Here is a 57,671-nt window from a genome sequence, read left to right as displayed (position 1 = left end):
TTGGCTTATGGTTTAGATAAAGAAAACGCAGATAAAAAAATTGCTGTTTTTGACTTAGGAGGTGGAACATTTGATATTTCTGTCTTAGAAATCGGAGATGGGGTATTTGAAGTTCTTTCCACAAGTGGTGACACCCATCTAGGGGGAGATGATTTCGACAATGCTATTTTAAATTGGATGTTAGAGACATTTAAACAAGAACAGGGCATTGATTTAAGAAATGACAAAATGGCTTTACAAAGGCTAAGAGATGCCGCTGAGAAAGCTAAAATCGAACTTTCGGGTGTGCAACAGACAGAAATTAATCAACCATTTATTACAATGGATGCTTCAGGACCAAAACACTTAACCATGACTTTGACACGTTCTAAGCTAGAAAGCTTAACGCATGATCTTATTGAACGTACACGAGAGCCTTGCTTAAAAGCTTTAAAAGATTCTGGTCTTAATAAAGATGATATCAGTGAAGTGATTCTAGTCGGTGGAATGAGCCGTATGCCTGCTGTCCAAGAAGTTGTAAAAAGTATTTTTGGAAAAGAAGGTCATAAAGGAGTGAATCCTGATGAGGTTGTTGCCGTCGGAGCCGCTATCCAAGGTGGGGTATTAACAGGTGTCGTCAAAGATGTTTTATTATTAGATGTTACCCCATTGACACTAGGAATTGAGACATTAGGCGGAGTGATGACTCCTTTAGTTGAACGTAATACAACGATTCCTACTCAAAAAAAACAAATTTTTTCTACTGCAGCAGATAATCAACCAGCTGTTACCATTCGCGTCCTTCAAGGGGAACGCAAAATGGCTAATGACAACAAAGAAATTGGACGTTTTGATTTAGCAGACATTCCTCCTTCTCCGCGAGGAACTCCACAAATTGAAGTTGCCTTTGACATCGATGCTGACGGTATTTTGCACGTTTCTGCAAAAGATCTTTCTAGCGGCAAAGAGCAAAAAATTCGTATTGAAGCTCAATCAGGACTTCAAGAAGAAGAAATTAAGCGGATGGTCAGAGATGCAGAGGAACACGCTGAGGAAGACAAAAAACGTAAAGAAGAAGTTGAAATTAGAAATGAGGCTGACTCTTTAGCCTTCAGAGCCCAAAAAGCTTTGGATGAATATAAAGACAAAGTTCCTCAACAAATTGCCGATGATATTTCTAACAAAATAGAAGCTGTTAAAAAAGCTCTTGAAACCACAGATATTGCTCGTATTCGCTCAGCTAAAGATGAGCTTGAACGCCAAATGCAGCAAATCGGTGAAGTGATGTCTAAAGTGGCTGGTCAAAGTGAAACGCAATCTACTGGCTCCGGATCTTACCAAGAAAGCTCAAACCAAAGTTCGCAACATCAGACAAACAATAATAAACCTGATGATATTGAAGAAGCTGAAGTTGAAATTTTGGATGATAAAAAACCATAAATGACTTAATTAATTTAAAAGATTGGTGCTTAGCACCAATCTTTTAATAACTTCTTAACAACTACAGTTATCTATAACCCATCTAAATAAAATATACTTCTTAATAATTAGTTAATAAATTAATATATTTAATTCAATTATTACTAAGGTATTCAAATGAGTTCAAGTCTCAATCTTTTACTAGCAAAAATATGCCCTTACAGCGATTATAGCCTTATTTTAGATAATCGTCATTTTTATAGCTGGAAAAAACCTTATTTATCCTACGATAGTTATAAAGGCTGGAGCTTGGAACGTTTAAATATCTTTCAACGCATTGTTAGAAGCCTTTTCAAATTATATTCTCATACACATTTTTCTCACATTGGTTGGCGTTTAAGCTGCGAAACTGATATTGATCCTTTATTCATTCAAAATATGCAAAAGTGTTGGGAAGCAGCTTATCCGAAAAAAATATGTCCCTTTTTTACCTTCACACCCTACCTATTGTATGATTCGATAAAAGAGATGCTAGAGCTTAAGTCTGTTCAAAAAGTTAATAAAGCTCAAAATAATATCATACAAGAATTCATTATCGATCATATTAATATTGGATGCACGACTGAAACGATTCTGCAATTGTTAAAAGATAGTCAAAGCGATAAAGATTCCAATCGCAATCTGATTTGTACTATAGGTTTGATCATAGATCTGCATAGGCACTCTTATTTAGAGGCAGACATTTTACGCGTTTTTCAAGGTTCGGGTTACGAAAAAAGAGATATTCAATCGATGTTTGCTTTAGTTAAGCAACGATGTGATAATCAGCGTTATGATAGTGATTTTATTTCTCCATGCCAGAATAACCTCCCAGGATAGAATTATTTGCATTAACTGACTTGATATAAGTTTATCCTTGATCTTTCACACTCTTTCAATCAATTGATATGGATTGAATAACTTTATTTTTCCTTTAAATCTTAAGCCTACGAACAGTACGATAATCAAAACGATTTTTGAGGGAAGGCTCTTCTAAAGAAGAAATTTGCAAAGTCGGTTTGGGTTTTACAGAAGCATGAATCAATTGATCATTTCCTAAATAAAGTCCAACATGTTTAATGGAGTCATCATTAGAGCCAAAAAAAATCACATCTCCCCTTTCTCTATTATTCCAATTGATACACTGAAAAAGGGGAAAGGTAATTTGTTGAGAGGCATCTCGAGGAAGAATGATTTTCACCTGTCTAAATATCATTTGAATAAAACCTGAGCAATCATAACCAAAACTCGAAACTCCCCCCCACGTGTAAGGCAAGCCTAAAAACTGCTGGCTACCTTCTACCACTTTTTCTAAATTAGTTGAAAAAAGGTCCATAGTGATATCACCTTTTTGAATCCATCCTTTTTCCCCATTCATGAGTTGGATTTGTAACCATCTTCCTTCTTCTTCTTCAAGTGTTTCTAGTAGAGGTAATTCTACTTCAAAAGGAAGAGTCAAAAAAGGCTTTTCTCGATTTACATGAGGAGACTTATAAATATGTGCTGCATTCGATGTAATTTTAATAAGCGGAAAAGAAGATATCGTATTGCTCTCAATCATCTGTATTGGATTTATCCATCCTTGGTAACCATCGACCGTTTCGACTAAATAAAATTTGCCATCTTTCTTAATAATCTTAACTTTCCAACCATAAATGGCTTGCGAAATTACCTCGACGTGTTCATTTGGTAATCGATATAAATTTGCAACTGGATAATTAATGTTCATCTCATACATAGATATAATCACTTTCTGTTGATAACTTTACTTTTTATAAATCAAATAATTTCGTATAAATATAAACTTGGATTGAAAATTATAAAATTAATTTTCAAATTTAAACAATTTCATTTCCACTACTTATACACAGACAACTCGAAAAATTATAGTGAGACATAACAATCCAGACTAAATGCAAAAAAAGAGGCTATTTTATGTTAAAAAAATATTTACCTATTTTTTTTCTTTTTTTGATTCCTTTATTTATTGGCTGCGATAGAAAAATTAAACCTACAAAAGCAGAAGAGCAAATTTTTCGTATAAGTTGCGAATCTGATTTACTAACATTAGATCCTCGACTTGTGAGAGACTTAGGCTCTATTACCGTTATGCAGGCATTATATGAAGGCCTGACAAGAATACAAGCAGATGGAACAATTACGTTGGCTAATGCTGAAACAGTTACTCTTTCTCCCGATCATAAAACCTATACCTTTAAATTGCGTTCTAATGAATGGTCAAACGGAGATCCAGTCACTGCTTATGATTTTGAAGAGAGCTGGAAAAGTGTTCTATCTCCCCAATTTCCCTCTCCGAATGCCTATCAACTATACGTTATCAAAGGAGCTCAGGAGGCGAAAGAAGGCACGGCTAACTTAGATCAAGTAGGTATTTATGCTAAAGATAAGCAAACATTGATTGTAGAATTAAAAAATCCTACTCCCTACTTTCTTAATCTCACTGCGACACACTTTTTTTTTCCTGTCCACGCAGGTTTAAGAAACAAACTTCATCCTTCTAACTCTTTTTACTCAACCAACGGCCCTTTTAAAATTGATAGTTGGACAAATGACCTATCCATTATCCCTCATGTTGGTTACTGGGACAACTCCGCAATTAAATTAAACAAAATCATTTTTATCACCTTGGATAATCCAACTGCTTTACAATTATTTCAAAATCACAAACTTGATTGGACCGGTTCTCCACTTTCAACTATTTCCATAGATGCTTTAATTGCTTTAAAAAAAAATAAAAACTTTTACGTTACTCCAGCAGCAGGAATACATTTCTTTCGAGTTAATACGCCTAAATTTCCTCTTGATCAGATAAAAATAAGGCAAGCTTTAGCTTTAGCTTTAAATCGAAAGGAGTTAGTTGAACATGTCTTACAAGGCAACCAAGAACCTGCAACAAGATTAGTCCCTCCTACATGGCTTGAAACATCCGTTTTCTTTCAAGACGGAAATGATAGAATGGCTCAGCAACTTTTTAACGAAGCCCTTAAAGAGAACAATTTAGGCTTGCAAAATTTTCCTAAATTGACTTTGTGTTATGCATCAGGAGAGCGTCCTCATAAAATTGCACAAGTTGTTCAACAACAGTGGAAAAGCGTTTTGGGAATCAACGTACAGTTACAAGCTTATGAAAGTAAAGTTTATTTTGACCTTCTGAAAAAACAAGACTATCAAATAGGAATTGGATCCTGGTATGCTGATTTTCGCGATCCCATCTCTTTTTTAGATGTTTTTAAATTTAGAAATAACGGGACAAACAATACAGGTTGGGAAAACCAGCATTACATCGATTTACTTACAAAAGGTTCACAGGAAACTTCTCCTAACCAAAGAAATCAATTATTAATTGAGGCTGAAAAATTACTCATCCAAGAGATGCCAATCATTCCTCTATTTTTTGGATCGTACAATTATTTGAAAAAAGAAAATGTCCATGACGTTTATTTTTCAGAACTTGGTTATCTAGATTTTAAAAAAGCTTATCTCAGCCCCCTTAATTAAAGATTGCTATGTACCAAGTCTATTTTTGTAGAAAATTTATTTATTTACTTAGCTCTCTTTGGATCATTATAACTTTAACTTTCATCCTTATGAAAGCTGTTCCTGGGGATCCGTTTAATGACGAACAAGGATTAAGAACTGATATCCATCAAACCTTAATAAAAAAACATGGTTTAGATCAGTCTGGAATTAATCAATATTTAAATTATCTCTCTCTATTATTGAAAGGTAATCTTGGCTATTCTTTAAAATACCAAGGTCGATCAACGAATCAAATTATTCAAGAAAGCTTTCCTATTTCTGCCCAACTTGGTTTCCAAGCTATTTTTATTGCTTTGATCGGCGGGGTAATCTTAGGATTAATTGGAGCTTTAAAGAAAAACAAATGGCAAGATTTTTTTATCTTAATCCTGACAGCTATCGGGACGTCAATTCCTAGTTTTATTTTAGCAACTTTTCTACAATATATTTTCGCTATTAAATGGGGTGTGCTTCCTCTTGCTCAATGGGGAAATTTCAATCAAAGTATTCTCCCTTCGTTATCTTTAGCCCTTCTCCCTATGGCATTCATCGCACGTTTAACACGAGCAAGTTTAATTGAAATTCTTAAAACTGATTATATTAAAGCTGCCCAAGCAAAAGGACTTCCCTATTATAAAATACTCTATTCTCATGCTCTTCGCAATGCCTTACTTCCAGTCATAAGTTATCTTGGTCAATTACTTGCTAATATTTTAGTGGGAAGTTTTATCATTGAAAAAATTTTCAGCATCCCAGGCCTAGGAGGATGGTTTGTAAATAGTGTTCTCAGTAGAGACTATCCTGTTATTATGGGATTGACTCTTTTTTATAGTACTCTTTTGCTATTATCTGTCTTTATTGTCGATATCATTTACAGCTTATTAGATCCTCGCATCCAACTCATTCATAAGGAATTAGTATGAAATCCTCCCTTTCTCAATCAGATTTTACTCCATTGGAAGAATGGGAAGAAGCTTTTGTGCCACCATCCTATAGCAGACCCTCTATTTTTAAACGTTTTCAATCTCATCCCTTAGGAATCGCAGGAATGCTTCTTTTTTTAGGAATTGTTATTTTAACGATTTTAGGACCTTTAATTTCTGGATATTCTCCCGAAACAACGCATCTGACTTTAAAAAATCACCCTCCTTCTTCACAGTTTTGGTTTGGCACAGATGACCTTGGTCGCGATCTTTTTACGAGAGTTTGGTTTGGGGCTCGAATTTCTCTTTGTATTGGTTTTTTAGCCGCCTCTATCGATCTAATTGTAGGATTAATTTGGGGCGGTATTGCCGGTTTTTCTGGAGGTAAAATTGATGAAGCGATGATGCGATTTGTCGATATTTTATACGCTCTACCCTACTTACTTATCGTTATTTTGTTTACAGTAGTTTTAGGATCTGGCTTTTTCTCTATTGTCCTTGCTATTACATTATTTGGATGGATAACGATGGCTAGAATTGTTCGAGGGCAAATCCTTTTAATTAAAGAAATGGATTATATTTTAGCTGAAAAAGTATTAGGAGCAAGTTTTTCGAGAATTTTATGGAAACATCTTCTACCTAATGCCAGCGGACCCATCCTTGTTACTTTAACGTTAACGATTCCTTCCGCTATTTTTTCTGAAGCTTTTTTAAGTTTTTTAGGGTTAGGTGTCCAAGCCCCAACAGCAAGTTGGGGCACAATGGCACATGAAGGATTGCCTGCCCTTCAATATTACCCTTGGCGATTATTTTTTCCCGCTTTTTTGATTAGTTTGACTATGCTTTCTCTTCATTGGATTGGTGAAGGATTGAAAAGCGCTTTTGATAAAATAGAGTAAGTTTCTTTATGATTCAGCCACTTGTTGACGTATGTCAGTTATTTCTCACTCTTGAAACTTTGCATGGTTCCCTCCATGCCCTAAGAGGTGTTAATTTTCAACTTTATTCCAACGAAATTGTAGGGCTTTTAGGAGAATCGGGATGTGGCAAAAGTTTGACAGCTTCCTCAATTTTGAAGATCTTTCCCCCTTCTCTTCAAAAAGTTTCCGGCCAAATCTTATTTCAAGGTTCGGATATTTTAAAATATTCTAATAAGCAAATAGAAATGGTCCGGGGAAAAAAAATTGGAATGATTTTCCAAGATCCATCCCTTGCACTCAACCCAACCAAAACAATTGCAGATCAATTCATCGAAGGGTTGCTATGGCATTGCCAATTAAATAAACAAGAAGCCTATTATCAAGGAATCAATTGGTTAAATAAAGTTGGCATCAATAATGCCGATCTACGGATGAAACAATATCCTCATGAGATTAGTGGCGGAATGAAACAACGTGTCCTCATAGCTATGACATTAGCTTGCCATCCCTCCCTTGTTATTGCCGATGAGCCAACAACTGCTTTAGATGTGACCACACAACGACAAGTTTTAAATCTTTTGAAAGAATTACAAAAAGAAGTAGGAATGACTATTTTGCTTATCACGCATGATCTTGGTGTAGCAGTTCATATTTGCGATCGATTATTGATTATGTATGCAGGTCAAATCGTTGAGTCTGGTTCTACTAAAAAAGTGATTCAATCTCCAAAACACCCCTACACACAAGGACTTATACAAGCTAAAAAAAGCTTAATGCATTTTCAAGATGAGGTTCTTTTTACCTTGCCAGGATCTCCTCCTTCCCTTTTTGCTCAGACATCCCTTTGTGCTTTTGGGCCAAGATGTCGGCACGCTATGCGAATTTGTCAGAAGGAAGCCCCGCCGATGAACGAAAATGATCCTCATAAAGCCGCATGCTGGCTCAAAGTAAAGGAAAAAAATAGTGATGTCTGAGATTTTAAAAGTTGAAAACCTTTCAAAAGAATTTCGCTTAGGTAACAAGGTTCTGAAAACTATCGACGACATCTCTTTTGAACTTAATAAAGGAGAAATTTTTGGATTAGGAGGGGAAAGCGGGTGTGGAAAATCTACTTTGGCTAAACTTCTTGTCAGACTTATTGAACCGACAGCGGGATCTATAAAATTTCAAAATAAAGATTTTCTTAAATTAAACAGAAAAGACTTGAAGCTTATGCGCCGGCATATGCAGATGGTTTTTCAGCATTCATCAAGCTCGCTTAATCCTCGCATGACAGTTGAAAAAATCTTACAAGAGCCTTTTTTGATTCATGATCAAAAAGAAAAAGCTACTAATAGTCAACTCTTAAGTCAACTGTTGTCTCAAGTGGGATTATCTGCAGACTTTTTAAAAAGAATTCCTCAAGAGTTAAGTGGAGGACAAAAACAAAGAGTTTCTTTAGCTAGAGCCTTAGCTCTCTATCCTCAATTAATTATTTGCGATGAACCTTTTTCCGCCTTAGATAGCTCTGTTCAAGGACAATTAATTAATTTGATGAAAGACATCCAACAAAAAAATCATTTAACTTATCTTATAATTTCGCATGATCTAGAAGTTTTACGCTATTTTACACATCGCTTAGCTATCATGTACTTAGGTCATTTTGTTGAGCTGGGGCCGACTAAGGCTGTTTATGAAAATCCTCTCCACCCCTATACAAAAACTCTTTTGGCAGCGGTTTGTACTCTTTCATTTGAAGCAAAGCAAACGCCATTATCTATCCTAAACGACTCTTTTTCCCATCTTGACACCTCTACAGGGTGCCCTTTTCAATCTCGCTGTAAATTGGCAAGTTCGATTTGTAAAAAAATAAAGCCTTCTTTAAAAGAAGTACAAAAAGGCCATTTTGTCGCTTGTCATTTTTATTAACACAATTGGTTATCTTATTTGATGAACGAATATACCAGGCTTTTTGTGCCTATTCAAAATGACAAAATAAGCTAAAATGCCTTTAATGACTCCTCTTTAATGACTCCTCTTGTTTATATAACCCAAATAGCTTTATCGTCAGATCTTATTTGTAACAGTTTTAGCTCATCTATCACTTTTACATCGATGCTCTGAAGTCTTTATTTAATGGATCACAAATTATCGTCAATTCGACAGAAGGAACAAAATTAAAAAACTTTAAAGATAATTTAATAAATTTTTAATCTTCAAAACTTTCTAACTGTTAGCTTTGATTTAAGGCAGCAAATTGCGAAACAAAAATCTTCACTATTTTTGGGATGAGAAGTCCATTGGAGCATCTCTTTTCCTTTAATACATCAAAAGATGCAACATTTTGAATGATATAAAATAGTGCCTAATCCTTCAATTCTCAAAAAAATACCTAATGAAATGCTTGGGAATGGCTGGTGAGATATTCTCAGCAAACAGTTGAAATTAGGTAGGCTTTCCAGATTGTGTTCGAGTTTCCTGAAATTAAGTGTAATTGCTTTGAAAAAACTTATTCAAGCTTTGTTCCTGCAAAACATTTTTTTCATTATTAAGCTAACAAGCTTAGATATTTTTCCTGTTAAAGATTAAAGATGCTGCATTTAAACCGTATTGATTTTTACTTGTTTTCTAACAGCTGTAATAGTATGAATAAGAAATTGTAGGATTATATACTTAAAAATTATTTAATTAATTTGGATGGTAAATTTGAATATTCATAACCCAAGTTTTAATTCTAGTAATCCCCTTGTTAATGCAGATACTTATTCTTACTCTCGATCGAGCAAACATTTAAAATTTTTTGAACGAATAAATTTATTATGCAAAACAATTTTTCAGGGTTTTTCAAGCCTATTCTTTAATTATCTCAAAAAAGATTTACTTCAATTTCAATGGAGAAAACTTTTAGGAGAACAAAAAGAAATTGTCATTTCTAATTTTACTATAACTCATTTAGAATCAGAATCTGATGTATCTTTATCAAGTTTGAGTCAAACTTCATACTTTGCCTCCCCTTCTTTCAGACTGAGCTTTCAGGATAATACTCATCTAAATATTTCAAGTTTCCAAAAATCTTTGTTAATGGAAAAATCGCCTTATTTTAAAAGTCTTTGGTCAGGAAGTTTTCAAGAAACTCTTCAAGATCCTCTCACTTTGACACAAAAAGAGTTTGCTTATCTGCTCAATTGCCTGGTGGATGCTAGTTTTAAAATTCCTGTGGAAGACATTCTTTCTTTCATTCAATTAGCCGATTATTATCAACTGACTGAAGTTGTGAAAAATTTAGAAGAACAGTTGCTTAATGGGTATAAATCAGAGAAATTTAAGTTGTTCAATTCCAATGAAGACAGCTTAGTGGAATTAAAAGAACTTTTAAATTTTGCGCAACAATATCAATTAAACACTCTAAAAAATTATTTAGAGCTTACAGTTGTGGGTTCATTATTAAATCAGACTTCTCAATTAACGGAATTTGAAAAAATCTTAAATCATTTCTCAAATGAGGTGGAAGCACTCAATTTTTCAGAAAATGCCCATTTGACTGATGCCCATCTCTTAGCGTTAAAAACTTGTAAAAATTTAAAAGTGCTTTATCTTAAAAAATGCTGCAATCTCACGGATGCTGGTTTAGCGCACTTGACACCTTTAGTGGCTTTACAGTATTTAGATTTGAGTAAGTGCCATAATCTCACGGATGCCGGATTGACGCACTTAACATTCTTAGACGCTCTAAATTATTTAGGTCTGGGTGAGTGCTATAATCTCACGGATGCTGGATTAGCACATTTGAAATCTTTAATAAACTTACAACATTTAAATTTGAATAACTGCAATTTCACGGATGCTGGATTAGCGCACTTGACATCCTTAGTGGCTTTACATCGTTTAGATCTGCGTTATTGCCTTAATCTCACAGATGCTGGATTGGCGCACTTGACACCCTTAGTCACTTTAAAGTATCTGAATCTGAGTCAGTGCTATAATCTCACGGATGCTGGATTAGCACATTTGACACCTTTAGTGAGTTTACAGCAATTGAATCTGTCCGATTGCACAAATCTCACGGATACTGGATTAGCGTATTTGTCACCCTTAGTGACTTTGCAGCATTTGAATTTAAATGTATGTAAACTTATTGACGCTGGATTAGCACATTTGACACCTTTAGTGAATTTACAGCAATTGAATCTGTCCTATTGCACAAATCTCACGGATGCTGGATTAGCGCATTTGTCAACCTTAGTGACTCTGCAGCATTTAGATTTGGACGGATGCTATAAACTCACGGACATTGGATTAGCGCATTTAACACCTTTAGTCACTCTGAAGTATTTGAATCTGAGTTGTTGCCATAATCTCACGGGCGCTGGATTAGCGCATTTAACACCTTTAGTGGCTTTAAAGCATTTAGATCTGAGTTGGAACGGTGATCTCGAGGACGCTGGATTAGCCCATTTGACACCTTTAGTCGCTCTAAAATATTTAGATCTGAGTGAATGCTATCAACTCGCCGATGCTGGAATAGCACATTTAACCCCTTTAGTCGCTCTAAAGTATTTAGATCTGAAAGGATGCCCTAATCTCACCGACGCTGGATTGGAGCATTTAACATCCTTAGTGGCTCTAAAGCATTTAAATCTGGGGAGATGCAATAAGCTCACCGACGCTGGATTAGCGCATTTAACATCTTTAATCGCTCTGCAGGACTTAGAACTGTCTAATTGCCAAAGGATTACGGACGCTGGATTAGCGCACTTGGCTTCCTCCATGACCCTGCGCATTTGGACCTAAGTAGATGCCATAAAATCACGCACCATGGGTTAGCACGTTTAAGATCTACAGGGGGGCTTTAAAACATTTAGTTTGTTGATTCCTGAGTGGATGCGAACTGATACAGCTTGAATTGTAATAACAAAAAAATCAAAAATGAAAGTTGTAAAAAAGATAGAAAATTGTTTTAAAATATTTATTTTTACAAACAAGAAGATTTTAAAAATGAACAAATAAAGCAGTTTTGAATAATCCCCTTTTGAATAATATAATTTTTCAGTAATTATTCTTTAATAAACCAATTTTTTCTAAAATTCACTGAGAACTAATATTTGTGAGATCTACCAAAGCTTCGATTTTTTCAATCTCAAGATTTTCGAAACCTGTTTGAATTACTATTTGACTGCTTGTGTAGCATAGCCATATCTCCAGTATTTTCGATATCACATAGCCTGACGCACTTTTACAATTGTGAGCTCTCCTCTGCCTTTATCAAGCGTGAAAGGTCCTATGACTTTTTTGCCAATTTAAAAATTCTATAACATCATTTTGAGAGGTGTAGTTGTTCCACAATATGAATTTTGTAACTTTATCATCTGCTGCCCACCCCCCTATAAAATTATCTACATCTCTCAAAATATTTTTTTTAAAGTTATTTTTGGTTCTTGCTGTTTATAATCAGATATCAAATTTTCTTTCCAAAATTTTTTGGGATAAAACTAACCAAATCAAATAAAAATAAAAACTAACATCGACAAGCTTCTATACAGCGCATATACTTTAGTTATTGACCAGATGTTAGCGAATAGCCAACACAAAAGAAGAGAAATAATTATGCGCATTCTTGGGCATAGGAAGCGTATTTAATTAAAACCATTCTGCTGCGTCGTTTTAATTTATTTTGAATTAGAATCCCTATGGCTATGCTAAATTAATTAATGGCTGACTAAGACTATCTAATTTTGTAAGATAAGCTATAGATCAAGCTAATTATAAAGGCGGTGGCAACAAATAGAAAATTATAGTGAGACTCGGAAAATTTTTTAGTTTTTTTTGAAAAGGGTAGCTCAAAAGTTTTATTGAGCTACCTTTTAATTTCAATTGATTGCAGAACTAGCAGTAGTAGATTTTCCATGAATAGGATAAATTTCATCGTCAATAATGACAATTTCTTCGTTTTCCACTGTCACATGACAACGACGTCCTTCATTAGGATTCATCAAAATCCGCTCTGCTAAAGGATCCTCTAGGAATTGTTCAATGGTACGTCTTAATGGACGAGCTCCCATTTCTACTTGGAAACCTTTATCTACCAAGAAATTCTTAGCCGCATCATCAAGCTCAATAAATATTTCGCGTCGAGCTAGACGTTTGCTAAGTTTTTCAATTTCTAAAGAAATCACATGCAATAGATTGTCTCGATTAAGCGGATGGAAAATAACGATGTCATTCAAACGGTTAAGGAATTCAGGTTTAAATCGTTTTTTGACTTCGCTTTCAATTTTTTCCTTAATATGAATATAATCTAACGATCCTTCAGATGCTCCAAAACCAATCTCAGTACTTTTTTTAATAAGATCAGCCCCCAAGTTAGAGGTCATGATAATAATTGTATTTCGGAAATCAACTCTTCTTCCAAAAGAATCTGTCAAACGCCCTTCTTCAAGTATTTGTAACAGAAGATCCATGACATCAGGGTGTCCCTTCTCAATTTCATCAAACAGGACCACTGAGTAAGGTCGCTGTCTAACTTGTTCTGTTAGCTGTCCACCTTCTTCATGCCCCACATAGCCAGGAGGAGAGCCTGTCATGCGACTAACGGCAAATTTTTCCATATATTCCGACATATCGACTTGAATGAGTGCATCTTCACCGCCGAACATGTTGATTGCCAAAAGCCTAGCTAAAAGTGTCTTCCCAACTCCTGTAGGACCTAAAAAGAGAAAAGCTCCAATCGGACGATTTGGATCTTTGATGTCAGCTCTACTTCGACGAATGGCACGGCAAACTGTTTTAATAGCGTCTTCTTGGCCAATAATTCCTTCTTTTAAGATCTCTTCCATTTTGAGAACTTTTTGTAATTCACCTTCAGTTAATCGATTGAGAGGTATTCCCGTTTGCCTTGCTATTACATTTGCTACATCCTCATCCTCAACAATGACTTCATGCTCTTCTTTGTTAATTTCCCATTCAGCTCGAATTTGTTGTAACTGCTCACGCAAGGTTTTCTCTTTATCACGTAATTTGGCAGCTTTTTCATACTCTTGCTTACCAATAGACTCTTCTTTAGCCAACCTTGTGGCCTCTATTTCTGACTCATACTTACTAATGTCTTGTGGCTGATTCATCATAGAGATACGCAGTTTGGCACCTGCCTCGTCAATTAAATCAATCGCCTTGTCTGGTAGAAAACGCCCATGAATATAGCGATCCGATAAGACCGCGGCAGCACGAATTGCTTGGTTAGTAAAAATGACTTTATGATGTTTCTCATACTCTGGTTTTAAACCATAAAGAATTTCAATGGTATCATCAACACTTGGAGGAGCAACTAAGATTTTTTGGAAGCGACGTTCTAAAGCTGCATCTTTCTCAATGTGCTTCCGATATTCATCAATTGTTGTTGCACCAATACATTGCAATTCTCCACGAGAAAGAGCTGGTTTTAAGATATTTGAAGCATCTATAGCTCCTTCAGCAGCACCTGCGCCAACAATTGTATGCAATTCATCAATAAACAGTAAAACATTCCCATTTTTCTTGATTTCATCCATAACAGCTTTAATACGTTCTTCAAATTGTCCCCTGTATTTAGTACCGGCAATCATTAAAGCTAAATCAAGTGTAATTAATTTTTTCTTACGTAAAGTATCAGGCACATCTCCTTTTACAATAGCTTGAGCAAGCCCTTCTACTATAGCAGTTTTACCGACTCCTGCTTCTCCGACTAAAACTGGATTATTTTTTCGACGTCGACACAGAATTAAAATGAGTCGCTCAATTTCTTCTTTTCGACCTATGACTGGATCCATCTTGCCTTCGCGACACATTTCAGTTAGATCGTGTCCATAAGCTCTTAAAGCCGGCATTTTATCATTAGCAGTTCCAGCAGCTACTTTTTCGTAAGAACCTTTTCCCCCACTGCCAGGTGATGGGTTACTTGGACTAATACCAGCTCCACTAATGGGAGGAAGTTGTAAGTTAAAAGTTTCAAGTTCTTTTAAAACCTCTTTACGCACTTCTTTCAAATTGACATTTAAATTTTCTAAAACTTGTGCGGCAACGCCATCTGTTTGTCTTAATAAACCAAGCAACAAATGCTCTGTCCCCACATAATTATGATTTAGATTGGCTGCTTCTTCATTTGCAAACTCAAAAACTTTTTTCACTTTTCCAGTTAAGGCGGGATCCCCGTAAACTTGGATTTCAGGTCCGTATCCCACTAATTTTTCTACTTCACTGCGCACGGTTTCAAAATCAATATTAAGATTTCGTAAAACGTTAACCGCAACACCTTGGCCTAGTTTAAGTAGTCCTAAAAGGACATGCTCTGTGCCTAAATAATTATGATTAAGTCGCTGCGCTTCTTTTTTGGCTAATTTAATAACCTGTTTTGCACGATTCGTAAATTTATCAAACATGTTGAACTCGCTTTTTTTTAGAATATCAGATGCTTTGGTTTAATGATGATCTATTATCATTAAACCATGGAATAAAGTGCAAAAGACTCTTTCGCTGCAATTAAATTCACTCTCAAAATTCAATTATATAAGTCAGCGAAATGAATTTGAAAGCAATCAACTGTTTGTGCCCAAATGTAGTTTGCATCTCTATTTTTTGCAAAAAAAAAGTTTAAATAAGTAATTTGATTATAAATTATTAACTTCTAGGAAATTGGAAATAATGGATTCTTAATATTTTTAATGATAAGCTTTCATTTATTTTTTAGCAATCACATAAAACAACTGCTAAATACTAAAACTTTTGGCAATTCTATCGGCTAATAAACGGGCTTGCAAAACTCTATCATTTACAGAAACCCCGTCAAAAGAATGACCTGTAAAAGTGAATTGGGGATAAAGAGATAAAGATTGAGATAAATTGATTAAAGTTAGGTAATGTCCAATTTGATATTGAGGGATCGCCTGTTTGGCTAAAGAAACATAAACTTCATCTGGCACAGAATCAATCGCCAAATGCCTTTCGATAGAAGATAATGCAAGGGCTAATCCTTTTTGCCTATCATCTATCTGAGGGTGCTGAGTTCCCCCCATCATAACTGTTAAGCGAGTGTGCTCAGGAGAAAAATTTTGCTTAGGGAACACTGCAGAATCCCATACACATCCCAAAATCGATTCTTTTTCTTGAAAGGGAATTAAATAACCAAAGCCAGATTTTTTTAAAACAGGTCGACGATAACCGCAATTGACAACCATCACAGAGGTTGATTCCATAGACTGTAGCAGTGAGGCCGTTTCACTAAACTCTGAACCAAGTAAAGGAGCCAATTTTGAAGCTGGCAAAGCAGAAATCAAATGATCAGCTTTAAAAACTTTTCCGTTATCTAAAACAACTGTGGCTCCCTCTTTTTCCATTTCAATCATTTTCACGGTAGAAGAAAAATGAATATTAGCATCTAGTTGATGCATAAAAGATTGTATTAAATATCCCATTCCTTGCTTAAAGGAAAAAAGAGGTTGTTTCATCCAATGTGAAACAAAAGCGCTAGAGGGAGTTTTTTCTTTTTTTTGGTTCCATATTCCTTTAATTAAAGATCCGTTTTCTTGTTCCCACTTCCAAAAAAGAGGAAAACAGCTTTTCATGGATAATTTTTTGCAATCTCCGGCATAAATTCCTGAAACAAATGGATCAATTAAACGGGAGGTCCATTCTTTTCCAATACGTCGGCTAAAAAATTCTTCTATAGATTCATCTTTTTTTGATGTCCTTGGAGAATTCAAATCACGATAAACCGCTTTGAGCCATCCTTTAACAAGAGGGTTGAAAAGGATATGTAAAAAGGAATTGGGTAAAGGCTGTAATTTTTTTTGAAAATAAAGAAAACGAAGGTTCGCAGAAGGATGTGCCCCAATGATTTCATTACATAATCCTAATTCTTCAATGAGTTGAAGCATTTCTCTTCCAGAGCCTTTTGAACGGCAACTGCGTGGACCTGTCTCAAACAAAAATTCTTGAGAATGAATCGTTTGAATCCACCCTCCAGCTCTTGAATTTGCTTCTAACAAAGTAAGTTGAACAGAAGATCCTAATAGTTTTTTCAAAAACCATGCTGTTGCAAGTCCGCTAATTCCAGCACCTAAGATCACGATATGTTTAACCACGCCTTTCCCTCACAGATTCAACAAAAGTGCGAACTGCCTCTTCAGAAACATCAGGAAAGATGCCATGCCCTAAGTTTAAAATAAACCCTCGATCTCCTTCCATTTCATCTAATAAAGCATTTACCTCTTCCCTGATTTTGGGCAAAGGTGCATAAAGCAAATCAGGATCTAAATTTCCTTGCAAAGCAATGGGATAAGGAATGACATCACGCATCCGTTTTACCCGACAATTCCAATCTAATCCAACAGCTGCAGGTTTAATAGAAGCTAAATCTGGACCAAAAACCGAGGACCCTCGACAAAATAAAATGAGAGGAATATCTTTTTTTAATCCTTTTAAAATGTACTTTAAATAATTTAAAGAAAACTCTTGAAATTGACGATAAGAAAGAGTATTTGCCCAAGAATCAAAAATCTGTAAAGCATGTACCCCCGCATCAATTTGCATATTGAGATAAGCAATCGACCAATCTGCTATTTTCCGAAGTAAAGTATGAAATCCTTGCGGCTCATGATACATCCAATGTTTAATTTTTTTGAAGTCTCGGCTAGTTTTTCCTTCGATCATATAACTTGCCACAGTAAAGGGTGCTCCACAAAAACCAATTAAAGGAACATTTAATCGGGGTTGTAAACATCTAATTCCTTCCTTGACAAATTCAAGAGAAGTAAGATCCTCGGGCATCGCAAGTTTTTCAATATCGTGAAGATTAGTGATAGGTTTTTCTATAATAGGTCCTACCTTATCTTCAAAACGAACTCCTACTTTTAAGGCTTCGGGAATGACTAAAATGTCTGAAAATAAAATAGCTGCATCGACTCGATAAGCTTCGATAGGCAATAAGGTAACTTCAGCAATCAATTCTGGATTGTGACACATATCTAAAAAAGAGTATTTTTCTCTTAATGCTCGATAAGAAGCTAAATGGCGCCCGGCTTGTCGCATAAGCCAGACGGGAGGCCTGGAATTATTGCGACAATGCAGGGCTTGAAGCAGTCGATCATTAAATGAACTACTAATGATATTTGAAACAACAGAATTAGATACATTTTTTTGGCTATAAAATACGTTCAAGTATAGCCTCAACGGTAAAACCAAATTCTTTCGCTAATACACCCGCAGGAGCTGAGGCTCCAAAATGTTCCATACAAATTGCAATGCCATCACGGCCAATGTATTTATGCCATCCAAGGTCAACACCAGCTTCAATACTGACCCTTTTACCAATATCTCCACCAAACAGACTTTCTTTATAATCTATAGGTTGCTTTTCAAATAAAGCCCAGCAAGGCATAGAAATAACGCGGACATTTTTACCAAGTTTTTCTAATTCATTTGCTACGTTCATCGCTAAACTCAATTCCGAACCAGTTGCAACTAAAGTAAAGTCAGCCTTTCCTTTTTCTTTTTTTACGATATAAGCCCCTCTCCCCATTCCTTCAACATAAGGAATGTTTGTTCCAGCTAAATCAGGTAAATTCTGGCGAGACAAAATCAAAGCCGTAGGGCCTTTATATTGCAAAGCTGCAATCCAAGACATTTTCACTTCATAACTATCTGCTGGGCGAATCACTTGTAGTTGAGGAATAGCTCTTAAAGCTGCATAATGTTCAACAGGTTGGTGAGTAGGCCCATCTTCCCCTAAAAAAATAGAATCATGGGTAAATTGATAAAAAACTTGTGCATGTTGTAAAGCCGCCAAACGAATTGCATTACGCATATAATCAGAAAAAGTTAAAAATGTTCCTACAAATGGAAGAATCATTCCAGTCTGATAAAGACCAGTCGCTATTGTCGCCATCCCAAATTCTCGCACACCGAACTTAATATTGCGTCCATGAAATTCGTTAGGAGCAATTAAAGAAAACTTCTTTAACATTGTCATATCGGATGAAGATAAATCAGCTGACCCTCCATATAATTGCGGAATCATATCTGCTAAACTATTGAGAACTTCTTGAGAAGCTTTACGTCCAGAAATTGGAGCTTTAATCATCAGATGTTGAAGCTTCTGCTCGAAATCATCGGGAAGTTTGTGATGTAGCATGATTTCTAATTCTTGGAATTTAGAAGGATTTTCTTTTGTCCATTCTTCAAATATTTGCTTCCACTCATTTTCTTCTTTTGCATCGGAAACAAGCTTATTTTGAAAGTAGTTGATGACAGCTTGAGGAACATAGAAATCTTCTTGAGGAATGCCCAGTTCATCTTTAGCTGCTTTAATCTCTTCTACTCCAAGAGGTGATCCGTGGGCTTTATAAGTCCCTCCTTTATTCGGGGCTCCTTTCCCAATAATAGTATGAGCTATAACTAAACAAGGCTTTTCTTGATAGTGTCGAATTTGAGAAAATACAGTATCAATAGCTTCAATATCGTTTCCATCTATTTCAAATACATCCCAACCATAAGCCTTATAACGAGTTTTAGTATCTTCTGAAGAGCTTTCTGCTAACGGTCCATCTAAAGAAACGTGATTCGCATCATAAATAGCAACCAAATTATTCAATTTTAAATGACCTGCTAATGAAGATACTTCTGAAGAAATCCCTTCCATTACACAACCATCGCCCATTAACACATAAACTTTATTATTAAAAATGGGATGCTTTTCTGTGTTAAATTTTTCTCCAAGAATTTTAAATCCAAGTGCTTGACCGACAGCATTACCTACACCTTGCCCTAAAGGCCCCGTCGTTGTTTCCACACCATCCGTCATAAATGATTCTGGATGGCCTGGAGTTGGGGAATGAAGCTGCCTGAAATTTTTGATGTCTTCCAACGTGATTTTGTAACCAGCTAAGTGTAGACAAGAATATAACCACATAGATCCGTGTCCAGCAGATAAAATAAAACGATCTCGATTGAGCCATTTAGAATCTTTGGGATTTTGCTTAAGATAATAACCATATAAGTATGCACCAAGTTCAGCACATCCCATTGGAAGCCCTGGATGACCTGAATCTGCTTTTTGAACAGCATCCATCGAAAGACCTCGAATGGTATTTGCTATTTGTTTCATGATTTGCTTTTGCTCAAAATCGAGAGGTTGAGGCACTGAAACTTGAAGATGGCTGCTCATATTTTTCACCAAATAAATTTAAAGATTAAAAAAACTTAATGTAGCTCTAATGCATAAAAAGGCGCAAGAAAAAGGGTTAAAACCTAAACTTGCCGTTTTTCCACCTCCTGGCTTTTAAAAAAATTGAAAGATAAATAAACTTTTAATAAGTATATAAATTTTAATTTAAATTCCATTTTTTAAAATTTACGATTACCGTTTATCCAGCTATTTATGAAATCGTCTAAGGACAAGCTCAAAATGAGTGTCTAATTCCTCGTTATTTTGAGACATTAACTCAAGTTTTTATGCATGCTCATTGATTCTATCGGGTTTTTTAAGATATGACGCTTTTTTAAGTATTTAAGCAAAAAGAATATGGTTATCTTAACTGTTTATGGAGCAGTAATACATTTTATAGAGGGGATTTTACCACTTGGGGAACTGATGCCTTAAATTAACTTTATTGATTAAATATGCCGAAGAAATTTTTATTATTAATATCCCGCATCTTCATTTTAGTCTTTACATTTAAAAAATACGTTTTATTAACGTTTTTCTTAACCATCCTCTTGAAGATCGAAAATCTCTTCCTAAAACAACCATTTTTTTATCAGCTTCTTTTCAAACAAAATTTTTAAATAAAGCTATTCTTTTCAAACACAATTTTTTAGCACATTTTTAACAGCTAATATAGTCGGAAAGCTCAACTTTTCTATACAAAGTTAATGCAAAGCTGATTTGATGTTTGGTAAAACTTGAATTTTACATCTTAAATCCTTACATTTAATCCTAAAATTTCATTAATAACCTAAACGATTTTTAAGTAAATAAACTCAAAACTCAGGTTAATAACTCTCTCGGTCAAAATCTTACACGAGCACTTATGTTAACACAATCTATCAGACGCCAATTCTTAGAATATTTTAAAAAACATCAACATCAAATCGTTTCTTCCTCTTCAGTTCTTCCTCACGACGACCCCACTCTTCTATTCAACAACGCAGGAATGAATCAATTCAAGGACGTTTTTTTAGGGAAGAGTTACCGCGATTATAACCGTGCAGCTACAAGCCAAAAATGTATTCGAGTGGGAGGAAAACATAACGATTTAGAAAATGTTGGTCATACGAGCAGACACTTAACATTTTTTGAAATGTTAGGAAACTTTTCATTTGGAGATTATTTTAAAACTCAAGCCATCCAATTCGCCTGGGAAGTTTCTACACAGGTCTTTGGATTCGAACCCGAACGAATTTGGCCAACAGTTTTCCGAGAAGATGATGAAGCATTTGAGCTTTGGACTCAATATGTTCCAGCTGAACGCATTACTCGTTTCGGAGAAAAAGATAATTTTTGGGCAATGGGAGATACAGGCCCTTGTGGGCCCTGCTCGGAACTCTTATACGATCGAGGATTTGATTACGGAAATGCCACAAAACCATCCGAAGATCCTTCTGGAGAACGATTCTTAGAATTTTGGAACCTGGTTTTTATGCAATTTAATCGACAAACGTCGGGTGTGCAAAATCCTTTACCTAAACCATCCATAGACACGGGTGCGGGACTCGAGCGAGTTATCAACTTAAAAATGGGAGTTAATAGCGTTTTTGAAACGGATATTTTAAGAAGTATTATTGCTCAAATTGAATTACTTTCAGGAATTGCTTATCATCCACAAGATCAACAATCTGCTGCTTTTCGAGTCATCGCTGATCATTTGCGTTGCCTCTCTTTTGCTATTGCCGATGGTGTTCAACCTAGCAATGTTGATCGAGGTTACGTACTAAGAAAAGTTCTTCGAAGAGCTGTTCGGTATGGACGAACATTAAAGCTTGAAAAACCATTTTTAGCCGAAGTTCTTCCTCAATTAGTTTCTACTATGGGTAGCGATTATCCAGAACTTGTTAAAGGGCAAGATCGCATTGCGGAAATTTTGACAATCGAAGAAGAGGCATTTATTCGCACTCTCAAGCGAGGGGGAAATATTCTTAATCAAGTGATTGAGAAGTCACAGGCAAGTCATCAGATAATTTCTGGTGATGATGCGTTTAAACTCAAAGATACTTATGGACTTCCAATCGAAGAAATTCTCTTAATCGCTAAAGATTCAGAATTAAAAGTTGACGAACCACGCTATCAACAATTAGAAGAAGAAGCAAAGCAAAGATCTCGTCACGTTCATAAAACTGTTCATCAAATTGCGGGAGAAAATATTTTCGCAGATTTTGTCAAAGTTCGAGGTGAAACTAAATTTGCTGGGTTTACACAAAATTCTTTAAAAAGTTCAGTCGTAGGGCTTTTTGTCAATGGAGAATTCGTCGAAGAAATGCAATCTGGGCAAGAAGGACTCGTCTTCTTAAGCGAAACCCCTTTTTATGCTGAAATGGGTGGACAAGTCGGCGATACTGGAACATTAGAAAATTCGAATTCCAAGTTCATCATAGAGGATTGTGTGGTACCTTATAAAGGTTTGATCGCACACAAAGGAAAATTGAATACAGGTTCTCTCAAAAATGGTGAGATAATTACAGCCTCGATTGATAAAAAACGGCGACAAAAAATTGCCAACAATCATACGGCAACTCATTTACTGCATTGGGCATTACATCAAATACTTGGAGAACATATTAAACAAGCAGGCTCAGTTGTCGATCCTCAACGCCTTCGCTTTGACTTTAGCCATCATAAAGCTCTTACTTTAGAAGAAAGCCGACAAATTGAAGACTTGGTCAATCAAAAAATTAGAGAAAACCTGCCTGTCAAATGTTATGAAATCAAGTATGAAGAAGCGCAAAAAAAAGAAGATATTAAACAATTTTTTGGTGAAAAATATGGTTCAACTGTTCGAGTGATTGATATTGACTATTCAAAAGAACTCTGTGGAGGCACTCATACGTCAGCTCTTGGAAATATTGGACTTTTTAGAATTTTGAAAGAAAGTGGCATTGCAGCAGGAATTCGAAGAATTGAAGCAGTCACGGGCGCAGAAGCAGAACTTTTACAGCGACAGGAGGAAGATTTACTTCGCACATTGGCTCAACAATTAAAAGTCCCTATTCACCAGGTATTAGAGAAATTAGAAAAACTTCAAGAAGAAAATAAGCAATTTATCGCTGAGCTTAAAGAAATCAAAAAGAAAGAACTTAACGTTTTAATCGACGGTTTTATAAAAAAAATTGAACAATTAGGAAACATCTCTGTTTTAATTTTAGAAACTGCACTTTCTGTCGAAGAATTGCGACTTTGTGTAGATTTAATCAGTGATCGAATCCCTTCTGCAGTAATTATTTTAGGGGCAATTTTCCCTGATAAATGCCAAATTTTAGTAAAGATCAGCGATGACCTTGTTAAACAAGGTATTAATGCCAACGAAATTATTAAAATTTTAATGCCTATTGTAGAAGGAAGTGGGGGTGGAAAACAACATACCGCACAAGGCGGCGGTAAAAAACCAGCTATGTTAGGAGAAGCCTTTAAGCAAATACGAATTTACTTAAAAGAAAAAATGAATGTGAAATAAAGATTTGACGGCTCAGATTTACACACCAAGCCGTTTTTTTAAGCTACCAAAATTTTTATTCATTCAGACTTGACTACAAATTAATCTCAATTTGTCTAGCCTTGAATCATTAATTTAATTGTAAAATGATACTAGCATACCCTTAAAATTGGCTTATTCTTGATTGATTTCAAATATCACATGAACATTTGCTCGCATTTCAACGAGGCCAATTTCAATAGGAACCTCATAAGTATTGTCAAAGCTTTGTTTAGTTGCCATCAACATTCTTGGTGTTGAATAATTCTGTTGATTAGGGTCTAAATCTAGAGACAAAACACGAACAAGACGGACATTTGCAGCTTTAGCTAAAGCATTTGCATCTTCAAATGCGTTTTGAGTTGCCAATTGAATGACTTCATGACGATAAGCTTGAGGATTATTCAAATTGAAATTGATTTGACTTAATTGATTGGCTCCAGCCTCGACAACAATCCCAATAATTTTCTCGATCAAACTGAGCTTACTTGTTTTTATATGAATCGTATTCGTAACTTCATAATGAATAATTGTAGAGGCTTCTTTTTTTTCTATTGAATCAGTATAGTGATAAATAGGTTGAATCGTAAAATGCCCTGTTTGGTAATCTTGAACATTTAAACCTAAATCAGTGAGCTGCCCAACTACTTTACGCATTTTTTCATTATTAGCTTGAACTGCTTTTTTAGATTCAGGGTCTTGTGTGACGACAGAAACACTCATTTCCAATTGGTCAGCAGGTTTAAAAATAGTTGCTTCCCCTTTTACCGTTAATTGTGGCAAATTAGAGCTATTAAATTCTTCCCCATAAGCTTGAGAGGAAAAAAAATACAAGATTAAGAATAGCAAACTCATTTTCTGCTTCATGACTTTCTCCCTTTTGTTAAGCTTGTTATGACAACTGTGCTTTAAACTAAATAAAAAAAATAAACGATAATCTAGCAGCTGCATACCTTAAACTTAAAATCTATTTACTATGTTAAATAGTATTTTTAAAGTTTTATTTTTAGTAAATTTACCCATTCACAAAAGATTTGTTTTGGATGGTTAAACTTTTCAGAGGAGTTAATTACTTTGAATGGAAAAAAAGGGAGTTGAAATGTTCTCTGATAATTCTACATAATAACTAAAAGTTATTTCTTTTTTAGACTAAGATGTTTCATTGGCCTCTTTTCGAAAGACAGGATGACATCATATATAACTCAAATAAATGGATTAAAAAACTCTTTGCCCATGATTTTTGAAAAGATGTTAAAAAGTGAGCGAATTCTTGCTCTTCAAAAAGCTTTACAGCATACCAAAGATATCCTCTTGATTGAAGAGTTATGGAATGCTCCAAAAGCCTTAATTGCAGCTCTTGCTCAACAAGTCAGCGGTAAACACGTTTTAATCTTAACAGGTTCTAGTCAAGAGGAAGCTCGACTTTTTCATGATTTAAGCTTTTTTACAAACTGTCCCACTGTCGACTTTCCTTCTTGGGAAACACTCCCTTCAGAAAATGTTCCTCCTAGCCCAGATATTGTTGGCGAGCGATATCAGCTCTTAAAGAAAATTAATTCGTCAAGCGAGCCTCATATCATTTTGACTAGCTTACAAGCCTGTTTGCAAAAGCTAATTGCTCCTTCTGCTTTTCAAAAGCTCTATCTCACACTTAAGACAAATGAGAGCTTTTTTTTTGATGATCTTATTCAAAAACTTAATTTGATGGGATATCAACGAAAATTTATCGCTTCTGATAAAGGAGAGTTTGCAGTACGCGGTGGAATTATCGATGTATTTCCTGTTTCCTCTCCCGATCCTTACCGCTTGGAGTTCTGGGGAGATGACTTAGAATCTATTCGTATTTATGATCCAATTGGGCAAATATCGGTCAGAACAGTCGAGCAAATTGATATTGCACCCGGTCTAGAACTTGAATTGCTCAATCAATCAAATGAACAGGCTTCTTTTTTAGATTATTTAGGGCCTGAAACATTAATTATTTTTGATGATCTTCTTGCCTTAGAAGATCGATACGCCTCTTTAATTAGCTTAGGAGCGAATAATAAATTTTTTAGTTCTATTGAAGAATTTATTCAATTATTGACTCCCTATCAAAAAATGTTTTGGTCACAAAAACCAATTGAAGAGCTTAGTGAAGTCAAACACCTAGATTCTAAACAAAGCGGTTATTATTCTCAGACGACAAATTTTCACAACCTCAAGTTTCAAATGTTTAATCGTGATTGGACCGTTAAACGTTGGCGTCATCCTTTTAATACAATTACAAATTATTTTATTTCTCAAGAAGAACAAGGGGACTTTAATGGGGATGAAATTCTTTATCGTCTGCCTTCCCTTTCCCATGAAACTTTTAGACTTGATCTTTTATGTGCAAGTGAATTAGAAGAAAATAACTTACGTCAAAAAATCCTTTCAAATAATATCCATTTACCTAAGCAAACCACTTATCAAATCGGTTATCTCTCAAGTGGCCTTGTCATTCAAGATCAAGAATGGATGATTTTACCCTTAACGGAACTAACGCATAGATATAAAATAAGGCGACAAAAGCTTCGAAGTACCTATCATACCTCTCCTGCTGAAACATATGATTTGACTCCTGGAGAGATGATAGTTCACTTAAATAATGGAATTGGACGTTATCTTGGAATCGAAAAAAGGGCTAACCACTTAGGCATTCTCAGTGAATTTTTCACAATCGAATATGCTGATCAAGCTAAGTTGTACGTTCCCTTTAATCAAGCACACCTTATCACTAAATATCTTGGATCCAATGAAGTCATTCCGAAATTACACACAATCGGGAGTAGTAAATGGAAAAAAGCCAAGGAACATACAGAAAGAGCAATTCTAGGCTATGCTTCTGATTTACTCAAAAGCTACGCAGAACGAGAAATTAAAGAAGGCTTTGCTTATCCTATCGATTCTGCGGATTTACAATCTTTCGAAGGTGAATTTCCTTTTTCCGAAACCGAGGATCAATTGGCAGCCATCTCCAGCATTAAACAAGACATGATGTCTAAAAAAGCGATGGATCGTCTCATTTGCGGAGATGTAGGCTACGGTAAAACAGAAGTGGCTATGCGAGCGGCTTTCAAAGCTGTGACAGATGGAGCTAAACAAGTGGCGGTTTTAGTCCCCACAACAGTCTTAGCCATGCAACACTTCGATAATTTTCTAGATCGTATGGCTAATTTTCCAATTAATATTGGAATTCTTTCTCGCTTTCGTACTCAAAAGCAAATTCAAGAAACATTGGAAGGTATTGCTAACGGTTTTATTGACATCGTTATTGGAACACATCGCATTATTGGTGAAGATGTCAAATTCAAAGATTTAGGCCTTGTCATTATTGATGAAGAACAACGTTTTGGAGTAAAAGCCAAGGAACATCTCAAGAAAATTAAAATTGGAGTTGACTGTCTCACACTTTCTGCAACTCCTATCCCTCGTACTTTATACATGTCTCTCATCGGCGCAAGAGACATGTCAGTCATCAATACCCCTCCTCAGGATCGATTACCAACAAAGACTATTATCACCGAACCTAGCGATCAAATTATTCAGAATGCCCTTTTAAGAGAATTGTCTAGAGATGGTCAAGCATTTGTTATTCACAACCGTGTTGAATCAATCTACTCTGTTAGTAATCGAATTAAATCTCTTTTACCACAAGCGCGTGTTTTAGTCGCACATGGACAGATGCACGCCGATGAAATCGATGCCACATTTCATGCTTTTAAAAGCGGTCAAGCAGATATCTTAGTCGCCACAACGATCGTGGAAAATGGCGTAGACATTCCTAACGCAAATACGATCTTAATTGATCGTGCAGATCATTTTGGTTTGGCGGCGCTTTATCAACTTCGTGGAAGGGTTGGAAGATGGAATAGAAGAGCGTATGCTTATTTTTTGGTGCCCAACTTAAGAGTAATGCCTGAATTAACACGTAAGCGTCTTCAAGCACTATCTGAAGCGAGCGGATATGGAAGCGGAATGAAAGTGGCCATGCGAGATTTGGAAATCCGCGGGGCAGGTGACATTCTAGGCTTAGAGCAATCGGGACATGTATCTTCGATTGGATTTCACCTTTATTGTAAAATGCTAAAACGAACAATTCAGACATTGCAAGGCAAATTACCAAGCATCGTCACAGAAACCAAAATCGAATTAACTATTGATGCCAGACTTCCAGAAGATTATGTCAATGAAGTCAGTTTACGTATGGAAGTTTATCAAAGATTAGGTGAAGCTTTTTCACTTGAAGAAGTAGATTCCATTTGGTCAGAAATTCGAGACCGATTTGGGCCTCCTCCAGAACCTGCGCAATGGCTCTATCATTTAACACGCATACGAGTTCACGCTTCTCGCTTTGGATTTACTCTCATCAAACAAGAAAAGCTTTCTTTAACAATGGAAAAAGGCAAAAAAGGTAAAGATCTTATAATTCGGAAAATTCTGATGCCAAAATTTAAATCTCCCCAAGAACTTGAAACTAAAATTATAGCAGAATTAAACCAAAAATTCTAAAGAATGTCATTAAATCTGCCTGCACAAACCGGCTCAATAAAAATAGGGAAAAAAAGACCATTGCCAAAAGAATGCATTGTTGCTCAGGCTGTGGATATCAAACAACCTGAGATTTCAATGCTCCGTAAAACACTTTAGCCTCGGATTGGATGGCCGAAGAATAACTTCTAGGAGCCTTCGCGTTTTAGTCGAGGGAGCAGTCAGGACTTCCAATGATAGAGCAATACCCTTTTATGCTACGGATTTGGAAATTTTTTCACCTAATTATCTTTTTTTGATCAATATCCCTTGTTAAGGCTGATATAGTTTGGCCTGCATCTTTGGATAACGAAGAAGGTATATTTTATAAAAATTTTCGGCTAATACTTTTAAAATGGCGTAGAAAGGTGTAGCCAATAATAATCCTATTAACCCATACAGAGATCCTGCTGCTAAAAGAAGTAAAATGAGAGTTAAAGGATGAATATTTAGCCTTTGTCCCATAATTTGTGGGGACACAATATTTGATTCCGTTTGTTGAACGATAGCGAATACTGCAATGACTTTTAAGGTCATTGTAGGGCTATGTGACAATCCTGTTAATACAGCGGGTGTAATAGCTAAAAAAGGCCCCAAATAAGGAATCGTTGTTAAAACTAAAGCCATAATCGATAAGATCAAAGCATACTTTAACCCAATGATTAAATAGCCTATGAATAACATACTTCCAACACTAAAAGAAATTAATACGAGTCCATTAATATAATTGGATAGCGTTTCATCTATATTTTTTAAAATATTGCGCACATTTTGTCCAAAATCTTGAGGAAGATGCTGTAAAAATCCCGAAGCAAAATCATGATCGTCTTTTAACAAATAAAAGACTATGAAGGGGATGACTGCTAAAATTGTGGCTAAACGTGTAAGATATCCTACAATATCTAATAAATTTTGACTCAAAATTGCTGTCGCGTATTGGATTAAATTTAGTAGCCTCCGTTCAATTTCTCCCTCTAAATCAAGTTTAAATCCAGTTGGTAAAACAAAGGTTTGGGAAGAGTTTTTAACTTTTTCCAAAGTTTCTACCGAGGTATTAGCAAAAGCTACAATTTGCGTAGCTAAAATAGGAAACAAATAAGCAAAAAAGATTACTAATACAATTCCAATCAAGACATAGGTCAATAAAATACTAAAGAAACGAGACATTTTTAAATGTTCAAAAAAACAAACTAAAGGTCTTAAGAGATAGTAAAATAAAAAAGAAAAAACAATGGGAATAAAAAGAGAAGAAACAAAGTTAAAAATAGGTGATAAAGTAGTAGCGACATACGAAAATACTAAGATAATTAATAAACCAAGTAAAATTCCGAAAGAATATTTAAAATATTGGTTATAATACCACGGAGAAAATACTCTTTTAACGACTCTCTTTTCTACAAAAGGCTTACCATTTTCCATAAGATTCCTGAATTTTTACAAATGCATTTTTTATTTCTTTCTTCGCGTGCTATTTATCTAACTGCCTTTACTTATTTAAAGCAATGCGTTTTCAAGCTCTTTATTGTGCTAATATTTTTTTTAAAATATAATTAATATAAAGAAGTATAACTTTTTTTTCCTTTGCAATTTGCTTGAATGAAACTAAAAATGGAAATACTTTTTATGAAAACTCATCGGCATGTCGATTTAGAAAAATTGGAGGAAATTAAGCGTATTTGCTTTTTACATCTTCTGGAAGATGGATTATTATCAAAAAGTTCTTTTGATTTAGATCCAGAAAAAATGACAAAGCTTTACTCTAGAGCCTATCAATTATATACGGCTGGTAAATTTCAAAATGCTCAAGCAATATTTAGTTTGTTAGCTCTTGTAGAATATAATGAATTTAATTTTATTTACGGTTGGGCAAGCTGCTGTTTGATGTTGAAAGAATATGAAAAAGCAGCTGAAGGTTACATTCGATGTGGAATGCTTGATCTTAAAAACCCTCTTCCTTACTTTTATGCAGCAGACTGTTATTTGAATAAACAGGAACGAGTTTCAGCATGTATTGCACTGCAGATTGTGATCAGACGAGCGCAATTAAATTCTCAATACTCTGAAATTCAAAAACGAGCAGAGATGACATTAGAAACATTAATGCCTAGTCAACAAAAAAACAAAACAGCCGAGGCATCATGACTATTAATACTAACTCTCTCTGGGCTGAACAACCAGAGCCTTTATCTATAGCTCTTTCACCTCCATTTTCTTCTATAAATTTACAAAAAACTTCTCTTGTTGATAAAGCAAATTCTTTCGAAAAAACGAATGAAGATTTTATTTCTTCTATCACCCCTTCGGATTTGCCAACTTTAATAGAGCCTAATAGCTTAACATTTCAAACAACTTCCCTGCAAAAATTGCTCGAAAAAAAGATTCAAGGAGCAACTGAAATTGTGGAAGAAGCTTTAAAGCTTTTAAACCCTAATTTGACTGAGAAAACGAACAATACGCTTTCAAAAGAAGTCATCGAGATGAAAGATTCTTTGCAAACTTTCTTAAAATTGATGGATACTGCCCTAACTCATTTTCATCCCACACGAAGTAAAATGAATTTTCTAGAAACCTATGATAGCCGGGCATTAATCAACGCAATACTAAAATTATCAGAAATACGCGTACGCTTTTCACAAGAAAATAATTTTTTTCAATCTCTTTTTAAAACACTACCTGCCGCACAAATTAAGATTTTAGCCCCTCTTATAAAGTTTACTTTCGAAGAAATTTGTCAACCCCTTTTAAAATTAAACGAAGAAAAAAAAGTTTTAGGTCACGATGAAAAGATAAATGAAGATCACATGGACACATTTAAACTATTTTGGAAATCATTTTTAAATAAGGAAATTAGTTTCGAGCAAAAAGAAATTCACCCTTTAATTGCTCAAAATCTAAGTTTTCTTCCTCTTCCACAACTCGCTAATAAAATGCTTTCTGAATGGTTATTAGAATCATCGTTACTAAAACCTAATTCTAAAGAAAAAGAAACTTTGGTTACTACTTCTCCCGTCAAATTCAATATCTTACCTTTTGATATTCAGCAAACTCTCGATTTACTGCTTATCAAAATTATCATTCATCAAGCTCTAGGTTTTGTGATGATTCACCAAATCAATCCATTATTTGATCCTTTTGATTTTGGGCTTCAGGTTATTCATCAATGGTTGAAGGAACGGATAGCCGAACTGCTGACTAACAATATCGACGGTTATACATCTTTAGATACAGCGTTAGAAAAAAATCTTATTAAAAAAAGCTTAATTGTTTTTGCATTGATTATTTCTATTGGTTATGCAGAGCAAAGCCATTCCTCAAGAGTTAAAATAGCTCAAACCCTAAAAAAAATAGCTTCTCATTCTAATTTACACGAGCCTTTTTTTTATGCTAATGCTGCTCTCATTTTAATTCAGGGGTGTGAAAAAGAGGGAAATCAATTAAGGTTTCAACAATTTATTCGCTACCTTGCGAAAGAAACAGAAATTAACGGCGAAGACATGGAAAAATGGAGATTACTTCAATATTTATTAATTGAGATGATGAAAAAAATTTCAACAATTTTAAACCTTCCCCTCTCTTCGGATGTCGATCCTCTTCATAAAGAAAACTATTTTTCCATGATCATTCAAGGATAAACTAGGAAAGAATAAATCCGTTTAAAAAAAACCAAGTTGTCATTATTTTTAAACGCATCCTTCGTTTTAAAAAGAGAATTTTAATCCAAAATAGTACTTTCAAATCGCTTTCGATTTCCTCTAAAAATCCCTTTAGCTTCATTTTTTAAGGCAATGTCTAAAGCACGCATAATTTGAACGCCTTTTTCGACATGTTCTCCCGTATAAGTCTTAAAAACATTTTCAGAGCTTTTCTTGGTTTTAATTCCATCCTTATTCAATGGGAGATCTGAAATCAATAATAAAGCCCCTAAGGGAAGCTTATGGCTATAACCTCCCATAAATAATGTAGCACACTCCATTTCAATAGCTTGAGGACGCGTAGCTTTTAAACGTCTGCGAAATTCTTGATCAAACTCCCAAAAACGTTTATTAGTTGTATGAGTAATTCCCACATGATAAGCCGTCTGTGTTTCATCTAAGACATTTGTCACAATTTTTTGAACGAGAAAATTAGCCAAAGAAGGAACTTCGGCCGGAAAATAAAAATCTGAAGTACCTTCCCCACGGATTCCTGCAATAGGAACAAAATATTCACCTATCACATAATGCCTTCTTAATCCGCCACACATTCCAAGTAGTAAAGCGGCACGAATGGGTAAAAAAGCACAAAGATCTACAACCAATGCAGCTGCAGGTGAGCCTATCTTAAAATCTAAAATGGAAACTTTTTCAGTAGGAGAATGAGCTACTTTAAATGTTGACCCTTCAATGACAGGTACTTCTCGACTATCGGCAAAATATTGCACATACTTAGAAAAATTTGTCAGTAATACGTATGGTTGAAAATCTTCAACTGGAGATCCAGAATAACGCTCCAAGGTATCTCGGGCAATTTTTTCTTGCAATAATCGCTCTTCTTCTATTTCGAGGAAATTGTGATTCATAATCATTCCTTTAATCTAATAATCTAATTGTAAGGGCCAAGCAAAGGTCCAAATGTTGGCTTTTTTTTAACAGTGACATGATGATAATAACAGTCACAGCAGATCTTTTTTGAAACAAATGCATCCGAAGTTCATATTTTTTGCGATTTTCTATAATATAACCTCATTTTAGACAACCATAATAACGGAGAACAAGATCCCGAGGATGGTTTCTCTGTTGTCTTGGATCATTGATGATTTTTTTTTCAAAAAATTTGATCATTAATGTCCCAAATAATCCTTTCTTTTTGGTTTTTTTCTAATGACGATTTGTTCTCCCCTCCATCAAGATCAGGCATTTTACAATCAATGATTCCATGATTGAGCTCAACTTATTCGTTTGTTAAAGGTTTATCATTTAGATAATTTTTATATTTCTTAAACTATATATTCAAACTTCGTGGTGAATTTAAACTTAATACTAGTTTGATCTAACTTAGCAACTTCAGGAAAAATTCAGAAGTTCTTTTGATGATTCAACGATTTTGTTTCATTTAATGCATAAAATGGCGTTTTCAAAGAAAGCAAATTTCTGGACTTTCCATCACTTTTTAACGTATAGTGAATGATCTAAAAAATTCAAAATTTGAGTTATTAGGTTTTTAGTAAAAAGTTTTATCATTTATCAATGACATTAAAGCTTTCATTTAATTACCTAAAAATAACTTTTATATTTATCAAACGCGAATTTAGAATAAGTAATTAATTTTTTTACTTATTTCTAATCCCGTTATCAAAATAAGATTTTAGCAAAGGAATGTGATCTATGGCACAAATGAGCACAAGCGAAATCAGGGGTGGAGTAAAGGTAGAGGTCGAAGCACAACCCTACACTATCATCAGTAATGAATTTGTCAAACCAGGTAAAGGGCAAGCCTTTAACCGCATTAAAATGAAACATTTATTAACAGGACGTGTCATCGAGCGTACATTCAAGTCCGGAGAAAAGTTAAATCTTGCTGATGTTGCCGAAGAAGAAATGCGAATGCTTTACAAAGAAAGTGATGGGGTCATCTTTATGGATGAGAAAAGCTTCGAACAAATTAAAATTCCTTTAGAAAGCATTGGAGAGACTGTACAATGGTTATTAGACGATCATGTCTATGAAGTAATTTTTTACAATGGAAATGCCGTTAACGTTGAACCTCCTACATTTATGGAAATGGTCATTACAGATACTTCTCCTGGTGTTAGAGGAGATACGGCATCAGGTAGAGTTTTAAAACCAGCTATATTGGAAAGCGGTGCAAAAGTTCAAGTTCCTATTTTTGTAGAGCAAGGTGAAAAAATTAAAGTAGACACTCGTACTGGAGAATATGTTTCGCGAGTTTCGAGCTAATCAGTGCACCTGTCTAAAATTTCAAGATTACATGATCGAGCTACCATGCTCGGTCAATCCCGTCATTTTTTTGCGGCCCGCCAAATTTTGGAAGTTGATTGCCCCTGTCTTAGTTTAAGAGCATCTATCGATGCCCATATTGACTTAATTCCCGCACTTTATCATCAACAAGAAACCTGCTATCTCCATTCTTCTCCTGAATATGGAATGAAACGCCTTTTGGCTGAGGGCATGGGTGATTGTTATCAGCTTTCTCACGTTTTTCGCGATGGAGAATTAAGTTCTAAGCATAATCCTGAATTCATGATGGCTGAATGGTATCGTTTAGGATTTGATTTAGAACAAATGATTGAAGAAACAGTTGCTTTTGTTCGTTTGTTCTTAGGTAATCTCTCCTATCAAACCATTAGTTATCGAGAACTTTTTCTTAAATATACAGGGATCGATTACTGTTTAGCAACGAATCAAGAATTATTTGCTTATATTCAAGCTCATCAAATTCCATTTTATACTTCCATTCTTGAAGAAGGACGGGATGCCCTCCTTAATCTTATTTTAGGAGCTCAAATTGAGTCGCAATTAGGACAACAAGAATTATGTGTGTTAGCTTATTATCCAGCCACACAAGCTGCTCTTGCTTGTAAACGCAAGCATGGCGCAGAAGAGGTTGCAGAAAGATTTGAGATTTATTACAAAGGAGTTGAATTAGCAAATGGTTACCACGAACTTACAGATGCCAAAGAACAAGAACAAAGATTTTTAGCCAGCAACAAACAAAGAATCGATCTTGGCAAAAAATCACTCCCTTTGGATTTTTTATTTTTAGAGGCTTTAAAAAAACTTCCTGATTGTTGTGGCGTTGCTGTTGGATTTGATCGCTTGATGATGTTGCGACACCAATCGACAACTATATCAGATGTCATTGCTTGGGGATGGGTGGAAGCATAAAATCCAAAACTAATGGCAATAATAAAGAGCTTTCGTTAAATTTATTTTGAAAAGAATTAAAGATTCCATCCCAATGTAAGAGTATTGCCTAATAACCCCGTAAGATTGACAACTAAAAAAGAGAAAAATAAGCAAATATAGTAAGAGCACAATCCCTTGGAAGAATCGCGGCCATATTGATTGCGCAAGTGGCATGCCCATAGCGCTAGAATGACAGTGACTACGCCAAAATAACGATGCCAAACAAATACGTCATTTAGTGTATCGGGATAAAATTGGCCTAATGACAGCGCAAATCCCAACAAAGCAGTAATGGGCACTAAAACTGCCGTAGAAATGATCATAAAAACAGCTGCATTCTCAAAAAAAGAAGTTCTATGCCAAGCAAATAAAATTTCTGCAAAAACAGCCATAGTAAGCAATGCGATGGGAAAATGAACAAAAATGTGGTGTAAATGGCCAATTTTGACCACCCAATCAGTCCAATTTTTTTCTGGGATATATTCTATACCTTGCATTTGAGCGATAAATGCCTCAGGATGATGTTCTTCATAAGCTTGAAGAAAGGCCTGTGATAAAAGTAATAGACCAATTAAAATCCATCGATTCTTCATTATTACTCCGCTTCCGCACAATGACAAAAATCTTCTCACAAAAATGCTTTTTTGTGCAGCTAATTGCAGAACAGGCTTATTTTCATTAAATTTTATTTATTTATCTCCCTCAAATTCAAGCGGAAAACTGAAAATACCTTGCAGATCAAACTGGAAAACTTCAGAAAGCCCGCCAAGCAGCCTAGACTAAAGAGTTAAAGATGCATTAATAAGTGTTTCAACTCCCAAAATCATCTAAAATAATATTTTCTCGCGGAACTCCATACTCATCTAATAATTTAAGCACGCTTTTATTATGCATTGGAGGGCCGCAAACATAAAACAAAGATTCTTCTGGATAATCCATCTTTTTAAGCTGTCCTTCTTCAAAAGCTTTAAAAAGAAAGTTTGTTTTGATAGGATCCTTGACAGGCCAGCCTTTTTCTAAATCTTCTGGGAGTGGTTCTGATAAAACTAGTCGATAAGCAAAATTAGCATACTCTTTTTCTAATTTTTCATATTCATTTTGATAGATATTTTCTTTTAAAGATCTTGCTCCATACCACATGGTTAGTTTTCTTGAGGTTTTTTCAGTATTGAATAAATGAAGAATGTGGCTTCTCCCAAAAGAAGAACCTGCACCTCCAATTAAGAAAACCAATTCTCGCTCATCATCAATCATGAACGACTCTCCATAAGGACCAGACAAACGAATTTTATCTCCAGGTTTTAAACCAAATGCATAAGATGAACAAATGCCCCAAGGAACATCATTTTGCATTTTTCCATTTAGAAAAGGTGGTGTTGCAATACGAATATTAAAAATTAACTTCCGTCCTTCCGCAGGATAAGACGCCATCGAGTAAGCTCTTATGACTTCATTGGGTTTTTGAGGTAAATGGGAAAAGTCAATTTCTTTACCAAATAAGCCAAATTTTTCCCAATCGGCATAATATTTGGGGTTCATCGTTGTTTTCCAATTTTCTGTATTTGTTTTGAAAGAAGGAACATGAAATTGTAAATATCCTCCCGATTGATAAGGAACTTCTTCTCCTTCGGGAATTTCGACAATTAATTCTTTAATAAAAGTAGCAACATTATCATTACTTAAAACTGTTGCTACCCATTCTTTAACTCCTAAGGCATGCTCATCAACTTGAACTTGTAAATCCCTTTTTAATTTGGATTGACAGGAGAGGCGCCAACCATCATTCAGTTGTTTTTTTGAAAATGTATCCATATCAGTTTGTAAAGGAACACTAGCTCCTTCAAGGATTTGAACTCGACACTGTTTGCAAGTAGCTTTTCCCCCACATGGGCAAGGAATGGGGATACCATGGGAGGTCAAAGCATGAAGAAGCGTTCCTCCTCCCGGAGTATGAATAGTTAAAGCATCATCTTGATTGATTTTAATTGTACACGTTGCAGAGTTAACAAACTTGGCCTTTGTAAAAAGAATTAAAGCTGTTAAACCGACACCTATCAACACAAAAGCAGCAATTGCATATAAACTTAAAACAGGATCAAATCCTCCAGAATCAGCAACAACAATCGGCAATATTTTTTCGGGAATAGTGAGCTGAAATAAACACCGGAAAGCGAAAACAATATCTAGAAAAAAAAAATAATTTATCATGCAATCCTACAGGTCAACAAAATGTTAAATGATTTATTTCTACCCTCAGTCATTATATTATACAAGGTATAATCTGCTAGTATTTTCCCAGCAATAAAAATGGTAAGCTCATTTATTGATACCCTTAAGTTTTATTTTTTCTGTGAGAGTTTGATCTTTTAAAACAAATCTATTATTGGCAAAAACTTCCTAAGTGCATAAAATGCCAAACTTGATATTTTTTATGAATGAGGAGTTTTTTATGGTTAATTTAAAAAAAATTGAGACAATGCAGGCTCCAAAAGCTATTGGTCCTTATTCCCAAGCTGTGTTAGCAGATAAACATTTGTATGTTTCTGGACAGCTGGGCATTGATCCAACGACAGGGAAATTAGAATTAAATGATATTTCTCTCCAAATCAATCGGGTTTTAGATAACCTTGAAGCAATTCTTAAAGAAGCTGGATGTACATTTCAAAATATCGTTCGTTGCGATGTTTTTCTCAAAGATTTAAATGATTTTGCAATCGTTAACGAAGTTTATAGTAAACGATTTTCTCATTCTATTCCCCCAGCAAGACAAACTATTCAAGTGGCAAAACTGCCTCTAGACGCATTAGTAGAAATCTCTTGCATTGCTATAATTTCTTAATATTAATGAATTTTTAAAGGTATTCAAATGGAAAAAGGTTCTCTTCAAATACACAGTGAAAATATTTTACCAATCATCAAAAAATGGCTATATTCTGATAAAGACATTTTTATGAGAGAATTGGTTTCTAACTCCTGCGATGCGATTCAAAAAGTTAAAATATTACGCGACCAAGGAGACGTAGAAGTTAAAGATGAAGATTTTCGTATTGATATTCAAATAGATAAAGAAACTCGTATCCTAAAATTTATCGATAATGGAATTGGAATGGATGCGGAAGAAGTAAAAAAATATATTGCGCAAATAGCTTTTTCGGGTGCTGAGGAATTTTTAAATAAATATCAATCAAACCAAGAAAGCGAACAAATTATCGGTCATTTTGGTTTAGGTTTTTATTCTGCTTACATGGTCGCTGATAAGGTAGAAATCAACACACTTTCTTATAAAAATGAGGCTGAACCTGTTCTATGGATTTGTGACGGATCATCTGATTATGAAATGGATCGTGGGACTAAAAGTAGTAGAGGAACAGAAATTACTCTCTTTATTAGTAAAGATAGCGATGAATATTTAGATAAAGAACACTTAAAAAAAATCTTAACACACTATTGTTCGTTTCTCCCTTATCCCATTTATTTAGATGGTCAGCGAATCAATGAATTTGAACCCTTATGGATTAAATCTGCTTCTGATTGTACAAAAGAAGATTATTTAAATTTTTATCACCAATTATTTCCTCTGGAAGAAGACCCTCTTTTTTGGGTTCATCTTAACGTCGATTATCCTTTTCGTTTAAAAGGAATTCTTTATTTTCCTAAAATCAAACGTGATTTTGATATGAATAAAAGTCATGTTAGCCTTTACTGCAATCGAGTTTTCGTTTCAGACAACTGCAAGGATTTAATTCCCAACTACTTAACTGTTTTAAAAGGAATTATTGATAGCCCAGACATTCCATTGAATGTCTCCAGAAGCTATTTACAAATGGATCGCACTGTTCGACAACTTGCAAGTCATATTTCCAAAAAGGTTTCGGATAGCTTGTCTACCCTTTATAAAACCGACCGGGAAAGGTTTATTCAAGCTTGGCAGGATAGTTCTGTTATCGTCAAATTAGGAATTTTAGAAGATGATAAATTTTATGAAAGAGCTAAAGAGTTTTTAATTTGGAAAAATACTGATCAAGAATGGTTGACTATTCCTGATTATCTAGAAAGAAATAAAGAGAAAACGAAAGATAAAGTTTTTTATGCTACCGATGAGAAAATTGGCGCTCACATGATGGATATTTATAAACAACAAGGTATTGAAATACTATCAGCTAATAGTCCTTTAGATCCTTACCTAATCAATTTTCTAGAAAATAAATTAGCCCCTATCACATTCCAGCGTATTGATGCTGAAGTACATGAAAATCTAGTGGATAAAAGCCGAGAAAAAACAGTTCTTGATGCTGAAGGGAGAACTGAAGCAACCAAGCTTGCTGAATTTGTGCAAACTAAACTGAATGATGATAATGTTGAAGTCCAAGCGAAAAGTTTGGCCTCTGATTCACTTCCAGGTTTTATTGTGATTGATGAGAAACAACGGAGAATGCGTGAATACATGATGCGCTTAGATCCAGAAGAACGTAATATCCAAATGTCTTTATTCAATAAAAAAACTTTTGTGATTAACACAAACAATTCTCTTTTTGAATCGATTCAAAAGCTAGACCAACAAAATCCAAATTTGGCAAAAGATTTGACCCAAGAAGTTTATGAGCTTGCCCTTCTTTCACAAAGAGAAATGGAACCTCATTCTTTACATGAATTTGTTAATCGAAGTAATCGTGTCTTAGAAGCTTTAACAAAAGAAGCTCTTAAAAACACATAAATTTCTTCGCTTGAACTCAAAGAGGCAATATGCTACATATGGCCTCTTTTTACTTCTTTAAAGCGTTAAAATTATGTCAACCACGTATACATCCAACTTTAATGTTGAATTCAAATACAACCCATCCTGGTTTTCTTATTTTATTTCCCTTTTAAGTATTTTTTGTATTTTTTTAAATTTGTCTTTATACGGTGATGATCTTGCCTCAGAAACTGTCTACTTAACTTGGCAAAAAGATCCTACAACAACAATGACAATTCAATGGATTTCTTCTAAGAAAGAAAAAGAAGTGCAATTATTTTACCGACAAAGTACGGAAGCCAATTGGATACAAGTAAAAGGAATCATTTTTAATTTTCCTCATTCTCCTTCGTATTTCATTAACAGGGTAGAACTTACTAATTTAGAACCCGACACTGAGTATATTTTCAAAATTGAAACAAATAGTCAAACTCATCTATTTCGTACACTTCCTTGCTCTTTACAAAGACCTCTTCGATTTGTCGTAGGTGGGGATATGTATCATGATGGGATTGATTTGATGATTGACATATGCAAACAAGCAGCCAAAACAAATCCTTCTTTTGCGCTTGTAGGAGGTGACATAGCTTATGGCGTTGGAGAATCATACATCCCTCTCCAAAAAATCGAGCGTTGGATAGTATGGTTGAAAGCTTGGCATCAATCTATGATTACTCCTGAAGGAAGATTAATTCCCATTATTGCAGCAATAGGTAATCATGACCTAATAGGACATTATCAACAAACCCCAGCACAAGCCAAAATCTTCAGTTCTCTTTTCCCAATGGCTGAAACTAGCATTTATAATGTCTTTGATTTTAATTCTTATTTAAGTATCTGGTTGTTAGATTCAGGGCATGCCAATCCTGTATCAGGTCAACAAACCACTTGGCTAAATCGAACTTTAAGGGAAAGGCAGCATACACAACATCGTTTTGCGATTTATCATGTACCCGCTTACCCTTCCATTCGTAATTTCAATAATAAACGAAGTTCTATTATCCGAAAATTTTGGGTACCTGCTTTTGAACAAGGAAATCTTCACGCAGCTTTTGAACACCATGACCATGCCTATAAAAGAACTTACCCTCTCTTACAAAATAAAATTCATCCCAAAGGAATACTTTATTTAGGAGACGGTGCTTGGGGAATTAAAAAAGCGCGACAGCTTAAACATACGCAACCCTCATATTTAGCTAAATTTATCTCTATACGTCATGTAATTATTGTAACTCTTCAGTCAGATAAACAATATTTTATGTGTATTAATGAATACGGCCAAATGATTGATGAATATCAACAAAATTTAGAGAGTTCCCATCCAAATACCATATCAAATTTCAATTATCCTTAAACAAGCTAACAATCTAATACATTTTATAATTTATTGATGATCAAAACATACAATTATTAAAATGTTGTTTTTGAAATTTAAAATTTGATATAAAAATTATAAAAAAAATTATAATTATATCTAATATATTCTAAGGAGATAGGCGTGGAAAGGTTGATATATTTGTTAACTGTGCTACTATTTTGTTTTGCTCCTATTATTAATCTTTTAGGAGAACAAACCCAAACAAATAAAGTAGGTACATTAATTGTTAATTATCAAACAAATGAAAAAGGTCATCGCCTAGATCGTGTCCGTTTTTGGTTAATTAATGAAAACAACGAAAAAACACTATACCCAAAAAAAGATGACTTCCTTGCGAATACCCATACCTCTTCTGAGCGTACAGTTGTTATCAGCCATTTACCAATTGGTCAATATCGAATTGAGTTTGTGCTTCCCAATGCTGATGATTTTTTTGAAGAAATTCCGGTTCGAAAAATTATTTTGACAAGTGAAGCTGTTCTCAAAGTGGATCAAGAAATTCATATTCGTCACAAAACAGCTCATGACGTCGCCCTATCTGATTTTAAAGTGCCAAATAATACCTTATCTATAAACAATCTCAAGGTTTTTTCTCCTTCTTTTTCTTATTCCCTTTTACCCCATTATATTTTTTCTTCTGAAAGTATTCCTCTGAAAATGGCTAGATTTAGTTTAACAGTTAACCGATCCGTTAGTTGGAAACTCTTATTAAACGGACAAATCATTCACTCTTCTATTGGATCTATCACTAATTTACCGATTCCTCCCGGAAAACATTATTATGTGATAGCAGAAGAGCTTGCTGGTTATACCACCAAAACAATTCCATCCTCATCCTTTGATATCGCCCCTGATGAAAAAGTTTTAATTAAAATAATTTATCAGAAAGACTCGGGATATGTGAACTCAAAACACACAACTGCCAAATGAGGAAAAATCATCTAACATTAACTCTTACTTCTATTAATGATTTCAATTAACTTTTTTAAAAGTTAATTTAGATAAACAAAATAGAAGTATTATTTGACAAAGCAGCGCCTGGGAACGAACAGATGAGCATCAAGTTTCTTATCAATTACCCAAATACCTTACTACAACCTATCCAAACAAAATCTCATCCTTGAAAAACAATAGTTCACATCAATTAAATCCATACATTCTTGTTGAAAAGTCAGTTAAATATTTCAATAAAACTTTCTCAAGCTCTTTTCATTCCTTATCGCGAGAATGGTTAGGAGTTAAGCCAAGGTTGAGAAAATCCTTATGTATTTTCTCATTATTTTGAAAAATCGAAGTCGTAATCAAACCAATTTCTCTACAAATGATTTTTTTTACCCATGAAATTTCCAAATAGAAATACAAAAAACCAGTGGCAATAGAAATTTTTCCTCTAAACTTAATAAAAAAGACCTACAGTTAAGATTTTGGACAAGATTGGATTGATCGTGCTTAGGCAAATTACAAAAATATCTCCAACTCCCTAAATGATAAAAGGGTATTGACCATGCCTGAGGGTTTTTACGCTTTCCCTCTAGCTTTTAATAATCACAAACCATACCTATACTCAGCCCAAAAATCCAAGAGGCTGCTTTGTTTTTAGTAGAAATGTATAGGAGAGGTAGAAATGTATAGGAGGAAAGGAGTATCAATTTTGGAATAAGTCTAAAAAAAAACCACTCACAAGATTTTGAAAAGAAGACGTGATGCTAATTTAGCACAAGCAGTCAGAATTTCCGAAAAACTCCCTTTATCACCGGAATATATCGATATTTATACGGACTTCAGTTCAGAGCAGCAAAAACATCTTCCTCAAATTCAAAAACTCTCTATCTCATAGATAACACAGATTTTATAACTAAGAGCGTGAATATTAAATTGATGATTCCTTACGTTTTTTCTAAAATTTTATACTTTTAAATATTTTTATTTACTTTTGTCTCTTACTTAATTTTCTCCCTATAAATTCAAGAAAATCTCTAAAAAATCTCTTTGTTGGCCCAAAAATTTCAACTTAATTCCTTTATAATTAAAAAAATTAAAATAAATTAAATAATTTTTAATTATTTGATGTATTTAATTATAAATTAATAATCAAATTATATAATTCAATTATACATTTATTATTATCATTATTTTAGGAGGAATTTATGGCTTCACCTACTGGAGGTCCAATCCATTCAAGTAATCTTATTCCTTCGTATTTTTTTGAAACAAAAAAACAAACAACTTATAAATTAATTGATAATAATCCCCTTTTTCCAGTCCATCAAACTTTATTGCCCCCACTAAAATTTTCAAATTCCGAGCGATTAAATTTATTATTGGAGGAAGAATTAGAGGCTTTAATTGTTCAAAAAGAAAAACAAATTACGCAAACTCTAGAAAAAATAGATGAAGTAATTCACGGTAGTCGTTTTTATAAAATGATTTTGGATTTCACTAAATGGGCACATGGATATGCTGATACTGGGAATGACACTGTGCAAAGTGGAATAGAATATCTCCAAAATTTGCTTCCGGAAAAATTAATCAAAGAAGGAACGATTCTTGGAAATCATTTAGAGTCTTTAGATGAGATAGCTGACCATGCCGGGAAATTTTTGAATGCTCTTGATTTAGGAGTAAGTGGTTTAGTGTTAATGCATAAAATAAAGATTTTAGAAATTTCAAAAAAAGTTTATTTAAGTTTAAAAAACGAATATGACACAAAAAAAGAAATGCTTCATGATAAGAAAATTTCTAAAGACGAACAAAGAGAAATTAAAAAAATTTTAGCTACTTTGGGAAAAATTATTAGTGAATTAGAAATTAAGCTTAAAATTCAAGAAAAGCAAATCAACTTACAAAAAACTAAGTATCAACTAAAAGTCGGTAAAAAATTCTTTTCATTCGTCAAAATTCCTTTAAAATATCTTCCCATTGATCAAACTACTAAGGCCTTTCAATTTCTTTTAACAGGTGTCACTGTTGCAAAAACAGCTTTATCACTTGTTCTTTCTGGATTCATTTTACATAGAGCCGTAACCAATCATGGTGTTTATACAGGGTGGACAGAAATGTTTAAGCAATGGAAAAATCGTCAGCAACCAACTAGTCATATAGCAACCCAAATAGAGCCCCCCCTTCAAGTTCAATTTCCTGAAATTTTAAGTGAAATTTCTGAAAAAAACTTTCAGAAATTTCAAGAAGAGCTAAATAAGCTCATTTATCACCCAACGATGGTTTTTGAAGAAATTAAACAAGAGCTTAAAAATTTTGGTATTGAATTAATTGAAGATATCAATACAACGAGTGAATTAATTGATCATTGGGAACTTCACGCTGAATTTAAACAAGATTTGATTTTTAAATACACGGACTTTGCAATAGTTTTAGGCCAGCTCGATTATCTTATTCAGACAAGTAAAAACTTACTAATTAAAAGAGAAGCTATTACTAGAAAAAAAGTCTTACAATTAACCCCTCATTTTGAAGAACTCAAACCTAAAATTGTTGAATTGAAAAAGAGGCAGTACGAACAACTTGCTGGGCAATTTAGAGCTTTATATGGAGAAAAATTTTCTAAAAAAAACTTATCTCCCCTTCTTTTTGAAAACCTACCGGAAAAAGAAGTTGAACGTATTTTAAAAGAACAAGAAGTTATTTTTAATGAACAGAAAATCATCAAGCTACAAAACATTGCGAACCAGCTTCAACTCCGTTTTACAATTTCTCGTTTTAAGGACAAAGCTCACATAATCAACGCTTTTGAACGTATAATCGTTTCAGATAAACAGTTTGATCGATTTATGAAAACTTATACTTCAGCAGACCTGTTATATTTTTATGTGGACCATCAAGAAACTTTAGAACATATAACGAAAAATAGCCTTAAAGAAATGATTTCTAAAAAACATGAAATTGAGCGAAATTTTACAAAATTTAAATTAGTAGAATCAGGGACACTTTTTACCATAGCTTCGATTTTTGCCATTATTTCTACTACTTTCGCTATTATAGGATTATTAACCACACCTGTCGCTGGCGCTGGTTTTATCTTAATGGGCTTATCTATCGCATCGACAATTTTTTCGTTGGGGTTTTTATGTGCTAGCTATTATCAAAAATCTAAATACAAATCTGCTTCTACTGCTGTAGAAACTAATTTGATAGATGTGAAATTAATGTTCAATCGAGTCCGAGCAAGAATTGAAGAATATTGCTCTCTACGCAAAAATAAAAAATTACAAGATATAGCTTTTATTTTAAAAAACTTACATAAAAAAGACGTTTCAACTGAGGAATATCAAAAAGCATTTAAAAAATATGAAGAAGCTAAGACTCAATATGCAATGAGTCAATCTAAAGTCCAAGAGTGGAATCGAAAAATAAAAGCAATACAAACTCGTATTAATAATGCACGTTTGCAAGACTTTGCAAAATCTGCATCTTTAAACATTGCGGAGAGTCCACAAAATTTTGATACTTGGAAGGCTTTAAACGAATCATTATTAGCTATGGATTTAAGCTTGTTGAGCGAAGAAACCAAAGTACTTCTGCAAACACAATTAGGGTTAGACATTGAAGTTTTACAAGCTCAAGCGATGAAAAATCCAGAATCTTTAAAAAAAGCTTTGCAAAAATTCTTCACATTAGAAGATTCTGAAATAGTTGAATTTATTCAATATCAACAAGCTCGTATCCAAGCAAATCTAATTCCTTCTATGAATCCTAATTAAGTGAAATTATGGTTTTACAACGCATTTCCTCTCTTTTAAAAGAAACTTTTTTTGATTGTTCCTATGTTGCAGCCTCTGAAATAGAGCCATTTGATTATTTGATTGCCATTGCAGAAACGAATTCTAAAGAAAAAAGGAAAATGATTAAAATCATGGCTTTTGAACAGCAATTAGATCCCTCAATGCTCAAAAAGATCGATAAGGATCGATGTTTCAGAATCCAGTTTTTGCATCAATTACCATTTGAAGTCACTCCACTTGCAGTAAATCAAATAGCAAGTTTGTTACTATTTCTCAATCAAAACTTAGATTGGCCTGGATTTGAATTAGATGAGTTAAATAATAGACTAACATATCGTTACAATTGGTTAATCAAAGAATCGGCTATTGACACAGCTCAACTAACCATTATCACAGGAAACCTACTTTTAAGCCTCGACATGTTTAATGATCCCATCAAGCAAATTGCCGACGGACAGCTGACTTTTAATGAATTATTAAGAGGAATTGCTGAATTTGGACATCGGACAAAGAATTAAAAAAATTTATAGAAATTTATCTTCAAGTTTTCGCTCATTTATCTTTTTTATTTTAAATTCGAATTTTGAAGCTGCATTAAAAAATAAACTTTCAGTTCCTTTTTTTTAAACCTATCTATCTTAATTTTTAACGCTTAATTTTCAAAGAAAAATTATAATGATCTTTTTATTCCAACTCGGATAAATCTTCCTGCTTTTTTACTTTTATAAATTAATTTTTATCTTGGACATATTTTGTTTTTTATGTTAGATTTCAAATTAGGATTTTTTTAACCAATCTTAACTCTCTACTTAAGAGATATTTATGCAAGTTTCTGAAGCATTAAAACAAGTGCTCGCAACATCGGAAATGCCACTTAATAACGCTTCTAATGAATCAAGTTTTAATCTTCCAATTATTTTCTCCCAATTTTTAGAAGAAGGTTCTTTGATCTTTAATCCTAAAAGATTTACTTTTTTTAACGAAAAAAAACTTCTTTTGGAAAAAATGGGTATGGAGTTTTTGAAAGATAAACAGTCGGTTAATGCTGAAGATCTTATTTACTTAGATTTGATCAAAGATTTTTGCCAGTGGCATCAAGAATTTCAAAGCGTTCTTTTAAAGCACAATCAAAATATTGATAAATTTTTTTTTAATAGTGTTAAACATGTCGACACTATTCGAGAAAATGTTCAAGCTTTCATTAATCATGAATATGTTAAAGGCTATATTGCTCCCAGCTTTCCTTCTGAATTAATTAATAAAATTTGTGACTTTTTAGGATGGTTGGCTACCTCTATTAAATCGGGGAAACCTGTAAAAGCTTCTCTATCGAATGTCAATGAATGGTCACTTCAGCAAGAAGCTAAAAAGCGGTTAGATCAACTTTGTGCAAAATATTCTCATATTAAATTAGAAAAGAAATTAGAAAGAAGAATTAACAAGTGTTACATAAATATAGCTAAACAACAACAAATAGCGCTAAGCAATCGCTGGCAGAATTTAATAAAAGCCGGTTTCCATGAAATTCTTCCGCGCGCTTTACCTAAAATTTTCTTTATTTGTGCTAACTGGAGTTCTCATAATTTAAAGAAATGCGTCAAAAATGCTTATGATTTTAAAAGTTCTATAAAAAATTTACTAGATTTTAAAGGGATAAGTGCAGTGAAAGAGGATTGGGTTGCAGACTTAGCTGCTCCCATGATTCAAGTTAATGTAGCGGCAGAAGTAAATAATCAAGAGCAACTAAAAATAGATACTGATCAATTCTTAAGTTCTTTATCTAATTGCCAAACAATCGATAATATTCAAGAAATTTTAAAGAAATATTCTATTCGGATCGAACTTCCTGTCGATATGGAAGAATGGAAAGAAAACTTAGCAAATGATCGTTTTGTACAATTTTTATCGAATCGCTACCAAATTTATAAAGGTCAAAAGTTAGCAATCAACTCGGAAACAATTCTTTCTCATCTATCCAAAGAAAAAGAAGCTTACGAAAAACATTTGATGACTGCTAGCATTAATTTACAGCCTTTATTCGACGATCTTACAGCACTGTCTTTCGAAACAGGTATATCCAAATTAAAAGAACATCATTTGAATTTAAACTTTGAAGGAGCTCCTAATAATGAGCAACAGTGGAATGCCCAACTACAGGCAGGAACACTTCAAAAGATTTTATGTAAACAATGGGTAGACTATCAGCAAACAGTTGCAAAGTTAACAGAGCAAGGAAGTCGAGTTGCTTTACTTACAAAAATTCAAATAGAAGCAACCTTATTGAACGTATATATAGGTGAACAAATATTACGTATCTTTCTACTTATTTTACGATTTGCTATTTTCATGCCTTCGACCTTTTGGGATTTAAATCAATCCTTTTTACATTATTTGGTGAAAGATCTTCCTATTCCAGGCATAGGTTTAGTTTCTATCTTCTCTTCAAGAGGAGGATGCTCAACTGATAACTTATTTTTAGCTGGAATAAGCCACCTCTGTAGATCTGGCTATAAACCTAACGAATATAGTTTGGAAGGATACCAAACATATTTACAATTGAAAAAAGCTGAAGTAGTTGCCCAGCTATATTATTTTTATTATCTTGTTCGAAGGTTTCAATTGATTATTCGTGTCAAAGTACTTGAAAAATTCATCTTGAAACCTCAAAATGCATCAGAACAAGAATTAAGGCTTCAAAATCTTATTGGCCAGCTTGAAAGCTATCAACAAGAAAATCTAACTTATCAAAATCAGCTTAAAGACAAATTAGATAGATTCAAGATAAAAGATATTAATGCCTCTTTTCATCCAAAGTCATTAATACAAGATAAAAAGGGAAATGATTACACGCCCCTACAACATTTAACAGATGCATTGTCCAATTTAGATTTGTCTTGTTTAAACGAAAACTCTCGGGATTTTTATCAAAAAAACTTAGGCATTGTCTTAAATGAGAAAACTCAGACAAGTATTAAGGAAGAATTTCGAAAAATTTTTACTCAAAATGACTTTAATTTTTTTAAAGAATTTGAACATAGACAAGAAGCGTTTGTGAGAGTTTAATTTATAACAGATATTTTAAAAAAACTTGCATCTTCGATTATTTTTTTATTCTAACTTTTATATTGAGATTAATCACTACTAATGAATTTGTCATTTAATAGCAGCGATTAATCATGATTATTCTTTATTGATCTTCAGATAATAATTCTATTTTTTTATCATTTTCATCTGCTTCGGGTAAAATATCTGTGATAGCTGCCTTATAAAATTCCAATTTGGCTCCATCATACATTTTAACAATGACAGTCTGCTCTCCCAATCGAACCACAGTACCAATAATCCCCATGGCAACAACACGATCTCCCTTTTTTAAGGCACTTCGCTGATCTTCTAAAGCTTTACGTCTTTTTTGTTCTGGTCTCCACAAAATGACATAAAAAAATAAAAAAGCAATTCCGATCATTACGAGAGTCTGCCAAAAACTTTGGTCTGGAGGAGGCAGGGCATCTTCTCCTTCACCAAATAGATAACCATTTGACAGGAATAGCAATGTTGTTAAAAAAGCATATAATTTAAATTTCATTTGTTTTCCTTTGTTCTAATTCGTTAAAAAAAATACTTTTGACTGAGTTTATACCAAATTATAGAAATAAACTTATACTAATATTAAGAATTGATTTTTGAAATAACCTAATAATTGAAGAAAGTTAAAATCAACTTTACAAAAATTTATGGGAGTGTTAACAAAATGATATTTTCCACATGAACAGTTTGGGGGAATTGGTCAACAGGTTGGACAATTTGCAATTGATATCCCCCATCTATGAGAGGGCCCAAATTCATCACTTGAGTTTTGGGATTACAGGAAATGTAAACTAGTTTAGGGGCTTTAAGGTCTAAAATATGTTTAATCGCTTTCGCATCTAAACCGATCCGAGGAGGATCTACCATTACAACATCTGGTTTTAGAGAGTTTTCCTGCGAAAGTGCTTCAAGAACTTGTCCGACGTCTCCTGATTTGATAGTAACATTCGAAAGACCATTTTCTTTCACATTTTCTCTTGCATCTAACACAGATTCTCGACTTAACTCTATTCCAATAACCTCTTTAACATATTTAGCCAAGCAAATTCCCAGCGTCCCAGTTCCGCAATATAAATCGTAAACAACATGAGAAGCAGATAAATCGGCTAGCTTTAAAGCTTGGCTATAAAGTTTTTCCGCTTGCTCAGTATTAGGTTGAAAAAATGCTGAAGGGCTAATTCGAAAATTCAATGTTTGAATAGCTTCATTGAAATCCGGTAAATAGAGTGTTTCTCGAATATGATCTGGACCATACAGGAGCATTTCATAAAAGTTGGTAGGTCTTCCCTTTGCAATTTGTTGTATTCGTAGAAAAACTGATAACTTTTGATCAGAATTAGAAAGTTCTATAGAATCCCGTAGAACCTGGACAAAACTTTGTAATTGGGATTTAGTTAAGGCATAATCAGGGTTACCAGATACAGTAAGCATTACTAAGCGGTCCCCTGTCCTCAAACCCTCTCGTAGTGTTAATGTTCTTAAAGACCCCCTATCTTTAATAGCATGGTAAGCTTGTACATCTGAATTATCCCACCATTTCTGTATAGCTATAGCGGCCTGAGCAAACCACCCATTCGCTAATAAACATTCTTTCATTTGAAATACATGTCCGCGTGTTCCTTGCATAATCAATCCCAAATAGCGACGACCAGCTTTATCACTTGAAAATGTCAATTCCATTTTATTCCGATAATGCCAAGGAGAACTTGGAATAATTGAATGCCATTTTACATTTTCATTCAAGTAGGGTTTAAAAAGATCCTGAATAGATTTTTCTTTCTGCTTTAACTGCAGCTCGTAAGGCAGTTGCTGCCAGCAACACCCTCCACAAGAACCAAAATGCATGCATAGCGCGTCAATACGATTATTTGAAGGCATGGTTACTTTTGGCAAACGGCTTAAATATTTGTCTTTCTTTTTTTTATATAAAATAGCATTGACCTGATCTCCAGGAATCGTAAAAGGAACTTCCACTTGAATTTCTTTTTGATTTGATAGGAGGAGGGTCGAACCCATTCCGTGTCCATCAGTTGAAAATTCTTTAATTCGGACATCAATTGAACGTTGTTTCATTTAAATAACTAAGGGGGTAAAAAGAAGAATAAAGAAAAGGGGGAGGTTTATCCCCCCCTGAAACTTTTTTTGCCAAGTTGGCTTATGCGCTAGTTTTTCTTGTAGGAATCTTAGCTGTTGCGCGCTTAACAGACATTTGTCTTGGTCTAAAGCTTGTTGATTTTGCTTTTGGCTTTGCTTTTACCGCTGCTGCTTTTTTCGCGGGTGCTGCTGCTGCTTTTTTCGCTGGAGCAGCGGCTTTTTTCGCTGGGGCTTTAGCTTTAGGAGCTGTTTTTGCAGGCTTTTTCTGGCCTTTTGTTTTCTTTTCAGAAGCAATAGACTCTTTACGGAATAATTTAGCAATTTTTTCTAATTTAACTGTACCTGTGCGAACACGTTGAGAAGCTGCCTTATTACCATTCTCAGACTTTTCCAGATCCGAAGTGATATTTGATAATAATTCTCTTAAATTTTTAAATGTGTCTTTTAATGACATGTTTTGAACTCCTCCTATTTAGAGTTATATTTTCACTATTAACTAAATATTAACTTTGGATATATTGTGCAACATTTTTCTCATAAATTCCAATTTTTTTTTCATTTTTTAAAAAAAACACCCCATTTAGGGCCTTTTGTCGTTCAATCTGCATTCTTTTGAAGTAGATCTGAACCTAGATTGAAATTTCATTTTCTCTTTCATATAAATGAAATCAAAAACGTTTTAAAGTTTGCTGTAGAGTATTTTTTACTTTTTTCTTGATACTCAGAGATCAATAAAAATTAAAACTTTAATCAAATCAAATTTCGATTTAACCTCTGAATCACAGTTTTAATCCACACAGCCAGTTCATTCTAATTGCATTCAACGTTAATTAGCTTGCGATAATAGAGCCAAGACTCCCAAACTCATTCGATGATTTTAGAGACATGATGAAAAATTGTCGCCATTCTGCTACATTGTTTAGATAAATTGACTCTCAGAGGACTGATGAAAAAATGCCTGTTTTTCTTTTTTTATATTATTAGCTGCAGGACCTTTCTATCAGCAGAGTTGGCAGATTTAAATTCCTCGAAAGAATTTCAACATGCTGAAAGGTTAAAAGCAGAAGGACACTATGAAGATGCTCTGCACTATTATCTTTTCATGGATGAACATTTTGAAACGACATCTGAGCTTTGTCAATCATTGCATCTATCACAAGCTTACTGTCTCTTAGAATTGCATCAACCTGAGCTCGCTATTGATTTATTGACTCAGGATTCCAACCCTCACTCCCCCTATCAAAACTATTTGATTGGCCTAGCCTATCGACAACAGAAAAATTATCAATTAGCTTTGAATATTTTAAATACAATAGATAGTGATCGAGATACGGCACTAGATGATAAAATTAATTTTGAAAAAGGGATCAATTACTTTTATTTAGGAAAGTCAAAAGATTCCGCTTTTTTTTTAAAAAAAATTGAGTGGTCTCCCTTTGAGCCAACTATGTATTATTTATCAAAGCTTTATCTCATTAGAATGGCTTTATTAAATAAAGAAACTTCTTCCGCAAAGGCTTCCCTTTTACATTTGCACGATAAATTACCCAATACTCACCCCCTTCATTTTGAAAAAAATTATTTAGAAGGAATGATGTATTTTCAAGATGGCAAATACCAAGAAGCAATTACTTACTTACAAAAAGTCAATTTTACTTCAAACTTTTATCAAGAAAAAGCTCAAGCTTATTTAGTAAAATGCTTTTTTAAATTAGCCGAGAAAGCCACAGATCAGGCAGAAGTAGTAGATTTCCTGACACAAGCAGAAACAATTTTAGAAAATATTTCTGATGAAATAAAAAATCTTCTTCTCTGCGATTTTTATTTGTTGAAAGCAGCTCGTTTAAGTGATCCTAATGCTTACCAGCAAGCTAAAGAGATTTTGAAAAATTTAGCCACCTTTAAAACAAAAGAAGGTCGCAGGCAAGCAAAGCTCAAGCTTGCAAATGCTGCTCCTTGTCGAGTCGAGCGAATTGAAAAGTATAATAAGCTTATTCAAGATGCTCAATCTGATCCCATTTTGCAAGCCGATGCTTGGTATTTGAAAGGTTTAAACGAGCTAGAAGAAGGACAAATTCAATGCCTATCTATTTCCTCACTTCCTCTCTCTAATATTTATTTTGAAGAAGCGGCATTATCGTTCAAACATGCTCATCAACTTTATTTAAATATTCAACCGCAATCCGCAGGAGATGCCTTAAAAAATCAGATTTTAGCAAATTTTTATCAATCAGACGATTCTAAAAAAAAACAAGCTTTTAAACTCCTGACCGCGCTCACAAAAAATGGTTCTGATTCAGGTCAGTTATTAATCTTAGCAGGATTAATTGTCACTTCCATAAAAAATCCTGATTCAGAACACCTTTTGAATGCAAAAACCCTTTTAAAAACCTCTCCCACCTTTGATCAAAAAACCAATGAAAAAATTCTCAAGCTTCAAGGAATTTTATTGACCAAAGAAAATGATTGGAAAGCTGCTTACAATCATTTTTCTGACTTTTTTAAATATTACCCCCATTCCATTGAAATAGGTGAAATTCTTTTTTGGATGGCCGATTGTTGCAGCCATTTAAATAATGAACAAGTGAGGCAGGAACATTTAAGGACTCTTTATCTGAATTATCCTCAAAGCCCTTTTGCGGCCCCAGCATATTTTAATTTGTTTTCTTACCGAGAATATATGCAAGGACAGCGACAATCGATTAAGCACTTAGAAGCAATGCCAGAATTATTTTCTGAAAGCCCTTACGTAATTAGTGCTTATTATTTAATTGGCCTTGACCATTTAAAAAACCACATGACTTACAACGGCAAGACTCATCGCCGAAAAGATGAGATTGCTGCGATTGCCGCTTTCCAAGCTGCAGAAAGTAAATTTGATGAGTTATTTGAAAAAAAGAAATTAACCCCTATCGACACAATTTACTACATTCATATCAAGTATCAGGCTATGCTGGAAAGAGCATTAGCAAATTTAGCAATTGCCGATCAATCCACATCAACCAAAAAAATGATTTATTTGGAATATACTGAAGATGTTTTTAAAGAACTAATTCAGGTCTTTCATAACCCAAGTCCTCTTATCCAAACTACTCTATTTAAAGATCAATCCTATCCTAAAATCTTACAAGAAGCAGAGTTTGGACTCGCGCAAACATATACAAGACTAAATAAAATAGATGAAGCTTATCAATTATTCGATCAATTGACCCAAAAAGCTCAGCAGAATATGACAGAAAACAATTATTTACTTGTGAAGGCTTATTATGAAAAAGGAGTACTTTCTCAAAAAAAATACAATTACTCCCAAGCTTTAAATGATTTTCTACAAGCGGAAGAAGTCAATCACGCTTTCAACTTCTTAAGTCCCGATGAAAAATTGGATTTATGGATTCAACAAAGTCAGTGTTATAAAGAGCTGGGACAACTAGAAGAAGCTATGTTACTTCTCTCGAAAGTCATTAATGACGAAGCCATTTCAAGTTTACGGGTTAAAGCTATGTATTTAAGAGCAGATATTTATACTCAACAAGGCAGACCTGAGCTTGCCTTGAAGCAATTGGATGCTACCTCGAAAAAGGGGGGCGAATGGAGCAAAAAAGCAAAAGAAAAAATGGAAAAAGATTATGCCTATTGACTATTTATTGTTTGAACCCTGTTTAGCAAATCTATTTTTTTATGGCTCTAATTGGAATATTATTTTATTAATCATCATTGGCTGCTCAATTTTAAGCGTAACGATTTTTATTGAAAGATTGATGCAAATACAAAAATCAGAAATTGATACTAATCAATTTATTATCTCTATGAGAAAAACAATTAAAGAAGGAAATATTGTTGAAGCTATTCAAATTTGTGAAAAAACTGGCGGAACAATTGCTACTATTATCAAAGCAGGATTGATCAAACATAATCGTGATAAAGAACAAATTGAATCAGCCATGGAAATTTCAGGGCTCGTAGAAATTGCTCGTCTTGAGAAAAACGCCAAAATTTTATCTATTATTGCTTACATTGCACCTTTAATTGGCCTGCTAGGAACTGTTTTAGGATTTATTCAAGCTTTTTCAGAAATGCGTTTAAGTGGACTTGTAGATATTTCTGCCACAAGGATTGGAGAGGCTATGGAATATGCTCTAGTTACAACCGCGGCTGGCCTGGTAGTGGCAATCCCTTCTGTAATAGCTTATAATTATTTGGTGAGTAGGGTTGAAGGATTTGTTTTAGAAATTCAAACAGCCTCTGCAGAAATTGTTGATCTCCTTTTAGATCGTGAAGAGGAGTTTTAATGAAATTTAAAACCCGCTTAAAGTCCTCGAATGCATTAATTGATTTAACACCCCTTGTTGATGTCATTTTTTTGATGCTTATATTTTTTATCGTGACCTCAGATATTCTTCCTCTGAAATCATTGAATATTGAAAATCCTCAATTAAAAAAAGACTCTACTCCCCTAACAACCCAGCTTCTTTTAGTAATGGATGCCCAACAAGTCATCTATTTAGGATCCAAAAAAAGCATTGTCGATTTTTCTTCCTTGCAGAGCGATTTAGAAAATGAAATACAAAATTTAAAAAAACAAAATGGAGGTATTTGGCCCACCGTTGTTTTAAGTGTAGACCGACGCATTGAGTATGGATTATTTTTAAAGCTCTTTGCAATTGCACAAGAATGCTGCCCACATTTAAGGCTTGTTTATCAACCTTTAGAAAATTTGGAAGAATTTTGAGATGTTGAAACTAGAAAAATGTGCAAAAAGTTGTCATATTACAATCTCTTTAAGGCACCGGGATACATTTTTTTCTCCTTTACTGATCAAAGCATTGGTGTTTGCACTCTCCATTCATTTCGTTGCAATTCTTTTATTTCATATTAAACCCTTTAAAATTACCTCAACTTTTCTTTATCCTCCAATTCAAGTAGAAGCTGAGCCTTCTTTCGAGATTTCTTCTCCATTCCTTCTACTACAAGAAGACGAAAGCATTCAATATCTAACCCCTCCAACACCGATTGACAATCTCCCTTATTTCTTTCCCGCATCTCACTTTCAAAATCAAACACAACTTCAATTAATCGATTTTGCTTCTATAGAAGAAAAATACTGGCCTATTTATTCACCTCCTCTAACCATAGAAAAACCTGCCATTACACTATATGTTTCGGGAGATTTATCCGCTTATCCCTTATCAAATTCTGATCCTCGCCTAGAAACTAAAATATTGCTCAACAATCCAGCTAAAGATCCTTATTATATAAATTATAAAGTAAAATTAGATGGAAAATCTGGAGTTATTTTTTGGTATGAACGTATTCAGTCAAGCGGAGTCGTTGAGAAAGATTTCCTTACCGAACAAATCCTTTTAAATACAAAATTTAAGACTTTCTCAACCACCTTTGTACCAGTATCAGGTTGGTTAAATTTTGTCATTTACTAATAGGGGTTAAAAATGATTGAACTTAACTTTACAACAGCGTTTATGCTCTACTTGGGTGTTACCATAAGTGCTTTATTAGGAACATGGGTTTACTCCCATTATCGAACACGTAAGCAAATTATTTTTTCAACAGAACAATCTTTATTTGTATGCGAATATTGTCACTTTGCTTATTTAGAAGAAAATATAAAAGAGCTCAATCGATGTCCGCAATGTAATCTTTTTAATAAACAAAATTATTACAAACATCTAAATAGATAAATTTAAATTATTTATTATATTAAAATTAAAATAAAAACATTAATTAATAAAAGAGGTAAATTGTTTCAAACTTAGAAATTTTTTATTATAATCTTTAAACTATTATTAGAGATATTGTATTAGCAATTATTAGCATTACCATTTCAGCTAGCTTATCTTATTATCAGCAAAAACTTATTTAGTAGTCCTTTCTCCCAAAAAATTTTTGTTAGACTTGATCTCCGATTTTTTTAAAACTCTCAAAAATAACCAATGGCGGATAAAAAAATAATTACTTTTAAGAAATATTGAAAATAACACCAACAATGTCTTGTTATTTGCTTTATCGTTTAGAGTTTCTTAATCAACTATCTAATTGCAAGGTTCTGTCATTAAAATGCTTTCTGTCACAAATCGTCTCGTCAATTTGCTTAATTACCCCCCCTTATAATTTCTGCAAATAAACCTTTTGTCTAGATTGGATACAGCAGCTTAGCTGAATTAGTCCTCTCTCAATGCTTTGAGTGTTTAAAAGAATCCGCTTCCAAAAACTTAACTTCTTAACAGATTCTGTAATAGTCACGGTAACTTTAGCAGAAATAGTTTTCTTTTAAAGTAGAAGCAAGTTGGCATCATTTTGATTATAGCTTATCGAGAATGTTAACTCCCTTTCGATCGACAGAATTTTTTGAGACGCTAATATTATCTCTAGATTTAATCCTGTATGGAATAAATTCTCGTCAAAGTCCTTATGATTTTTTCCATATTTTTGTAGAAAATTTTACCCAATTCTGTTTTCAAATAATTTCTTTATATATTTTTCAATTTTTTTTAGATAAAAAAACTGAGCAAATTCACGAGTAGCTTTATTGGGGATATCAGGGTAAATAACGAGCGGTTGACAAGGGAGTCTAAAAACAAAGGAAAGAAACGGGGCAAAAAAAAGGGCCTTAAAACGGGGTGTTTTAAGGCCAAAAAGAAAAGTTTGGCGGCGAC

The 57,671-nt window shown here is 34.1% G+C and carries 40 protein-coding genes and 2 pseudogenes (1 of these 42 running past the window's edge); 27 read left to right on the top strand and 15 right to left on the bottom strand.

Annotated elements, in window-relative coordinates; all coding sequences use genetic code 11:
- Together dnaK and BU804_RS03690 are read left to right on the top strand one after the other, a co-directional pair.
- Window positions 1–1,419: the 3' portion of a molecular chaperone DnaK gene (gene dnaK, locus BU804_RS03695; protein ID WP_075883023.1), read on the top strand. It extends 540 nt beyond the left edge of the window; only the last 1,419 of its 1,959 coding nucleotides appear in the window; its start codon lies beyond the left edge, outside the window; the stop codon is at window positions 1,417–1,419.
- Between the two features lie 156 nt (window positions 1,420–1,575).
- Window positions 1,576–2,277, top strand: a complete 702-nt coding sequence (locus tag BU804_RS03690) for a hypothetical protein (RefSeq protein ID WP_075883022.1) — start codon at window positions 1,576–1,578, stop codon at window positions 2,275–2,277.
- A 94-nt stretch (window positions 2,278–2,371) separates the two neighbouring features.
- Here BU804_RS03690 and BU804_RS03685 read toward each other — a convergent pair whose 3' ends face one another.
- On the bottom strand, window positions 2,372–3,175 hold the full coding sequence (locus BU804_RS03685) for a C40 family peptidase (RefSeq protein WP_075883021.1): 804 nt from the start codon (window positions 3,173–3,175) through the stop codon (window positions 2,372–2,374).
- Window positions 3,176–3,372: 197 nt separating this feature from the next.
- Between BU804_RS03685 and BU804_RS03680 the strand changes: the two genes are divergently transcribed.
- The 6 genes from BU804_RS03680 to BU804_RS03655 all read left to right on the top strand — a co-directional run bounded on the left by BU804_RS03680 (window position 3,373) and on the right by BU804_RS03655 (window position 11,590).
- Window positions 3,373–4,956 carry a peptide ABC transporter substrate-binding protein gene (locus BU804_RS03680; RefSeq protein WP_079988588.1) on the top strand — a complete coding sequence of 528 codons (1,584 nt, stop codon included), beginning with the start codon at window positions 3,373–3,375 and terminating at the stop codon, window positions 4,954–4,956.
- 8 nt (window positions 4,957–4,964) lie between these two features.
- Window positions 4,965–5,900, top strand: coding sequence for an ABC transporter permease (locus BU804_RS03675; RefSeq protein ID WP_075883020.1), 936 nt, complete (start codon window positions 4,965–4,967; stop codon window positions 5,898–5,900).
- Complete coding sequence (locus BU804_RS03670; RefSeq protein WP_075883019.1) at window positions 5,897–6,799, top strand: ABC transporter permease; 903 nt, start codon at window positions 5,897–5,899, stop codon at window positions 6,797–6,799. Before BU804_RS03675 ends, BU804_RS03670 begins: the two co-directional genes overlap by 4 nt.
- Window positions 6,800–6,807: 8 nt before the next feature.
- Window positions 6,808–7,794 carry an ABC transporter ATP-binding protein gene (locus tag BU804_RS03665; protein WP_079988587.1) on the top strand — a complete coding sequence of 329 codons (987 nt, stop codon included), beginning with the start codon at window positions 6,808–6,810 and terminating at the stop codon, window positions 7,792–7,794.
- The gene (locus BU804_RS03660) at window positions 7,787–8,728 is read left to right on the top strand and encodes an oligopeptide/dipeptide ABC transporter ATP-binding protein (RefSeq protein WP_075883018.1); all 942 of its coding nucleotides are present in this window, start codon (window positions 7,787–7,789) and stop codon (window positions 8,726–8,728) included. Before BU804_RS03665 ends, BU804_RS03660 begins: the two co-directional genes overlap by 8 nt.
- 777 nt (window positions 8,729–9,505) lie before the next feature.
- The gene (locus tag BU804_RS03655; protein WP_075883047.1) at window positions 9,506–11,590 is read left to right on the top strand and encodes a BTB/POZ domain-containing protein; all 2,085 of its coding nucleotides are present in this window, start codon (window positions 9,506–9,508) and stop codon (window positions 11,588–11,590) included.
- 1,076 nt (window positions 11,591–12,666) lie between these two features.
- Here BU804_RS03655 and BU804_RS03650 read toward each other — a convergent pair.
- The 5 genes and pseudogenes from BU804_RS03650 to tkt all read right to left on the bottom strand — a co-directional run.
- A pseudogene (locus BU804_RS03650) lies at window positions 12,667–14,661 on the bottom strand (ATP-dependent Clp protease ATP-binding subunit); the annotation flags it as partial.
- Window positions 14,662–14,748: 87 nt separating this feature from the next.
- Window positions 14,749–15,210: pseudogene (locus BU804_RS17375) on the bottom strand (Clp protease N-terminal domain-containing protein); the annotation flags it as partial.
- A 327-nt stretch (window positions 15,211–15,537) separates the two neighbouring features.
- Entirely contained in the window at window positions 15,538–16,911 is a 1,374-nt protein-coding gene (hemG, locus tag BU804_RS03645; RefSeq protein WP_075883016.1) for a protoporphyrinogen oxidase, read from the bottom strand.
- Entirely contained in the window at window positions 16,904–17,986 is a 1,083-nt protein-coding gene (gene hemE / locus BU804_RS03640; RefSeq protein WP_226996119.1) for a uroporphyrinogen decarboxylase, read from the bottom strand. The genes hemG and hemE overlap by 8 nt, the downstream gene beginning before the upstream one ends.
- On the bottom strand, window positions 17,970–19,991 hold the full coding sequence (gene tkt, locus BU804_RS03635) for a transketolase (protein WP_075883015.1): 2,022 nt from the start codon (window positions 19,989–19,991) through the stop codon (window positions 17,970–17,972). The genes hemE and tkt overlap by 17 nt, the downstream gene beginning before the upstream one ends.
- Before the next feature lie 865 nt (window positions 19,992–20,856).
- On the opposite strand from tkt, the gene alaS reads away from it, so the two are divergent.
- Window positions 20,857–23,493 (top strand): alanine--tRNA ligase, encoded by a 2,637-nt coding sequence (gene alaS / locus BU804_RS03630; protein WP_075883014.1) that lies wholly within the window; start codon window positions 20,857–20,859, stop codon window positions 23,491–23,493.
- A 153-nt stretch (window positions 23,494–23,646) separates the two neighbouring features.
- Here alaS and BU804_RS03625 read toward each other — a convergent pair whose 3' ends face one another.
- Window positions 23,647–24,378 carry an SIMPL domain-containing protein gene (locus BU804_RS03625; protein WP_075883013.1) on the bottom strand — a complete coding sequence of 244 codons (732 nt, stop codon included), beginning with the start codon at window positions 24,376–24,378 and terminating at the stop codon, window positions 23,647–23,649.
- Window positions 24,379–24,696: 318 nt separating this feature from the next.
- Here BU804_RS03625 and mfd point away from each other — a divergent pair, with 318 nt between their 5' ends.
- Window positions 24,697–28,044 carry a transcription-repair coupling factor gene (mfd, locus tag BU804_RS03620; RefSeq protein WP_226996118.1) on the top strand — a complete coding sequence of 1,116 codons (3,348 nt, stop codon included), beginning with the start codon at window positions 24,697–24,699 and terminating at the stop codon, window positions 28,042–28,044.
- Between the two features lie 291 nt (window positions 28,045–28,335).
- Here mfd and BU804_RS03615 read toward each other — a convergent pair whose 3' ends face one another.
- Window positions 28,336–29,481: an AI-2E family transporter gene (locus BU804_RS03615; RefSeq protein WP_079988584.1), complete on the bottom strand. Its 1,146-nt coding sequence runs from the start codon at window positions 29,479–29,481 to the stop codon at window positions 28,336–28,338.
- 204 nt (window positions 29,482–29,685) lie between these two features.
- Between BU804_RS03615 and BU804_RS03610 the strand changes: the two genes are divergently transcribed.
- On the top strand, window positions 29,686–30,204 hold the full coding sequence (locus BU804_RS03610) for a SycD/LcrH family type III secretion system chaperone (protein ID WP_075883012.1): 519 nt from the start codon (window positions 29,686–29,688) through the stop codon (window positions 30,202–30,204).
- Window positions 30,201–31,694 carry a hypothetical protein gene (locus BU804_RS03605; RefSeq protein ID WP_075883011.1) on the top strand — a complete coding sequence of 498 codons (1,494 nt, stop codon included), beginning with the start codon at window positions 30,201–30,203 and terminating at the stop codon, window positions 31,692–31,694. The genes BU804_RS03610 and BU804_RS03605 overlap by 4 nt, the downstream gene beginning before the upstream one ends.
- Before the next feature lie 80 nt (window positions 31,695–31,774).
- On the opposite strand, the gene BU804_RS03600 is transcribed toward BU804_RS03605, so the two are convergent.
- A complete protein-coding gene (locus BU804_RS03600) occupies window positions 31,775–32,620 on the bottom strand; it encodes an AMP nucleosidase (RefSeq protein ID WP_042282395.1) in 846 nt (281 codons plus the stop codon).
- Between the two features lie 805 nt (window positions 32,621–33,425).
- Between BU804_RS03600 and efp the strand changes: the two genes are divergently transcribed.
- Window positions 33,426–33,998 (top strand): elongation factor P, encoded by a 573-nt coding sequence (efp, locus tag BU804_RS03595; RefSeq protein ID WP_075883010.1) that lies wholly within the window; start codon window positions 33,426–33,428, stop codon window positions 33,996–33,998.
- 3 nt (window positions 33,999–34,001) lie between these two features.
- Window positions 34,002–34,946, top strand: a complete 945-nt coding sequence (epmA, locus tag BU804_RS03590; protein WP_226996117.1) for an EF-P lysine aminoacylase EpmA — start codon at window positions 34,002–34,004, stop codon at window positions 34,944–34,946.
- 56 nt (window positions 34,947–35,002) lie between these two features.
- On the opposite strand, the gene BU804_RS03585 is transcribed toward epmA, so the two are convergent.
- The gene (locus tag BU804_RS03585) at window positions 35,003–35,560 is read right to left on the bottom strand and encodes a DUF2231 domain-containing protein (RefSeq protein WP_075883009.1); all 558 of its coding nucleotides are present in this window, start codon (window positions 35,558–35,560) and stop codon (window positions 35,003–35,005) included.
- Between the two features lie 217 nt (window positions 35,561–35,777).
- A complete protein-coding gene (gene nqrF / locus BU804_RS03580) occupies window positions 35,778–37,175 on the bottom strand; it encodes an NADH:ubiquinone reductase (Na(+)-transporting) subunit F (RefSeq protein WP_226996116.1) in 1,398 nt (465 codons plus the stop codon).
- 241 nt (window positions 37,176–37,416) lie between these two features.
- Between nqrF and BU804_RS03575 the strand changes: the two genes are divergently transcribed.
- From BU804_RS03575 to BU804_RS03545, 8 genes are all read left to right on the top strand, one after another.
- Entirely contained in the window at window positions 37,417–37,806 is a 390-nt protein-coding gene (locus tag BU804_RS03575; protein ID WP_075883008.1) for a Rid family detoxifying hydrolase, read from the top strand.
- Between the two features lie 27 nt (window positions 37,807–37,833).
- Window positions 37,834–39,681, top strand: a complete 1,848-nt coding sequence (gene htpG / locus BU804_RS03570) for a molecular chaperone HtpG (protein WP_075883007.1) — start codon at window positions 37,834–37,836, stop codon at window positions 39,679–39,681.
- A 73-nt stretch (window positions 39,682–39,754) separates the two neighbouring features.
- Window positions 39,755–41,056, top strand: coding sequence for a fibronectin type III domain-containing protein (locus BU804_RS03565; protein ID WP_075883006.1), 1,302 nt, complete (start codon window positions 39,755–39,757; stop codon window positions 41,054–41,056).
- A gap of 144 nt (window positions 41,057–41,200) precedes the next feature.
- Window positions 41,201–42,010 carry a hypothetical protein gene (locus tag BU804_RS03560; RefSeq protein ID WP_075883005.1) on the top strand — a complete coding sequence of 270 codons (810 nt, stop codon included), beginning with the start codon at window positions 41,201–41,203 and terminating at the stop codon, window positions 42,008–42,010.
- 757 nt (window positions 42,011–42,767) lie between these two features.
- Window positions 42,768–42,917 (top strand): hypothetical protein, encoded by a 150-nt coding sequence (locus BU804_RS13220; protein WP_158025010.1) that lies wholly within the window; start codon window positions 42,768–42,770, stop codon window positions 42,915–42,917.
- A 310-nt stretch (window positions 42,918–43,227) separates the two neighbouring features.
- On the top strand, window positions 43,228–45,798 hold the full coding sequence (locus tag BU804_RS03555) for a hypothetical protein (RefSeq protein WP_075883004.1): 2,571 nt from the start codon (window positions 43,228–43,230) through the stop codon (window positions 45,796–45,798).
- Window positions 45,799–45,806: 8 nt separating this feature from the next.
- Entirely contained in the window at window positions 45,807–46,337 is a 531-nt protein-coding gene (locus BU804_RS03550) for a hypothetical protein (RefSeq protein WP_075883003.1), read from the top strand.
- A 304-nt stretch (window positions 46,338–46,641) separates the two neighbouring features.
- A complete protein-coding gene (locus BU804_RS03545; RefSeq protein ID WP_075883002.1) occupies window positions 46,642–48,882 on the top strand; it encodes a hypothetical protein in 2,241 nt (746 codons plus the stop codon).
- A 124-nt stretch (window positions 48,883–49,006) separates the two neighbouring features.
- Here BU804_RS03545 and yajC read toward each other — a convergent pair whose 3' ends face one another.
- The 3 genes from yajC to hctA form a co-directional block, all read right to left on the bottom strand.
- Window positions 49,007–49,405: a preprotein translocase subunit YajC gene (gene yajC, locus BU804_RS03540; RefSeq protein WP_075883001.1), complete on the bottom strand. Its 399-nt coding sequence runs from the start codon at window positions 49,403–49,405 to the stop codon at window positions 49,007–49,009.
- A 146-nt stretch (window positions 49,406–49,551) separates the two neighbouring features.
- Window positions 49,552–50,979 (bottom strand): 23S rRNA (uracil(1939)-C(5))-methyltransferase RlmD, encoded by a 1,428-nt coding sequence (gene rlmD / locus BU804_RS03535; protein ID WP_075883000.1) that lies wholly within the window; start codon window positions 50,977–50,979, stop codon window positions 49,552–49,554.
- An 82-nt stretch (window positions 50,980–51,061) separates the two neighbouring features.
- Window positions 51,062–51,454: a histone H1-like protein HctA gene (hctA, locus tag BU804_RS03530; protein ID WP_075882999.1), complete on the bottom strand. Its 393-nt coding sequence runs from the start codon at window positions 51,452–51,454 to the stop codon at window positions 51,062–51,064.
- 555 nt (window positions 51,455–52,009) lie between these two features.
- On the opposite strand from hctA, the gene BU804_RS03525 reads away from it, so the two are divergent.
- From BU804_RS03525 to BU804_RS03505, 5 genes are read left to right on the top strand one after another with little or no spacing between them, the layout of a single operon-like run.
- The gene (locus BU804_RS03525; protein ID WP_158025009.1) at window positions 52,010–54,637 is read left to right on the top strand and encodes a tetratricopeptide repeat protein; all 2,628 of its coding nucleotides are present in this window, start codon (window positions 52,010–52,012) and stop codon (window positions 54,635–54,637) included.
- The gene (locus BU804_RS03520; RefSeq protein WP_075882997.1) at window positions 54,627–55,289 is read left to right on the top strand and encodes a MotA/TolQ/ExbB proton channel family protein; all 663 of its coding nucleotides are present in this window, start codon (window positions 54,627–54,629) and stop codon (window positions 55,287–55,289) included. Before BU804_RS03525 ends, BU804_RS03520 begins: the two co-directional genes overlap by 11 nt.
- Window positions 55,289–55,729, top strand: a complete 441-nt coding sequence (locus tag BU804_RS03515) for an ExbD/TolR family protein (RefSeq protein ID WP_075882996.1) — start codon at window positions 55,289–55,291, stop codon at window positions 55,727–55,729. The genes BU804_RS03520 and BU804_RS03515 overlap by 1 nt, the downstream gene beginning before the upstream one ends.
- Window position 55,730: 1 nt before the next feature.
- Window positions 55,731–56,435 carry a hypothetical protein gene (locus tag BU804_RS03510; protein WP_075882995.1) on the top strand — a complete coding sequence of 235 codons (705 nt, stop codon included), beginning with the start codon at window positions 55,731–55,733 and terminating at the stop codon, window positions 56,433–56,435.
- A gap of 12 nt (window positions 56,436–56,447) precedes the next feature.
- Window positions 56,448–56,696, top strand: a complete 249-nt coding sequence (locus BU804_RS03505; RefSeq protein ID WP_075882994.1) for a hypothetical protein — start codon at window positions 56,448–56,450, stop codon at window positions 56,694–56,696.
- Between the two features lie 760 nt (window positions 56,697–57,456).
- Here BU804_RS03505 and BU804_RS14550 read toward each other — a convergent pair.
- The coding region (locus tag BU804_RS14550) for a hypothetical protein (RefSeq protein ID WP_226996115.1) at window positions 57,457–57,671 on the bottom strand (215 nt) is incomplete at its 5' end.

Source organism: Candidatus Protochlamydia sp. W-9, assembly GCF_001950615.1.
Taxonomy (GTDB): Bacteria; Chlamydiota; Chlamydiia; order Chlamydiales; family Parachlamydiaceae; genus Protochlamydia; species Protochlamydia amoebophila.
Note: the sequence above shows the minus strand (reverse complement) of the source record. Positions and strands in the feature narration are given on the sequence as shown.

What these genes read in the sequence shown, in the direction of transcription:
- BU804_RS03685 (WP_075883021.1), bottom strand. Translation starts at nt 3,175, where the DNA reads ATGTATGAGATGAACATTAATTATCCAGTTGCAAATTTATATCGATTA.
- BU804_RS03585 (WP_075883009.1), bottom strand. Translation starts at nt 35,560, where the DNA reads ATGAAGAATCGATGGATTTTAATTGGTCTATTACTTTTATCACAGGCC.
- nqrF (WP_226996116.1), bottom strand. Translation starts at nt 37,175, where the DNA reads ATGATAAATTATTTTTTTTTTCTAGATATTGTTTTCGCTTTCCGGTGT.
- BU804_RS03625 (WP_075883013.1), bottom strand. Translation starts at nt 24,378, where the DNA reads ATGAAGCAGAAAATGAGTTTGCTATTCTTAATCTTGTATTTTTTTTCC.
- BU804_RS03545 (WP_075883002.1), top strand. Translation starts at nt 46,642, where the DNA reads ATGCAAGTTTCTGAAGCATTAAAACAAGTGCTCGCAACATCGGAAATG.
- hctA (WP_075882999.1), bottom strand. Translation starts at nt 51,454, where the DNA reads ATGTCATTAAAAGACACATTTAAAAATTTAAGAGAATTATTATCAAAT.
- BU804_RS03510 (WP_075882995.1), top strand. Translation starts at nt 55,731, where the DNA reads ATGTTGAAACTAGAAAAATGTGCAAAAAGTTGTCATATTACAATCTCT.
- BU804_RS03680 (WP_079988588.1), top strand. Translation starts at nt 3,373, where the DNA reads ATGTTAAAAAAATATTTACCTATTTTTTTTCTTTTTTTGATTCCTTTA.
- BU804_RS03575 (WP_075883008.1), top strand. Translation starts at nt 37,417, where the DNA reads ATGGTTAATTTAAAAAAAATTGAGACAATGCAGGCTCCAAAAGCTATT.
- efp (WP_075883010.1), top strand. Translation starts at nt 33,426, where the DNA reads ATGGCACAAATGAGCACAAGCGAAATCAGGGGTGGAGTAAAGGTAGAG.
- BU804_RS03550 (WP_075883003.1), top strand. Translation starts at nt 45,807, where the DNA reads ATGGTTTTACAACGCATTTCCTCTCTTTTAAAAGAAACTTTTTTTGAT.
- BU804_RS03605 (WP_075883011.1), top strand. Translation starts at nt 30,201, where the DNA reads ATGACTATTAATACTAACTCTCTCTGGGCTGAACAACCAGAGCCTTTA.
- tkt (WP_075883015.1), bottom strand. Translation starts at nt 19,991, where the DNA reads ATGAGCAGCCATCTTCAAGTTTCAGTGCCTCAACCTCTCGATTTTGAG.
- BU804_RS03660 (WP_075883018.1), top strand. Translation starts at nt 7,787, where the DNA reads ATGTCTGAGATTTTAAAAGTTGAAAACCTTTCAAAAGAATTTCGCTTA.
- BU804_RS03690 (WP_075883022.1), top strand. Translation starts at nt 1,576, where the DNA reads ATGAGTTCAAGTCTCAATCTTTTACTAGCAAAAATATGCCCTTACAGC.
- BU804_RS03505 (WP_075882994.1), top strand. Translation starts at nt 56,448, where the DNA reads ATGATTGAACTTAACTTTACAACAGCGTTTATGCTCTACTTGGGTGTT.
- yajC (WP_075883001.1), bottom strand. Translation starts at nt 49,405, where the DNA reads ATGAAATTTAAATTATATGCTTTTTTAACAACATTGCTATTCCTGTCA.
- BU804_RS03600 (WP_042282395.1), bottom strand. Translation starts at nt 32,620, where the DNA reads ATGAATCACAATTTCCTCGAAATAGAAGAAGAGCGATTATTGCAAGAA.
- BU804_RS03555 (WP_075883004.1), top strand. Translation starts at nt 43,228, where the DNA reads ATGGCTTCACCTACTGGAGGTCCAATCCATTCAAGTAATCTTATTCCT.
- htpG (WP_075883007.1), top strand. Translation starts at nt 37,834, where the DNA reads ATGGAAAAAGGTTCTCTTCAAATACACAGTGAAAATATTTTACCAATC.
- BU804_RS03615 (WP_079988584.1), bottom strand. Translation starts at nt 29,481, where the DNA reads ATGGAAAATGGTAAGCCTTTTGTAGAAAAGAGAGTCGTTAAAAGAGTA.
- BU804_RS03565 (WP_075883006.1), top strand. Translation starts at nt 39,755, where the DNA reads ATGTCAACCACGTATACATCCAACTTTAATGTTGAATTCAAATACAAC.
- BU804_RS03610 (WP_075883012.1), top strand. Translation starts at nt 29,686, where the DNA reads ATGAAAACTCATCGGCATGTCGATTTAGAAAAATTGGAGGAAATTAAG.
- rlmD (WP_075883000.1), bottom strand. Translation starts at nt 50,979, where the DNA reads ATGAAACAACGTTCAATTGATGTCCGAATTAAAGAATTTTCAACTGAT.
- BU804_RS03670 (WP_075883019.1), top strand. Translation starts at nt 5,897, where the DNA reads ATGAAATCCTCCCTTTCTCAATCAGATTTTACTCCATTGGAAGAATGG.
- BU804_RS03520 (WP_075882997.1), top strand. Translation starts at nt 54,627, where the DNA reads ATGCCTATTGACTATTTATTGTTTGAACCCTGTTTAGCAAATCTATTT.
- BU804_RS03665 (WP_079988587.1), top strand. Translation starts at nt 6,808, where the DNA reads ATGATTCAGCCACTTGTTGACGTATGTCAGTTATTTCTCACTCTTGAA.
- mfd (WP_226996118.1), top strand. Translation starts at nt 24,697, where the DNA reads ATGACATCATATATAACTCAAATAAATGGATTAAAAAACTCTTTGCCC.
- alaS (WP_075883014.1), top strand. Translation starts at nt 20,857, where the DNA reads ATGTTAACACAATCTATCAGACGCCAATTCTTAGAATATTTTAAAAAA.
- BU804_RS03515 (WP_075882996.1), top strand. Translation starts at nt 55,289, where the DNA reads ATGAAATTTAAAACCCGCTTAAAGTCCTCGAATGCATTAATTGATTTA.
- BU804_RS03675 (WP_075883020.1), top strand. Translation starts at nt 4,965, where the DNA reads ATGTACCAAGTCTATTTTTGTAGAAAATTTATTTATTTACTTAGCTCT.